Origin of the sequence: Nocardioides terrae, from assembly GCF_900112345.1 — a bacterium.
GTDB lineage: Bacteria > Actinomycetota > Actinomycetes > Propionibacteriales > Nocardioidaceae > Nocardioides > Nocardioides terrae.
The window spans coordinates 1-55,450 of the sequence record NZ_FOLB01000002.1; the positions used below are offsets into that span (position 1 = coordinate 1).

At 71.4% G+C, this 55,450-nt stretch carries 55 protein-coding genes and 1 tRNA gene (1 of these 56 cut by a window edge); 27 read left to right on the forward strand and 29 right to left on the reverse strand.

What is annotated here, in order from left to right; translation table 11 throughout:
* Window positions 1-473 (reverse strand): carbohydrate ABC transporter permease (locus BM236_RS02835; protein ID WP_139230011.1); only part of this gene is annotated, 473 nt, incomplete at its 3' end.
* 23 nt (window positions 474-496) lie between these two features.
* Window positions 497-1,801 carry an ABC transporter substrate-binding protein gene (locus BM236_RS02840; protein ID WP_217645214.1) on the reverse strand — a complete coding sequence of 435 codons (1,305 nt, stop codon included), beginning with the start codon at window positions 1,799-1,801 and terminating at the stop codon, window positions 497-499.
* 211 nt (window positions 1,802-2,012) lie between these two features.
* Here BM236_RS02840 and BM236_RS02845 point away from each other — a divergent pair, with 211 nt between their 5' ends.
* The 3 genes from BM236_RS02845 to BM236_RS02855 are packed head-to-tail and all read left to right on the forward strand — an operon-like array spanning window position 2,013 to window position 5,847.
* Window positions 2,013-3,020 (forward strand): Gfo/Idh/MocA family protein, encoded by a 1,008-nt coding sequence (locus BM236_RS02845; protein ID WP_091120028.1) that lies wholly within the window; start codon window positions 2,013-2,015, stop codon window positions 3,018-3,020.
* 56 nt (window positions 3,021-3,076) lie between these two features.
* On the forward strand, window positions 3,077-4,417 hold the full coding sequence (locus BM236_RS02850) for an MFS transporter (protein WP_091120030.1): 1,341 nt from the start codon (window positions 3,077-3,079) through the stop codon (window positions 4,415-4,417).
* Window positions 4,414-5,847, forward strand: coding sequence for a pyridoxal phosphate-dependent decarboxylase family protein (locus BM236_RS02855; protein ID WP_091120032.1), 1,434 nt, complete (start codon window positions 4,414-4,416; stop codon window positions 5,845-5,847). The genes BM236_RS02850 and BM236_RS02855 overlap by 4 nt, the downstream gene beginning before the upstream one ends.
* Window positions 5,848-5,894: 47 nt before the next feature.
* Here BM236_RS02855 and BM236_RS02860 read toward each other — a convergent pair whose 3' ends face one another.
* Window positions 5,895-6,890: an LLM class F420-dependent oxidoreductase gene (locus BM236_RS02860; RefSeq protein WP_091120035.1), complete on the reverse strand. Its 996-nt coding sequence runs from the start codon at window positions 6,888-6,890 to the stop codon at window positions 5,895-5,897.
* A 169-nt stretch (window positions 6,891-7,059) separates the two neighbouring features.
* On the opposite strand from BM236_RS02860, the gene BM236_RS02865 reads away from it, so the two are divergent.
* Both BM236_RS02865 and BM236_RS02870 read left to right on the forward strand, forming a co-directional pair.
* Window positions 7,060-7,881, forward strand: a complete 822-nt coding sequence (locus BM236_RS02865) for an endonuclease/exonuclease/phosphatase family protein (protein WP_091120037.1) — start codon at window positions 7,060-7,062, stop codon at window positions 7,879-7,881.
* A gap of 86 nt (window positions 7,882-7,967) precedes the next feature.
* The gene (locus BM236_RS02870; RefSeq protein WP_425434182.1) at window positions 7,968-8,561 is read left to right on the forward strand and encodes a uracil-DNA glycosylase; all 594 of its coding nucleotides are present in this window, start codon (window positions 7,968-7,970) and stop codon (window positions 8,559-8,561) included.
* A gap of 4 nt (window positions 8,562-8,565) precedes the next feature.
* On the opposite strand, the gene BM236_RS02875 is transcribed toward BM236_RS02870, so the two are convergent.
* Window positions 8,566-9,513 (reverse strand): aldo/keto reductase, encoded by a 948-nt coding sequence (locus BM236_RS02875; protein WP_091120750.1) that lies wholly within the window; start codon window positions 9,511-9,513, stop codon window positions 8,566-8,568.
* Between the two features lie 61 nt (window positions 9,514-9,574).
* Between BM236_RS02875 and pdxY the strand changes: the two genes are divergently transcribed.
* Entirely contained in the window at window positions 9,575-10,426 is an 852-nt protein-coding gene (pdxY, locus tag BM236_RS02880; RefSeq protein WP_091120042.1) for a pyridoxal kinase PdxY, read from the forward strand.
* A gap of 21 nt (window positions 10,427-10,447) precedes the next feature.
* On the opposite strand, the gene BM236_RS02885 is transcribed toward pdxY, so the two are convergent.
* The gene (locus BM236_RS02885) at window positions 10,448-11,011 is read right to left on the reverse strand and encodes a dienelactone hydrolase family protein (RefSeq protein WP_091120045.1); all 564 of its coding nucleotides are present in this window, start codon (window positions 11,009-11,011) and stop codon (window positions 10,448-10,450) included.
* A 48-nt stretch (window positions 11,012-11,059) separates the two neighbouring features.
* A tRNA-Thr gene (locus BM236_RS02890) sits at window positions 11,060-11,132 on the reverse strand.
* A 70-nt stretch (window positions 11,133-11,202) separates the two neighbouring features.
* Here BM236_RS02890 and BM236_RS02895 point away from each other — a divergent pair.
* Entirely contained in the window at window positions 11,203-13,008 is a 1,806-nt protein-coding gene (locus BM236_RS02895; protein WP_217645215.1) for an alpha-amylase family glycosyl hydrolase, read from the forward strand.
* 27 nt (window positions 13,009-13,035) lie between these two features.
* Window positions 13,036-14,265 carry a DUF4032 domain-containing protein gene (locus BM236_RS02900; RefSeq protein WP_091120046.1) on the forward strand — a complete coding sequence of 410 codons (1,230 nt, stop codon included), beginning with the start codon at window positions 13,036-13,038 and terminating at the stop codon, window positions 14,263-14,265.
* Window positions 14,266-14,322: 57 nt separating this feature from the next.
* Here BM236_RS02900 and BM236_RS02905 read toward each other — a convergent pair whose 3' ends face one another.
* Genes BM236_RS02905 through BM236_RS02920 form a run of 4 tightly spaced genes read right to left on the reverse strand, consistent with a single transcriptional unit; the run spans window position 14,323 to window position 19,777 of the window.
* Window positions 14,323-15,828, reverse strand: a complete 1,506-nt coding sequence (locus tag BM236_RS02905; protein WP_245750104.1) for a metallophosphoesterase — start codon at window positions 15,826-15,828, stop codon at window positions 14,323-14,325.
* Window positions 15,829-15,839: 11 nt separating this feature from the next.
* Entirely contained in the window at window positions 15,840-16,802 is a 963-nt protein-coding gene (rlmB, locus tag BM236_RS02910) for a 23S rRNA (guanosine(2251)-2'-O)-methyltransferase RlmB (RefSeq protein ID WP_091120049.1), read from the reverse strand.
* A 3-nt stretch (window positions 16,803-16,805) separates the two neighbouring features.
* Window positions 16,806-18,224: a cysteine--tRNA ligase gene (gene cysS / locus BM236_RS02915; RefSeq protein ID WP_091120051.1), complete on the reverse strand. Its 1,419-nt coding sequence runs from the start codon at window positions 18,222-18,224 to the stop codon at window positions 16,806-16,808.
* Window positions 18,225-18,265: 41 nt separating this feature from the next.
* On the reverse strand, window positions 18,266-19,777 hold the full coding sequence (locus BM236_RS02920; protein ID WP_091120053.1) for a molybdopterin-dependent oxidoreductase: 1,512 nt from the start codon (window positions 19,775-19,777) through the stop codon (window positions 18,266-18,268).
* A 40-nt stretch (window positions 19,778-19,817) separates the two neighbouring features.
* Here BM236_RS02920 and ispF point away from each other — a divergent pair, with 40 nt between their 5' ends.
* Together ispF and BM236_RS02930 are read left to right on the forward strand one after the other, a co-directional pair.
* A complete protein-coding gene (ispF, locus tag BM236_RS02925; RefSeq protein WP_091120055.1) occupies window positions 19,818-20,306 on the forward strand; it encodes a 2-C-methyl-D-erythritol 2,4-cyclodiphosphate synthase in 489 nt (162 codons plus the stop codon).
* A gap of 23 nt (window positions 20,307-20,329) precedes the next feature.
* Entirely contained in the window at window positions 20,330-21,016 is a 687-nt protein-coding gene (locus BM236_RS02930) for an IspD/TarI family cytidylyltransferase (protein ID WP_091120058.1), read from the forward strand.
* A 1-nt stretch (window position 21,017) separates the two neighbouring features.
* Here the strand turns inward: BM236_RS02930 and BM236_RS02935 are convergent, their stop codons facing one another.
* Entirely contained in the window at window positions 21,018-21,587 is a 570-nt protein-coding gene (locus BM236_RS02935) for a 2-C-methyl-D-erythritol 4-phosphate cytidylyltransferase (protein WP_091120061.1), read from the reverse strand.
* A gap of 73 nt (window positions 21,588-21,660) precedes the next feature.
* Complete coding sequence (locus BM236_RS02940; RefSeq protein ID WP_091120062.1) at window positions 21,661-22,146, reverse strand: CarD family transcriptional regulator; 486 nt, start codon at window positions 22,144-22,146, stop codon at window positions 21,661-21,663.
* A gap of 234 nt (window positions 22,147-22,380) precedes the next feature.
* Between BM236_RS02940 and BM236_RS02945 the strand changes: the two genes are divergently transcribed.
* The 3 genes from BM236_RS02945 (at window position 22,381) to BM236_RS02955 (ending at window position 24,614) form a co-directional block, all read left to right on the forward strand.
* On the forward strand, window positions 22,381-23,196 hold the full coding sequence (locus tag BM236_RS02945) for a UbiA family prenyltransferase (protein WP_091120065.1): 816 nt from the start codon (window positions 22,381-22,383) through the stop codon (window positions 23,194-23,196).
* A 66-nt stretch (window positions 23,197-23,262) separates the two neighbouring features.
* Window positions 23,263-23,868, forward strand: a complete 606-nt coding sequence (locus tag BM236_RS02950) for a copper chaperone PCu(A)C (protein ID WP_139230012.1) — start codon at window positions 23,263-23,265, stop codon at window positions 23,866-23,868.
* Window positions 23,868-24,614 (forward strand): phosphoglyceromutase, encoded by a 747-nt coding sequence (locus tag BM236_RS02955; RefSeq protein ID WP_091120069.1) that lies wholly within the window; start codon window positions 23,868-23,870, stop codon window positions 24,612-24,614. The genes BM236_RS02950 and BM236_RS02955 overlap by 1 nt, the downstream gene beginning before the upstream one ends.
* Window positions 24,615-24,840: 226 nt before the next feature.
* Here the strand turns inward: BM236_RS02955 and phoU are convergent, their stop codons facing one another.
* Window positions 24,841-25,485 carry a phosphate signaling complex protein PhoU gene (phoU, locus tag BM236_RS02960; RefSeq protein WP_091120070.1) on the reverse strand — a complete coding sequence of 215 codons (645 nt, stop codon included), beginning with the start codon at window positions 25,483-25,485 and terminating at the stop codon, window positions 24,841-24,843.
* A gap of 121 nt (window positions 25,486-25,606) precedes the next feature.
* Between phoU and BM236_RS02965 the strand changes: the two genes are divergently transcribed.
* Complete coding sequence (locus tag BM236_RS02965; protein ID WP_091120072.1) at window positions 25,607-26,770, forward strand: sensor histidine kinase; 1,164 nt, start codon at window positions 25,607-25,609, stop codon at window positions 26,768-26,770.
* 88 nt (window positions 26,771-26,858) lie between these two features.
* Window positions 26,859-27,536, forward strand: coding sequence for a response regulator transcription factor (locus tag BM236_RS02970; RefSeq protein ID WP_091120075.1), 678 nt, complete (start codon window positions 26,859-26,861; stop codon window positions 27,534-27,536).
* 12 nt (window positions 27,537-27,548) lie between these two features.
* Here BM236_RS02970 and BM236_RS02975 read toward each other — a convergent pair whose 3' ends face one another.
* The 4 genes from BM236_RS02975 to BM236_RS02990 form a co-directional block, all read right to left on the reverse strand.
* Window positions 27,549-28,454: a DMT family transporter gene (locus BM236_RS02975; RefSeq protein ID WP_091120758.1), complete on the reverse strand. Its 906-nt coding sequence runs from the start codon at window positions 28,452-28,454 to the stop codon at window positions 27,549-27,551.
* A 98-nt stretch (window positions 28,455-28,552) separates the two neighbouring features.
* Window positions 28,553-29,062: a type III secretion system chaperone family protein gene (locus tag BM236_RS02980; protein WP_091120077.1), complete on the reverse strand. Its 510-nt coding sequence runs from the start codon at window positions 29,060-29,062 to the stop codon at window positions 28,553-28,555.
* Window positions 29,059-30,318 (reverse strand): D-inositol-3-phosphate glycosyltransferase, encoded by a 1,260-nt coding sequence (gene mshA, locus BM236_RS02985; RefSeq protein ID WP_425434180.1) that lies wholly within the window; start codon window positions 30,316-30,318, stop codon window positions 29,059-29,061. The genes BM236_RS02980 and mshA overlap by 4 nt, the downstream gene beginning before the upstream one ends.
* A gap of 145 nt (window positions 30,319-30,463) precedes the next feature.
* A complete protein-coding gene (locus tag BM236_RS02990) occupies window positions 30,464-31,723 on the reverse strand; it encodes an NHL repeat-containing protein (protein WP_091120080.1) in 1,260 nt (419 codons plus the stop codon).
* 97 nt (window positions 31,724-31,820) lie between these two features.
* Here BM236_RS02990 and BM236_RS02995 point away from each other — a divergent pair, with 97 nt between their 5' ends.
* Together BM236_RS02995 and BM236_RS03000 are read left to right on the forward strand one after the other, a co-directional pair.
* Window positions 31,821-32,561 carry an SDR family NAD(P)-dependent oxidoreductase gene (locus tag BM236_RS02995; protein WP_091120762.1) on the forward strand — a complete coding sequence of 247 codons (741 nt, stop codon included), beginning with the start codon at window positions 31,821-31,823 and terminating at the stop codon, window positions 32,559-32,561.
* An 81-nt stretch (window positions 32,562-32,642) separates the two neighbouring features.
* Complete coding sequence (locus BM236_RS03000; RefSeq protein WP_091120082.1) at window positions 32,643-33,332, forward strand: aspartate/glutamate racemase family protein; 690 nt, start codon at window positions 32,643-32,645, stop codon at window positions 33,330-33,332.
* 34 nt (window positions 33,333-33,366) lie between these two features.
* Here BM236_RS03000 and BM236_RS03005 read toward each other — a convergent pair whose 3' ends face one another.
* Both BM236_RS03005 and BM236_RS03010 read right to left on the reverse strand, forming a co-directional pair.
* Window positions 33,367-34,653 carry a protealysin inhibitor emfourin gene (locus BM236_RS03005; RefSeq protein WP_091120085.1) on the reverse strand — a complete coding sequence of 429 codons (1,287 nt, stop codon included), beginning with the start codon at window positions 34,651-34,653 and terminating at the stop codon, window positions 33,367-33,369.
* A gap of 268 nt (window positions 34,654-34,921) precedes the next feature.
* A complete protein-coding gene (locus tag BM236_RS03010; protein WP_091120087.1) occupies window positions 34,922-35,395 on the reverse strand; it encodes a PPOX class F420-dependent oxidoreductase in 474 nt (157 codons plus the stop codon).
* Between the two features lie 115 nt (window positions 35,396-35,510).
* Between BM236_RS03010 and typA the strand changes: the two genes are divergently transcribed.
* Window positions 35,511-37,400, forward strand: a complete 1,890-nt coding sequence (gene typA, locus BM236_RS03015; protein WP_091120089.1) for a translational GTPase TypA — start codon at window positions 35,511-35,513, stop codon at window positions 37,398-37,400.
* Between the two features lie 54 nt (window positions 37,401-37,454).
* Here the strand turns inward: typA and BM236_RS03020 are convergent, their stop codons facing one another.
* The gene (locus tag BM236_RS03020) at window positions 37,455-38,087 is read right to left on the reverse strand and encodes a hypothetical protein (RefSeq protein WP_091120092.1); all 633 of its coding nucleotides are present in this window, start codon (window positions 38,085-38,087) and stop codon (window positions 37,455-37,457) included.
* A gap of 120 nt (window positions 38,088-38,207) precedes the next feature.
* Here BM236_RS03020 and BM236_RS19310 point away from each other — a divergent pair, with 120 nt between their 5' ends.
* Entirely contained in the window at window positions 38,208-39,215 is a 1,008-nt protein-coding gene (locus BM236_RS19310; protein WP_245750105.1) for a helix-turn-helix transcriptional regulator, read from the forward strand.
* A gap of 53 nt (window positions 39,216-39,268) precedes the next feature.
* Here BM236_RS19310 and BM236_RS03030 read toward each other — a convergent pair whose 3' ends face one another.
* The 4 genes from BM236_RS03030 to BM236_RS03045 form a co-directional block, all read right to left on the reverse strand.
* Window positions 39,269-40,048, reverse strand: a complete 780-nt coding sequence (locus BM236_RS03030) for an enoyl-CoA hydratase/isomerase family protein (RefSeq protein WP_091120094.1) — start codon at window positions 40,046-40,048, stop codon at window positions 39,269-39,271.
* Window positions 40,045-41,049, reverse strand: coding sequence for a glucose-6-phosphate dehydrogenase (coenzyme-F420) (fgd, locus tag BM236_RS03035; RefSeq protein WP_091120096.1), 1,005 nt, complete (start codon window positions 41,047-41,049; stop codon window positions 40,045-40,047). Before fgd ends, BM236_RS03030 begins: the two co-directional genes overlap by 4 nt.
* 91 nt (window positions 41,050-41,140) lie before the next feature.
* Window positions 41,141-41,848, reverse strand: a complete 708-nt coding sequence (locus tag BM236_RS03040) for a zf-HC2 domain-containing protein (RefSeq protein ID WP_091120098.1) — start codon at window positions 41,846-41,848, stop codon at window positions 41,141-41,143.
* Window positions 41,845-42,369 (reverse strand): sigma-70 family RNA polymerase sigma factor, encoded by a 525-nt coding sequence (locus BM236_RS03045; protein WP_245750106.1) that lies wholly within the window; start codon window positions 42,367-42,369, stop codon window positions 41,845-41,847. The genes BM236_RS03040 and BM236_RS03045 overlap by 4 nt, the downstream gene beginning before the upstream one ends.
* Before the next feature lie 50 nt (window positions 42,370-42,419).
* On the opposite strand from BM236_RS03045, the gene BM236_RS03050 reads away from it, so the two are divergent.
* Complete coding sequence (locus tag BM236_RS03050; RefSeq protein ID WP_091120100.1) at window positions 42,420-42,872, forward strand: DUF2231 domain-containing protein; 453 nt, start codon at window positions 42,420-42,422, stop codon at window positions 42,870-42,872.
* Window positions 42,873-42,899: 27 nt separating this feature from the next.
* Here BM236_RS03050 and BM236_RS03055 read toward each other — a convergent pair whose 3' ends face one another.
* From BM236_RS03055 to BM236_RS03065, 3 genes are all read right to left on the reverse strand, one after another.
* Entirely contained in the window at window positions 42,900-43,079 is a 180-nt protein-coding gene (locus BM236_RS03055; RefSeq protein ID WP_091120102.1) for a hypothetical protein, read from the reverse strand.
* 116 nt (window positions 43,080-43,195) lie between these two features.
* The gene (locus tag BM236_RS03060; RefSeq protein ID WP_091120104.1) at window positions 43,196-44,449 is read right to left on the reverse strand and encodes an MFS transporter; all 1,254 of its coding nucleotides are present in this window, start codon (window positions 44,447-44,449) and stop codon (window positions 43,196-43,198) included.
* Complete coding sequence (locus BM236_RS03065; protein ID WP_091120106.1) at window positions 44,446-44,874, reverse strand: MarR family winged helix-turn-helix transcriptional regulator; 429 nt, start codon at window positions 44,872-44,874, stop codon at window positions 44,446-44,448. The genes BM236_RS03060 and BM236_RS03065 overlap by 4 nt, the downstream gene beginning before the upstream one ends.
* A gap of 83 nt (window positions 44,875-44,957) precedes the next feature.
* On the opposite strand from BM236_RS03065, the gene BM236_RS03070 reads away from it, so the two are divergent.
* On the forward strand, window positions 44,958-46,190 hold the full coding sequence (locus tag BM236_RS03070) for an NAD(P)/FAD-dependent oxidoreductase (protein WP_091120108.1): 1,233 nt from the start codon (window positions 44,958-44,960) through the stop codon (window positions 46,188-46,190).
* A 35-nt stretch (window positions 46,191-46,225) separates the two neighbouring features.
* On the opposite strand, the gene BM236_RS03075 is transcribed toward BM236_RS03070, so the two are convergent.
* Together BM236_RS03075 and BM236_RS03080 are read right to left on the reverse strand one after the other, a co-directional pair.
* Window positions 46,226-47,962: an ABC transporter permease gene (locus BM236_RS03075; RefSeq protein WP_091120111.1), complete on the reverse strand. Its 1,737-nt coding sequence runs from the start codon at window positions 47,960-47,962 to the stop codon at window positions 46,226-46,228.
* Window positions 47,963-48,027: 65 nt separating this feature from the next.
* The gene (locus BM236_RS03080; RefSeq protein WP_091120113.1) at window positions 48,028-49,107 is read right to left on the reverse strand and encodes an ABC transporter substrate-binding protein; all 1,080 of its coding nucleotides are present in this window, start codon (window positions 49,105-49,107) and stop codon (window positions 48,028-48,030) included.
* Window positions 49,108-49,389: 282 nt separating this feature from the next.
* Between BM236_RS03080 and BM236_RS03085 the strand changes: the two genes are divergently transcribed.
* The 6 genes in view from BM236_RS03085 to BM236_RS03110 are tightly spaced (at most 54 nt apart) and all read left to right on the forward strand, a layout consistent with a single transcriptional unit that may run on beyond the window.
* Entirely contained in the window at window positions 49,390-50,547 is a 1,158-nt protein-coding gene (locus BM236_RS03085) for an ABC transporter ATP-binding protein (protein WP_091120115.1), read from the forward strand.
* A gap of 13 nt (window positions 50,548-50,560) precedes the next feature.
* Window positions 50,561-52,021 (forward strand): ethanolamine ammonia-lyase reactivating factor EutA, encoded by a 1,461-nt coding sequence (locus tag BM236_RS03090; protein WP_091120117.1) that lies wholly within the window; start codon window positions 50,561-50,563, stop codon window positions 52,019-52,021.
* Between the two features lie 24 nt (window positions 52,022-52,045).
* Window positions 52,046-53,179, forward strand: coding sequence for a cupin domain-containing protein (locus BM236_RS03095; protein ID WP_091120119.1), 1,134 nt, complete (start codon window positions 52,046-52,048; stop codon window positions 53,177-53,179).
* Window positions 53,179-54,042, forward strand: coding sequence for an NAD(P)-dependent oxidoreductase (locus tag BM236_RS18630; RefSeq protein WP_139230014.1), 864 nt, complete (start codon window positions 53,179-53,181; stop codon window positions 54,040-54,042). Before BM236_RS03095 ends, BM236_RS18630 begins: the two co-directional genes overlap by 1 nt.
* A 50-nt stretch (window positions 54,043-54,092) precedes the next feature.
* Window positions 54,093-55,061: a cupin domain-containing protein gene (locus BM236_RS03105; RefSeq protein WP_217645216.1), complete on the forward strand. Its 969-nt coding sequence runs from the start codon at window positions 54,093-54,095 to the stop codon at window positions 55,059-55,061.
* 54 nt (window positions 55,062-55,115) lie between these two features.
* Window positions 55,116-55,450: the beginning of a thiolase family protein gene (locus tag BM236_RS03110; protein WP_091120123.1), read on the forward strand. Its footprint extends 859 nt past the window's final position; 335 of the gene's 1,194 nt are visible here — the first part of the coding sequence; its start codon is at window positions 55,116-55,118; the stop codon falls past the right edge of the window.

Consider the following 55,450-nt stretch of genomic DNA (forward strand, 5'->3'; position numbering starts at 1 on the left):
GCCGGGGCCGCGACGAAGGGCAGCAGCACCGACATCCGCCACAGGGTGCTGCCCCGCAGCCGGTTGTCGAGCAGAGCCGCGATCACCACGGCGATGATCACCTGCGGGACCGAGGAGAGCAGGAAGATGCTGATGGTGTTGACCAGGGCCTTGGTGAAGACCGGGTCGCCCAGCACCTTGGAGTAGTTCTCCAGGCCCAAGAACGCGCCCTTGTGGGAAGCCAGCGGCTGCCAGTCGTAGAGGGACAGGTAGGCGGTGTAGCCCAGCGGGAACAGGCCGATCACCGCGAACAGGACGAAGAACGGCGAGACGTAGAGGTAGGGCGAGACCCTCACGTCCCACCGCGAACGTCGTTCACGCCACGTCGGCCGCAGCATCGTGGCGCGGCCTTCGTGGCGGATGTCGGGGATGCCCCCGGCCGGGGGCGCCGCGGTGGCGGCGTCCCCGGTCGGGAGTGTCGAATGCTCAGTCATGCGATGCGGGAGAGGTCGTCAGCTCACATCGCACCGACGGCGTCCTGGAACTTCTTCCAGGAGTCGTCGGGCTTGGCCGAACCCTCGTCCACGCGGTCGATGGCCGCCTGGAACTCGCCGAGGATGTCGGAGTACTTCGGGCCGTGGTGCGGCTGGACGGTGATCGCCTTCGCACGGTTCGAGAGGATCTGCCCGTAGGGCGCGTCACCGAAGAGCGGAGTGGTGAAGCCGGTGACGGCCGGGTCGTCGAGCGCCTTGACCTGGCTCGGGAAGTTGCCGGCAGCCTCGAACGCCTTGGCCTGCTGCTCCGGAGCGGTGATCCAGGCCGCGAACTCCTTGGCCTGCTCCTGGTGCTTGGACTGCGTCGGGACGGTCAGGTAGGAGCCGCCCCAGTTGCCGCCGCCGCCGGGGAAGGCGTCGGCGATGTCCCAGGTGCCCGTGCCGTTGGCGTTGGTCTCGATGTTGGCCCGCATCCAGCCCGGGCACATGATCGTGGCGAAGCCGTCGTTCTGGAACGACGCGGTCCAGTCCGCCTCCCAGATCTTGTTCCGGGTGGAGAGGTTCAGGTGCTCCTTGGTGACCGTGTCGTAGACCTTCCGGAGCTCCGGGCTCGAGATGTCGATCGTGTTGTCGGCCTTCTCGAAGGGGAACTCGACCTGGTTGAGCATCGCCTGGGCGATGCCGGAGGAGGAGTCGAACCACTTGCTCTTCGGCATGGCCTTGACGTACTTGTCGCCGAGGGCGAAGTAGTCGTCCCACGTCGTCATCAGCTTGGCGACCTCGGCGCGGTCGGTCGGCAGGCCGGCCTTGGCGAAGAGGTCCTTGCGGTAGCAGACGCCCTCGGGGCCGGCGTCGGTCGCGTAGCCGACCAGCTTGCCGTCGTCGGTGGTCGCGGCGTCGCTCTTGAACTTCAGCCAGCGGCCGTCGACGTCGGGGCCGCTCAGGTCGACGAAGCTGTCCGCGTTCTGCACGATCGCGGGGATCATGTCGCCCTCGACGGCGACGACGTCGGGCAGACCGTTGCCGGCCTGGAGCTTGGTGGTCAGCTCGACCTTCCAGTCGTCCCACTTGCCGATCTTGCGCTGCTCGACCTTGAACGGGTGGTCACCGGAGTTCCACTCGTCGATCAGCTTGTCGTAGCCGAACTCACCGAAGGTGGTGATGGTCAGCTTCTCGTTCTTGTCGAGGCTCTTCTGCGACGCCGACGAGTCGCCGTCACTGCTGCCGCAGGCCGCGAGGCCGACGACCATGGCGGTCGCCGCAGCGACGGCCAGGCCCTTGCGGGCCAGCGAGGACCGGCGGGCCGATCCGGGGTTTGGAATGCGCACGGGGTTTGCTCCTGCCTTGGTTCACACGGGTTCCCGACCGGCTTGGGCCTCGCTCCGTCCCGAAAGTGGGAGCGCTTCCATTTGGCGGGTCGGCGCACACCGTGACACGCGCCACCCGTGCTGTCAATCATCTGACGATTGAAAGTGGGAGCGCTTCCACAATGTGAGACCAGTCACGCTCTCTCTCGACCGGGCACTACGTTGGCGGCCCATGACCACCGAGCCCGTCCGCTGGGGCATCCTCGCCACCGGCGCCATCGCGCACGCCTTCGCCCGCGACCTCGTCGCCACACCGGGCGCAGAGCTCGTCGCCGTCGGCTCGCGGACGGCGGAGAGCGCCGCCGCCTTCGCCCAGGAGTACGCCGGCCACGGTCCGCTCCCCCGCGCCCACGGCTCCTACGAGGAGCTCGTCGGCGACCCGGACGTCGAGGTGGTCTATGTCGCGACGCCGCACGCCCTCCACCTCGACAACGCCCGGCTGGCGCTCGAGGCCGGCAAGCACGTGCTGTGCGAGAAGCCGCTCACGCTCTCCACCGGCGATGCCGAGACCCTCATCGCGCTCGCCGCCGAACGTGGGCTGCTGCTCATGGAGGCGATGTGGACGGCCACCCATCCGCTCGTGCGCTGCCTGCTCGCGGGCATGCGCGAGGGCCGCTTCGGGACACCCCGCCAGGTCCACGCCGACCTCGGCTCCCGCGTCGATGCGGATCCGACCTCGCGGATGTTCGACCCGGCCCTGGGCGCCGGTGCGCTGCTCGACATGGGCATCTACCCACTGACCTTCGCCCACCTCGTCCTCGGGCGGGCCGAGCGGCTGGTGGCCACGGGCGACGTCCGCCCAGGGGCAGGGGGCAGCTTCGACATGGACGTCGCGATCGCGGGCCGCTACCCGGCCGGGGCGGTCGCCGCGCTCACCGCCTCGATGAGCTCGTGGAGCCCGGGCACCGCCACCGTCGCCACCGACCTCGGCCGCATCGACGTCGACGTCGTCTTCCGGCCCACGCGGATCACCTTCACGCCGCACGGCGGCGACCCGGTGAAGCTGGACGGGGTGGAGCCGCTGATCGGCCAGGGCTACGGCAACGAGGCCCTCGAGGCCGGCCGGTGCGTGCGCGCCGGGCTGCTCGAGAGCCCGCTGGTGCCGCACGCGCAGACCCTCACCGTCCTCGGGCAGATGGACGAGATCCGTCGCCAGCTGGGTGTCGTCTACCCGGCCTAGCCACCCGGCCCGGGTGTCTCCCGGCGGGTCGCGACGCGGGCCGATACCTTGCCGCCATGACGCCGCCCCCGACCGCGCTGCCCCGGAGCGTCCGGGCCGGCTACGGCTCAGGATCGGTCGCGACCGGCGCGTTCGGAACCGTGCCGGGGCTGATGCTGCTGCCCTACCTGACCGACACCCTCGGCGTCGCGGCCCTGCTGGCCGGCGCGATCGTGCTGCTGCCGAAGGCGTGGGACGTCGTGCTCAACCCCTACGCCGGACGCCTCTCGGACCGGACCGTCGACCCGCGCGGCCCGCGTCGGCCGTGGCTGCTGCGCGGCGGGATCGGCCTGGCGCTCGGCTTCGCGCTCCTCTTCGCGGCTCCGACGATGCCGCTGGCGGCCGAGGCGGCCTGGGTGCTGCTGGTCTTCCTGGCCACCGCGACGGCCTACGCGTTCTTCCAGGTGCCCTACGTCGCCATGCCCGCCGAGCTCACCGACTCCTACGACGAGCGCACCCGGCTGATGACCTGGCGGGTCGCCATCCTCGCGCTGACCATCCTGGTGGCGGGCGGCACCGCGCCCGCGGTCCGCGACGCCGTGGGAGGTCGCGACGGCTACCGCGTGATGGGCCTGCTGATGGCCGGCCTGATGCTGGTCGGTGTCCTCTCGGCGTACGCCGGCACGCGCCGTGCCCCCGTCCGGACCGTGACCGCGGGCGCGGGCGGGCTGCGCGACCAGCTCCGCATCGTGGGCGGCGCCCGGGACTTCCGGCTGCTGCTCACCACCTTCGTGGTGCAGGCGCTCGCGACCGGCGCGATGTTGGCCGGCGTCGACTACCTCGCCTCCGACGTCCTGGACCGCAAGGCCGCCTCCACGGTGCTCTTCCTGTGCTTCGTCGGCCCGGCCCTCCTGCTCACGCCCGCCTGGGCGCGGGTCGGGGAGCGGGTCGGGAAGCGCGTCGGCTACTCGTGGTCATCCGTCCTGCTCGCGCTCGGCGCCCTGGGCACAGCGACCGCGCAGGTGGCGCCGCTGCCCGTCGTCTTCGCGTTCACCGCGCTGGCGGGGGTGGGGTACGCCGGCTGCCAGATGTTCCCGATGGCGATGCTGCCCGACGCCGCGGCCGTGGACGCCCGCCGCACCGGGTCGTCGCGGGTCGGTGTCTACACCGGCGTCTGGACCGCCGGCGAGACGCTGGGCCTCGCGCTGGGGCCGGGGCTCTTCGCGCTGGTCCTCGCGGTCGGCGGCTACCGCTCCTCGACGACCGGTGGCACGGCGCAGCCCGACTCGGCGCTCACCGCGATCACGCTCGGGTTCGGGCTGGTGCCCGCCGCGCTGGTCGTGGCGAGCCTCTGGTGGCTGCGGCACTACTCGATCACCGCCGACACGGTCGCCACCTCTGAGAGAGTCGGCCCATGACCGACCCGACGAGCGATCCGCTGGACCGTCTCCGCGCCCTGCAGGCGGCCGACCTGCCCGTCCACGGCGGCCGGACGCTCGCCTACGTCTACGACTCCGGCCTGCCCGACGTCGACGCGATCGGCCGGGAGGCGGTCGCCGCCTACGCCGGCTCCAACGGCCTGGACCCCACCGCCTTCCCGAGCCTGCTGCGCATGGAGAACGAGCTGGTCGGCTACGCCTGCACGCTGCTCGACGCGCCGGCCACCGCGGTCGGGACGGTGACCAGCGGCGGCACCGAGTCGGTGCTGCTGGCCGTGCAAGGCGCCCGCGACGCCTGCCCGGAGATCGCCCGGCCCCGCATGGTGATCGCGTCGACCGCGCATGCCGCCTTCCACAAGGCGGCCCACTACTTCGGCGTCGAGGCGGTCGTCGTCCCGGTCGGCGCCGACTTCCGTGCGGACGCCGCCGCGATGGCCGCCGCCATCGATCGGAGCACCGTCCTCGTGGTGGCCAGCGCGCCGTCGTACGCGCACGGCGTGGTCGACCCCGTGGCCGAGATCGCGGGTGCCGCCGCCGCAGCCGGCGTGCGCTGCCACGTCGACGCCTGCATCGGCGGCTGGGTGCTGCCGTTCGCCGCCCGGCTCGGCCGGCCGGTGCCGCCGTGGACCTTCGCGGTCGACGGCGTCACGTCGATCTCGGTGGACACCCACAAGTACGCCTACGCGCCGAAGGGCACGTCACTGCTCCTGCACCGCACGACCGCGCTGCGCCGGCCGCAGTACTTCGCCTCCGCCGCGTGGCCCGGCTACACGATGCTCAACTCGACGCTGCAGTCGACGAAGTCCGGCGGTCCGCTCGCCGGCGCCTGGGCCGTCACGCAGGCCATCGGGCCGGACGGGTACGCCGCCCTGGCCGCCCAGGTCTTCGAGGCGGTCGACCTGGTGGTGGCCGGCATCGCGCAGCAGCCCGCACTGCGGCTCGTGGCCCGGCCGGACTCCACCCTGGTCGCGATCGCCACCGACGACTCGCTCGACCCGTTCACGCTCACCGACGAGCTGGTCGCGCGCGGCTGGTACGTCCAGCCGCAGCTGTCCTTCGCCGGGCTCCCGGCCACCGTGCACCTGTCGCTCTCGGCGGCCACGCTGCCGCACGTCCCGGACTTCCTGACCGCGCTCGGCGAGGCGGTCGCCGCCGCGGTGGCGGCCGGGCCGGTCGCGGTCGACCCCGGCGTCGCCGGCTTCGTGCGGTCGCTCGACGCCGCGAGCCTGACCGACGAGGAGTTCGACGGTCTGCTCGCCTTCGCCGGCCTCGACGGCGGAGCGGGCGGCGACACCGCGCTCCCCGACCGGATGGCACCCGTGAACGCGCTGCTCGACCTCGCCTCGCCGGCCACCCGCGAGGCGGTGCTGGTGGCGTTCCTCGACCGGCTCGCCCGGCCGACGCGCTGACCCTTGAGCGCCTCGACCACCCAGGGGTGGCCGAGGCGCTCAAGGGTTCAGGCGAGTGCGGGGATGACCTCGCGCTCGAAGAGCTCCACGCCCGAGGTGTCGTAGGCGAGCTCCGGGAAGTAGCCGATGTAGTAGGCCATGCCGAGGTCGCGCACGGCGGAGAGCCGTTCGACGATCTGCTCGGGCGTGCCGGCCAGCGCGCCCGAGATCGCCTGGTCGGCGTACTCCTGACCGCGCTGCTCGCCGAGCGCCTTCCTGAAGTGGTCGGTGAAGCGCGCCTTGCGGTCGGCGACCTCGGCCTCGGTCGAGCCGATGAAGGTGTTGTAGTTGGCGGAGCGGGTGATCTCGCCGAAGTCCCGGCCGAGCGTCCGGCAGTGCTCCTCGAGCAGCGCCGACTTGTGCGCGAAGCCGTCCGGCGACCCGTCGAAGTTCGTGTAGTCGGCGTATTGCGCCGCGATCTTGAGGGTGACCTTCTCGCCGCCGCCCGCGATCCACAGCGGGATCCCGCTGGGCGCGGTCTGCAGCGGCAGCGGGCGGCAGATCGCGCCGTCGACCTGGTAGTAGTCACCGTCGAGCGTCGCGGTGCCGGTCGTCCAGGCCTGGCGGAAGATCTCGACGCCCTCGCGGAGCCGGCCGAGCCGCTCCTTGGCGCCCGGGAAGCCGTAGCCGTAGGCGCGCCACTCGTGCTCGTACCAGCCGCCGCCGATGCCCATCTCGATGCGCCCGCCCGAGACGTGGTCGACCGTCGCGGCGACCTTCGCGAGGTAGGCCGGGTTGCGGTAGGCCATGCAGGTGCACATCTGCCCGAGCCGGATGCGGGAGGTGTCGGCGGCGAACGCGGCCATCAGCGTCCACGCCTCGTGGGTGGCCTCGTCCGACGGCTCCGGTGTGGTGTGGAAGTGGTCGTAGACCCAGACCGACTCCCAGGCGTCAGCGCCGTCGAAGCGGCGCACCAGGTCGCGCATCGTGCTCCAGTGATCGGCCGGGTCGATGCCGACCAGGTCATAGCGCCAGCCCTGCGGGACGAAGACTCCGAACCTCATGCACCGCACCGTACCCATCCCGGCGGCGACGACTCGTCGGCCCCTCGGCCACGGCTCTCCGACCGGTCTGTGAACATCTCCTCGGACGTGTGGTGCCGAGGTGCGCTGGGCACTGTGCGTCCGGCAGGCTGATCCCGCAACGAACGCTCATCGACCTGAGAGGTGACGAGTGCCCGCCGTCCACCGCCGAGCCGTCCTGCTCATCGTCACCGGTGTCCTTGCGACCGTCCTCCAGCCGGTCTGGACCGCCCGTGCAGACGGCGCTCCGCGCGCCACCGGCACCTTCTTCTGGGCCAACGCGTGGGCGGCACACCACACGGAGGCACGCGGCGGAGCCGCGCCCGGCGCCGAGAGGATGCGACGGCTGGTCCGGCTCGTCCACCGCGACGACGTGCACCTCGGTACCCTCGCGGAGATCGAGCACAGCCAGGTCGCGGCCTTCCGGAAGGCGGCGCCGGAGTACAGCCTCCTCACCGCGGACCGCGGGAACACCGACGGCGTCTTCTGGCTGACGGACGGCTACGACGTCGTCGAGACCTACCGGTTCCGTGCCTTCACCTACGGCGGCCGCCGCTCGCCGGTTCCCGTCGCCGTCCTGCGCGACCGGGTGAGCGGTGCGCTGCTCGCCGTCATCGCGGTGCACAACCCTCGCGACCGCTGGCGCGACCGGGCGCTCCGCCGCGAGCTGGAGGAGGTACGTCGCCTGCGCCACGTCCACGGCAGCGATCTCTCCGTGTTCATGGCCGGCGACTTCAACGCCGGTGCCTCGGTCGCGTGCCGGGCCCATCGGGCACGGCTCTACTCGGCCGGCCACCGCCGCTGCGACAGCTACGCCCCGATCGACCAGCTCCTCGTCGACCGTCACGTCCGGATCCGTGCCTACCACCGCATGACCGGGGCGCGCGTCCACCGGATCACCGACCATCCCGCGGTCTACCGCGCCCGCTTCGCCATCGCCGACGCCCCGGTGCCCAGCGGGCGGCGACGGTGAGCGCGCTCGCCGGGCTGGTCGAGCAGGGCCTCGTCGCCGAGGACTGGGCCGCGGCGCTCGCGCCGGTCGACGAGCAGGTCGCGGCGATGGGCCGGTTCCTGCGGGACGAGCTGGCGCTGGGTCGGCCCTACCTGCCGGCCGGCGACCGGATCTTCCGCGCCTTCCAGCGCCCGCTCGGGTCGGTGCGCGTGCTCGTGGTCGGCCAGGACCCCTACCCCACGCCGGGGCACCCCATCGGGCTCTCCTTCGCCGTCGAGGCGCACGTGCGTCCGCTGCCCGCCTCGCTGCAGAACATCTACCGCGAGCTCGCCTCCGACCTCGGCATCACGCCGCCCGAGCACGGCGATCTCTCCGCCTGGGCCGACCGCGGCGTCATGCTCCTCAACAGGGCGCTCACCGTCCGGCCCGGCGCCCCGGCGTCCCACGCGGGGAAGGGGTGGGAGGCGATCACGGAGTGCGCGATCACGGCCCTCGCCGGCCGCGGCGGCCCGCTCGCCGCGATCCTCTGGGGCCGGCAGGCGCAGTCGCTCAAGCCGCTGCTCGGCGCCGTCCCGTGCGTGGAGTCCGTCCACCCGTCGCCGCTGTCGGCCCATCGCGGGTTCTTCGGCTCCCGGCCGTTCTCGCGGGTCGACGAGCTGCTCGTGCAGCAGGGCGGCGAGCCCATGGACTGGACCCTCTGACAGGTCAGCCGGTGATCTCGTCCAGCTCGGCGAGGTCCTCGGCGGTCGGCTCCCAGCGCAAAGCCGCGGCGTTGGCGCGCACCTGGTCGCCGGAGGTCGCACCCGAGATGACCGAGGAGACCCCGGGCTGCGCCGCGAGTCCCGCGACGGCGACGTCGAGGGGCGAGAGGTCCCGCGCGGCGGCGTACCTCTCGAACGCCTCGACGCGGTCCCAGTCCGCCTCCGCGAGCCACTGGGCCCGTCCCGCCTCGACCGCGAAGCGGCTGCCGGGCGGAGCGGCCTCGCCGCGCTTGTACTTCCCGGTGAGCAGGCCGGCCTCGAGCGGGAAGAACGGGAGCACGCCGAGGCCGAACCGCTCGGCCGCCGGGATGACCTCGTCCTCGATGTCGCGGGTGAGCAGCGAGTACTGGTTCTGCACCGACACGAACGCCTCGAGGCCGGAGGTCTGCGAGGTCCAGGCGGCGTCGGCGATCTGCCACCCGGCGAAGTTGGAGCAGCCGAGGTAGAGCACCTTGCCCTCGCGGACCAGGTCGGTGAGCGCGGAGAGCGTCTCCTCGATCGGCGTCAACGGGTCGGGCCGGTGCAGCTGGTAGAGGTCGATGTGGTCGGTGCGCAGCCGGCGCAGCGATGCCTCGACGGCACGGCGGATGTAGCGCCGCGAGCCGCGGGCGCCGAAGTCCTCGCCGTTGCCGCCGTTCATGTCCATCCCGAACTTCGTCGCGAGCACGAAGTGGTCACGCTGACCGGCGAGCGCCTCGCCGAGCAGCTCCTCGGAGCCGCCCTGCGGGTCGCCGTAGATGTCGGCGGTGTCGAGCAACGTGACGCCGGTGTCGCGCGCCGCGGACAGGATGTCCTTGACCCCATCGAGGTCGACGCGACGGCTGAAGGCGTTGCAGCCGACGCCCACGGTGCTGACGATCAGGCCGGAGTCGCCGAGCGGCCGGTAGGTCATGGTCACCGACCGAACGTACCCGCTCCTAGGCGACGTTGGCGCGGAGCGGCAGGATGGCCGGGTGCAGATCCTCTCCATCCAGTCCCACGTGGCCTTCGGCTACGTCGGCAACTCCGCCGCTGTCTTCCCGGTGCAGCGGCTCGGGCACGAGATCTGGCCGGTCCTCACGGTCAACTTCTCCAACCACACCGGCTACGGCGAGTGGCGCGGGCCGCTCATCGCACCGGCCGATGTGTCAGCGGTCATCGAGGGCATCGCGGACCGGGGCGCCCTCCCGACGATCGACGCCGTCCTCTCCGGTTACCAGGGTGATCCCGCGGTCGGCGCCGTCGTCCTCGAGGCGGTCGCCCGGGTGAAGGCGGCCAACCCCGACGCGGTCTACTGCTGCGACCCCGTGATGGGCGACGTCGGCCGCGGCTTCTTCGTCCGGCCGGGCATCCCCGAGTTCATGCGCGACCAGGTGGTGCCGGCCGCCGACATCATCACGCCGAACCACTTCGAGCTCGACTTCCTCGCCAGGCGCTCGACGTCGACGCTCGAGGAGGTCCTCGACGCGGTCGACACGGTGCGGGCGACCGGGCCGCGGGACGTGCTCGTCACCTCGGTGGTGCACGGGGCGCTGGGCGAGCAGGAGATCGAGATGGTGGCGGTCTCGGACGAGGGCGCCTGGGCGGTGACCACGCCGCTGCTCCCGATCACCCCGAACGGTGGCGGTGACGTGACAGCGGCGGTCTACCTCGCGCACCTGCGCTCGAAGCGGTCTCCCGAGGCCGCCCTCGGCCTGACCGCCAACACGATGTTCGCGATCCTCGAGAAGACCCTCGCCTCGGGCCGACGCGAGCTGGAGCTGATCGCCTCGCAGGACGCGATCGCGACGCCGCCGACCAGGTTCGAGGTACGCCGGCTCCGCTGACGGTCTCGCGACCACCCAGCCTCAAAGCCTTCCGAGGAACTCCTGGATGCGCTCCATCGCGAGCGCGGCGGCGACCGGATCGAAGTCCTGGGTGCTGGGGTCGGCGAAGAGGTGCGTGTCGCCCTCGTAGACGAACAGCTCCGCGTCCGGCACGCGTGCCTCGAAGCCCTCCTCCGCCTCCTGCTCGCGCCACGGGTCGTCGGCGGTCTGGTGGGCCTGGGCGGGCACCCCGGCTGGCCAGCGCGCCTCCCACCAGGCCGGGTCGACGGCGCCGTAGAGGTAGAACGCCCCGCGACCGCCCGGGCGGGTCAGCAGCAGCTGGGTCGCATAGGCGCAGCCCATCGACATGCCGGCGTACACCAGGTCGGGCGGGAGCGACTCCACGGCGGCGCCGGCACGAGCGCCCAGCGTCTCGCGGCCCGTCTCGGCCGCGAACGCGACGCCGTCCTCGACGACGTCGAAGAGCCGACCCTCGAAGAGGTCCGGCGTGTGCACGGTGTGCCCGGCGTCCTGCAGGGCACCCGCGAACTCCTGCACACCGGACGTCAGCCCCAGCGCGTGGTGGAACAGCACGATCTCAGCCATGGGACGACCATACGGACCCGGACCGACAAGCGAAGGACACTGCCGTCGAGCCGCCTAGGGGACTTGAACCCCTAACCTTCACATTACAAGGGTGCTGCGCTACCAATTGCGCCAAGGCGGCATGGCCGCGAGCGGCCGGCGGTCATCCTACGGGGTGCGGAGCGCTGCGACGGCTCGGGTTCAATGGACCCATGACGGACCAGCCCGGTGACCTGCTCAGCCAGCCGCACCACGACGGGTCCCCGCTCTACCTCTCCGACGAGGCCCCGGCACTCGGCTCCACCGTGACGGTGAGCGTCCGGACGAGCGCCGACGACCCGATCGGCCGGATGTGGGTCCGGACGACCTTCGACGCCGAGCCGACGTACCACGAGATGAGCCGCCAGGAGCCGGGGTGGTGGCGGGGCGGGCTGCCGGTGCGCAACCCGGTCACGCACTACCGCTTCCTCCTCGAGCGGACGGACGGCACGCAGACGTGGCTGACCGCCGCCGGCGAGGTGTCGTACGACGGCAGCGACACCTTCGACTTCAAGGTGGTGTCCTACGACCCGGCCCCGGACTGGGCCCGCGACGGCGTGGTCTACCAGATCTTCCCCGACCGCTTCGCCCGCTCCGCGCAGGCCGACACTCGGGAGACGCCGCACTGGGCGGTGCCGGCGACGTGGGACGACACCGTCGTCTTCGAGGGCGCCGACCCGCGCACGCCGCTGCAGTTCTTCGGCGGCGACCTCGACGGCGTCGTGGACCACCTCGACCACGTCGAGGAGGTGGGCGCCGACATCGTCTACACGACCCCGGTCTTCCCGGGCGAGAGCAACCACCGCTACAACGCGAGCACGTTCGAGCACGTCGACCCGCTGCTGGGCGGCGACGAGGCCTACCAGCGGCTCAGCCGCGCCGTGCACGACCGCGGCTGGCGCCTGCTCGGGGACCTGACCTCCAACCACACCGGCGACACCCACGAGTGGTTCCGGCAGGCGCGGCAGGGCGGCCAGACCCGTGACTGGTACTACTTCCAGGGCGAGGGCTACGAGACCTGGATGGGCCACCACACCCTGCCCAAGCTCAACCACGCCAACGACGAGCTGCGCCGGGTGATGATCGAGGGGGCCGACTCGGTCGTCGGCCGCTGGCTGCGGCCGCCGTACGACGTCGACGGCTGGCGCATCGACGTGGCCAACATGACCGGGCGCCTCGGCGACATCGACGTCAACCACGACGTCGCCCGGATCATCCGGGCGACCGCCGCCGAGCAGCGCGAGGCGACGTTCGTCATCGGCGAGCACAACCACGACGCCTCGTCCGACATCGACGGCGACGGCTGGCACGGCACGATGAACTACTCCGGCTTCTCGTGGCCGATCTGGTCGTGGCTGCGCGCCGAGGCCACCGAGGCCCGGCCGTTCGGCCGCCCGGTGGCCGTCGCTAAGCGACCGGGTGGACTGGTCCGGCGCAGCCTCGACGAGTGGCGGGCGCGCTACGGCTGGCGCGCCACCACCCAGTCCTGGAACATCCTCAGCAGCCACGACAGCGCCCGGATCCGCACGATGGTCGGCGACCCCGCCGTTCACCGGCTGGCGGCCGGGCTGCAGTTCACGCTGCCGGGCGTGCCGATGCTCTTCGCCGGCGACGAGCTCGGCCTCGAGGGCGTCAACGGCGAGGACAGCCGCCGGCCGATGCCCTGGCACCGGCGCGAGGAGTGGGACACCGCCACCCTGCAGACCTACGGCGCGCTCGCGGCGCTCCGTCGCCGGCACGTCGCCCTGCGCCGCGGCGGGCTGCGCTGGGCGTACGTCGACGACGACTCGCTCGTCTTCGTGCGCGAGCACCCCGAGGAGACCGTCCTGGTCGCCGCCCGGCGTGCCGCCGGACCGGCGATCGCGCTCGACCTGCCCGCCGGCGACCTGCTGCTGAGCACGGCGGGAGACGAGCGCGGGTTCGACGGGAGCGTGCCGGACGCCGAATCGCCGGCCCTCTCCCTCTGGCGGCTCAGCTGACCGCCGGCGGGTGACACACTGAGGGCCGTGGCTCTCCGCATCGTCGCCAATCGCCCTGACCCGGCGATCCTGACGCTCCCTTGGGACACCCCGCTCGCGGAGTGGGCCGAGCGCCCCGACGCAACCGTGGTGCCGCTCCCGCGCGGCCTCTCGCGCCACGTGGTGAGGATCGTCCGGCTGCACGACCGGGTCTACGCGGTGAAGGAGACCCAGGAGGACATCGCGTTCCGCGAGTACCGCGTGCTGAGGGACCTCCAGCGGATGCAGCTGCCCGCCGTCGTACCGCAGGCCGTCGTCGCCGGCCGCCCCGACCACGACGGTGAGCCGCTCCCCGCGGCGCTGGTCACCCAGCACCTGCGCTTCTCGCTGCCCTATCGCAGCCTCTTCGAGCACGGCCTGGCGCCCGAGCAGGTGCCGAGCCTCGTCGACGCCCTCGTGGTGCTCCTCGTGCGGCTGCACCTGGCCGACTTCTACTGGGGCGACGTCAGCCTCTCCAACGTGCTCTTCCGCCGTGACGCGGGCGGCTTCGCGGCCTACCTGGTGGACGCCGAGACCGGCGAGCTGCGCCAGTCGCTGTCGAAGCAGATGCGCGAGTACGACGTCATGGTCGGGACCGAGAACGTCTTCGCCGAGCTGATGGACGTCATGGCCAGCGGCACCGTTCCGGTCGCCTCCACGATCGACCCCGACGCGATCGTCGAGCGGCTGCAGAGCCGCTACGAGCAGCTGTGGACCGAGCTCACCGCCGCCGAGACCTTCTCCGCCGACGACAGCTGGCGCGTCGAGCAGCGCATCGAGCGGCTCAACGACCTCGGCTTCGACGTCGAGGAGATCGACATCGTCACCGACGTCGACGGCGACGAGATGCGGCTGCAGCCGCGCGTCGTCGAGCTCGGCCACCATGCCCGCGAGCTGCAGAACCTCACCGGCCTGGTCGCCGAGGACGAGCAGGCGCGTCGCCTGCTCAACGACATCGCCGCCTTCACCTCCTCCCGCGACCTGGGCCGGCTGGACCGCGAGGTCGTCGCGCAGCGCTGGCTCCGCGAGGTCTGGGAGCCGCTGCAGGCACTCGTCCCGACCGAGCTGCGCGGCAAGCTGGCGCCGGCCGAGATCTTCCACGAGGTGCTCGTGCACCGCTGGTTCCTGTCCGAGCGGGCCGGGCGCAGCGTGCGGCTGCTCGACGCCGCCCGGAGCTACGTCGACACGGTCCTCACCCAGAAGCCCGAGGAGGCCCTGGCCGCCGAGCCGGAGGCGTGAGGCGCCTGGTGAGTGCCAGCGTGACCCTGGGGTCACGCTGGCACTCACAAGGCGCGCTCAGTAGGTGAGCGGCACGTAGGCGCCGACGCGGAACTCCCCGTTGGTCTCCAACCGGACCGGTTGGATCCCGACCGGCCGGCCGCCCGCGTAGGTGAGCACGGAGATCTCCGCCTCACGACGCGGCTTGCTCCCCAGCGCGAAGGCGTACGCCGCCCCGCCGGTCGTGCCGGTCGTGTAGCTCCAGCCGACCTTGCCGTTGGAGCCGACCACCCGGTTCGGCCCGACCTGCAGGTGCAGGTGGCCGCCGACGACCAGGTCGACGCACCCCCGGTCGAGCGCCGACCGACCCAGGTTGGCGTCGTGTACGAGGAGCGTGGAGATCCGCTCGGAGGAGTCGCAGGCGGCGTCGGCCAGCCGCGAGGCGACCTCCTCGAAGGTCAGTCCCTTCTCGTCGCGCCAGTTGCCGAGCCCGCTGGCGCGCGGGTCGGCGGTCCCGAGCAGCGTCGACCCGCCGGGGCCGTCGACCACCTGCCCGGACAGGACCGTCCAGCCGTGGTCGTCGAGGTAGCGCGAGACGAAGGTGCCGTTGTCGTGGTTGCCGGCGACGGCCCAGCGGTCGTCGATGTCGTCGAAGGCGGCGTCGAGGGAGTCCAGCGAGAACGCCTCCCACGACGAGCCCGTCGAGGTGTCGTCGCCTGCGTCGAGGACCGCGCTCGCCCCCGCCGCGTCGCCGACGGCCCGCGCGACCTTGTCCATGCCGACGTTGTCGTGTCGGTCCGAGACGAGCAGCACGGCCGTCTCACCCTTGCCCGGGCGACGCAGCTCGGGAGCGATGACGGAGACCCGCTCGGCGGCGGCGGTGTAGAAGACCTTGCTGTTGTCGTAGGTCGAGATCGCGCTCGAGAGCAGCCGCCGCGTCTGCGCGGTGGTCACGTCGCCGCGCACCTCCACCTCGTTCAGGTCGGTGGGCAGTGCGACCGCCGACCCGAGGAACTGCGACAGCGGCAGCCACTCCTTCTCCGCCGCCACGTCGCCGTCCGACGGCCCCTCCACCCACGGCTGCCAGAGCGCCACGCCGAGCCCGGCCACGACGACGACACCGACGATGCCTCGCCAGCGCGGCAGGTGCGCCAGCAGCTCGCGTCGCCGGCGGGCGCCGAGGGCCCGCCAGACCAGGAGGGGTAGCGCGGCGGCCGCCCCGCCGCGCAGCGCGGCATCCAGGACGAGGTCGCGCACGGTCGTCCGCAGCTTCGCCTCCTCGCCCTCCGGGGCACCGGCCAGGACGGCGTACCGCTGCATGAGGCCGCCGAGGGTCGACACGTCGGTCTTGCCCAGCGTGACGTCGAGCCCCAGTCGGCTGTGCGAGGGGATCCGGACGTCGGGCAGGACCGGGCCGGTGTGGATCTCGATGGCGCCGGTGAAGGTTGGACGCACCTGCGCGTCGTGGGAGAAGACGGTGACCTGTCGCGAGGACCCCGCCAGGACGATGAGGAAGGCGAGCGCGCTCAGGACGGCCCAGACCGCGACGTACGCCGCGATCGTGAGCGTCCTGCGCAGCCTCACTGAGTGGGAGCTCAGGCGCGGGCCCGCGCCACCGCGTAGAGCACGACGGACGCCGCCACCGAGGCGTTGAGCGACTCGACGGCGTTGACCATCGGGATGGAGACGATCTGGTCGCACGTCTCGGTGACGAGGCGGCCCAGGCCGGCGCCCTCGGCGCCGACGACCACGACGAGCGGGCCGTCGCCGAGCTCGAAGTCGGGCAGCGACACGTCCGACTCCATGTCGAGGCCGACCACCATGCAGCCGGCGTCCTGGTAGGCCTTGAGCTGCCTGGTCAGGTTCACGGTCTGGGCGACGGGGATGCGCGCCGCCGCACCGGCCGAGGTCTTCCACGCGGCGGCGGTCATGCCGACCGCGCGGTTGCTCGGGATCACGACGCCGTGCGCGCCGAACGCGGCCGCCGACCGGACGATCGCGCCGAGGTTGCGCGGGTCGGTGACGTGGTCGACGACGACGATGAGCGGCGGCTCGCCGGCCTCGTCGGCGCGGTCGAGCAGGTCGTCGGGGTGGGCGTACTCGTACGCCGGGATGCGCGCGGCCAGTCCCTGGTGGCCGTTGAACCCGGTGAGCCGGTCCAGCTCGGTCTTGGCGACCTCGAGCAGTCCGAGGCCCTGCTCGGAGGCGAGCTGGAACGCCTCGCGCATCCGGCCGTCGCGCTCGGCGCCCTCGGCGACGTAGACCGCGTTGACGGGCACGCCCTCGCGCAGCGCCTCGACGACGGGGTTGCGGCCGATGATCCACTCGGCGTCGGAGGTCCCGCGCTTGCGGGGGCCGCCCCGGCCGTCCCGCTTGGCCGCGGACCGGCCGGCGAGCTCGGCCGCCTTGTGCGCCTTGTGGTAGGGCCGGTCCTTCGCCTTCGGCGTCGGGCCCTTGCCCTCGAGCTGCTTGCGACGCTGGGCGCCGGAGCCGACCTGGGCGCCCTTCTTCTTGCCGGACTTGACGATCGCGCCCTTGCGCTGGCTGTTACCTGGCATGCGTCAGACGCTCCACTTCGGTCCGTCGGGGGTGTCGGTGATCTCGACGCCGGCCGCCTTCAGCCGGTCGCGCACCGCGTCGGCGGCGGCCCAGTCCTTGGCCGCACGCGCCGCGGCGCGCTCGTCGAGCAGACCGCGGACGAGGGCGTCCACGACCTGGGTGAGCTGGTCGTCCACGGCGTCGGAGCCCCAGACGGGGTCGGCCGGGTTGAGGCCCAGCACGTCGAGCATGAGCACGACCGACCCGAGCACGGCCTGGACGCCGTCCACGTCGGGGCGGCCGTCGGCGCCCGTCAGGAGGCGGTTGCCCTCGCGCACGGTGTCGTGCAGGACGGCGATCGCGGCCGGCGTCCCGAGGTCGTCGTCCATCGCCGCGACGAACGCCGTCGGCAGCTCCGAGCCCACGCCCGCGTCCTCCGGGCCGACGAGCTCGAGCGCACGCTGCACGAACGCCTCCAGCCGCCGGAAGGCGGCCGCGGCCTCCTCGAGCGCCTCGAAGGAGAACTCGACGTGCGAGCGGTAGTGGGCCGAGACGAGGTAGTAGCGCAGCTCGATGCCGCGGAACCGGGTCAGCACGGCCGGGATGGTGAGCGAGTTGCCGAGCGACTTCGACATCTTCTCGCCGGCGGTCGTGATCCAGGCGTTGTGCATCCAGTACGACGCGAACGGCCGTCCGGCCGCGCGCGACTGCGCCTGCTCGTTCTCGTGGTGCGGGAAGCGCAGGTCGAGGCCGCCGCCGTGGATGTCGAAGGCGGGGCCGAGGTACTTGCCCGCCATCGCCGAGCACTCGATGTGCCAGCCCGGCCGGCCCCTGCCCCACGGGCTCGGCCACGACGCGGTCGCCGGCTCGGACTCCTTGTGGCCCTTCCAGAGGGCGAAGTCGCGTGGATCGCGCTTCCCCCGCGGGTCGGCGTCGGCCGCGGCCTCCATGTCGTCGACTCGCTGGCGGGTCAGCTCGCCGTACGCCGGCCACGACCGCACGTCGAAGTAGACGTCGCCGGAGCCGTCGGTGGCGGCGTAGGCGTGGCCCTTCTCGATGAGCGTCCCGATCAGCTCGACCATCTCGGGCACGTGCCCGGTGGCCAGCGGCTCGTAGGTCGGCGGCAGCACGTTGAGGGCGTCGTAGGCCCGCTCGAGCGAGCGCTGCATGAGCTGGGCGTGGGCGTACCACGGCCGGCCCGCCGCCTCGGCCTTGGCGAGGATCTTGTCGTCGATGTCGGTGACGTTGCGGATGAAGGTCACCTCGAAGCCGCGATGACGCAGCCAGCGCTGCAGCACGTCGAAGTTGACGCCGCTGCGCACGTGGCCGACGTGGGGCTCGGACTGCACGGTCAGGCCACAGACGTAGAGCGACGCCTTCCCCTCCTCGAGGGGGACGAAGTCCCGGACCGCAGCCGTCGCGGTGTCGTAGAGCCTGATCACCCGGCAAGTCTAGGGATCGCACCCGCCACGGACGATTCGCGCTACGACACGTGGATCTCGACCGAGTGCCAGCCCGTCGCCCCGTCGGGCGCCGGCTCGGCCCGCACGCTTGTCTGCACCTCGCCGGCGGCGCTGGTCGCCCGGGCCCTGATCTGGTGGTCGCCCTTGTCGAGCGCGACGGTCGCGCGCCACTGCACCCACGTGTCGGCGCCCGGGACAGCGCCGAGCTCGGCCGCCTGCCAGCGGCCGCCGTCGACCGAGATCTCGACCTTGCCGATCCCGGTGTGCTGCTGCCACGCGGTCCCGGCCACCACCACGTCGCCCGCGTCCACGGCGTCGCCCGTGCGCGGCACGTCGATGCGGGAGGCGAGCTTGACCGGTCCCTGAGCGCTCCAGCCCTTGTCGGTCCAGTAGCCCTGGGCGTCCTCGAAGCGGGTCACCTCGAGGTCCACCACCCACTTCGTCGCGCTGACGTAGCCGTAGAGCCCGGGCACGATGACCCGCACCGGGAAGCCGTGCTCGACGGTGAGCGGCTCGCCGTTCTGAGCGAACGCGAGCATCGCGCCGCGGTCGTCGGTCAGCGCCTCGACGGGTGTCAGGCAGGTCCAGCCGTCGGCCGAGGTCTGCAGCACCCCGTCGGCGCCGGCCTGCACGCCCGCCTCGGCCAGCAGCGGTGCGATCCGCACCCCGCTCCACCAGGCGTTGCCGATCAGGTCGCCGCCGACGGTGTTGGAGACGCAGTTGAGCGTCATCCACTCCTCGGTCGCCTGCCGCCCGAGCAGTTCGTCGAAGGTGAGCTCGAGCGGGCGGTCGACCATGCCGTGGATGCGCAGCCGCCAGTCGCCGGGTTCCACCGCGGGCGGGACGATGGCGGTGTCGATCCGGTAGAACTCATCGGCCGGTGTCAGCCAGGGCGGCTGGTGGGCGACGCCGAGGTCGTAGGTCGGGTCGACCTGCGGCGGCGTCACGCCGCTCAGGTCCAGCGCGCGCCGGGCCGCGCCGACCTCCCGCCGGTGCCGACCGGCCACCCGGCCGACGTACGCAGCGACCACGGAGGCGGCCGCGACCCCGCCCGTCGTCGCGAGGAACCGGCGGCGGGACTCCTCGCCGAGCGGCGTCGCGATCGGGCGGGTGAGCAGCGCGAAGAAGCCGACCCACGCCATCCAGCCGACGACCGTGCCGAGCACCCCGGGTGCGTGCGGCGCCGGCTGGGCGAGGACCGCGGCCAGGCCGACGGCCGCCAGGACGCCGTACGCCGCCGCCGGCAGCGCCAGCCCGGTGTCCGTGCGGCGGGCGAAGAGCCCGACGAGCCCGCTCAGCACCGTCACGACGACGATGACGCCGGTCACCAGCAGCGGCTTGTCGGCGTGCCCGACGGAGCGGATCGCTCGCTCGGCGACGCCGCCGGGCGTCAGCCGGATCACCTGTTCGGCGACGGCCGCGACCGGTGACTCATCACCGCCGGCGAGCGCGGTGACGAGATAGCTGACGGCCAGGCCGGCGACTCCGGACAGCGCGCCGGACAGGGCCCAGGCACCGCGCTGCTCGCTCACCCCGCCATTGTGCCGCGGGGGTGTCCGGCATGATCACGGTGTGGAACCGCCAGCCCTCACCCCCCGCATCGGCATCGGCACCGACGTGCACCGGCTCGTGACCGGCACGCCTCTGCACCTGGCCGGGCTGGCCTGGCCCGACTCGGACGTCGGTCTGGAGGGGCACTCCGACGGCGACGTCGCGGCGCACGCCGCCTGCGACGCCCTGCTGTCGGCTGCTGGGCTGGGCGACCTGGGCTCGAACTTCGGCACCGACCGTCCCGAGCTGGCCGGAGCGTCAGGAGCACGGCTGCTGGGCGAGACCGCGGCGATGGTCCGTGCGGCCGGCTACGAGATCGGCAACGTCGCCGTGCAGGTGATCGGCAACCGTCCCAAGCTGAGCCCGCGCCGGGCCGAGGCGGAGGCAGCGCTCGCCGAGGCCGTCGGCGGTCCCGTGTCGGTGTCGGCGACCACCACCGACGGGCTCGGCCTCACCGGCCGTGGCGAGGGCGTCGCGGCGATCGCGACCGCCCTGATCCACCCCGCCTGAGCACACCCCTACCCTCACCTGTCATGCCCAGTGCTCTCGTCGTCCTCGCCGCCGGCAGCGGCTCCCGCGTCGGCGCGGACGTCAACAAGGTGCTGCTCCCCCTCGCCGACACGACCGTGCTCGGGCTGTCGCTGCGCGCCGCCCTCGAGGTTGAGGACGTGCGCCGGATCGTGCTAGTTGTCCGTCCCGGCGAGCAGGACGCCGTGGCCGAGGCGGTCGTCCCGGTGCTCGGGACCGGGGAGGTGCTCGTCGTCGAGGGCGGTGCGACCCGGCACGCCTCGGAGTGGGCCGCCATCTCCGCGCTGCGGGCCGACATCGAGGCCGGCGAGGTCGATGTCGTCGCCATCCACGACGGCGCCCGGCCGCTCGCGTCCCCTGAGCTCTTCTCCGCCACGATCGGCGTCGCCCGCGAGGTGGGCGGCGCCATCCCCGTCGCGCCGCTGACCGGTGTCGCGAACCGCGCGGGCCTGCGGCCGCACCCCGGTGTCGTCGGCGTCCAGACCCCGCAGGCCTTCCGAGCCGCCGATCTGCTCGGCGCGCACACCGCGGCAGCCGCGGACGGCTTCGAGGCGACCGACACCGCAGCCTGCCTCGCCGCCTACACCGAGGGCTCGGGGTTCCGCATCGCCGCGGTCCCCAGCTCCTCGCTCAACCTCAAGGTCACCTTCGTCGAGGACCTCGCCACCGCTGCGGCGCTTCTGGGGAGCTGACTCAGACCGGTCGGGTCTGGGCCTCGAGCAGCCGTACGTCGTCGAGCGACCCCACCCGGCGGCTCTCCGGGGGCGCCTCGACCGTGACGACCGGGAAGCGGGCGGCCAGAGCTGCGGCCAGCTCGGCGAAGTCGTACGACGGCAGCCCGTCGAGCGCCTCGACCACCTCCGGCGGCAGCACGATCGGCGAGGTGACGACGACCAGCGCGTCCCGGTCGATCGTCGAGCCGACGTAGCCGTCCTCGACCTGCTTGACCGTGTCGGTGACGGGCCGCACCCCGATGACGACAGCCGACCGCTCCTCGCTCGCCACGACGCACTCGGCGAGGAACGCGGCGGGCGTCATCGGGCAGAGCGCGTCGTGCAGGACGACCGGCTCGCCGGAATCGACGAGGCCCGCCCAGGTGGTGCCGAGATCGAACGGGGTGACTCCAGCCTCGCCGAGCGCCCAGGAGGCGCAGGCGACGAGCGCCTCGCCGTGGATGAGCGCGAACGGGAGCGAGCCGCGCTCGGTCTCGACGACGGTGCCGAGGGAGGGAGGCGGCGTGACGTCGTACGGATCGGTCGTCATGGCGACCCCACCGTATGACGTCCGGACATGACAACGGGCCCCGGGGCAGCAACCCCGGGGCCCGTTCCCACGTTCAGCTGGCGAGGACCTCGTCGAGCAGGGCCTCGGCCTTGTCCTCGTTGGTCCGCTCGCACAGGGCGAGCTCGGAGACCAGGATCTGGCGGGCCTTGGCGAGCATGCGCTTCTCGCCGGCCGAGAGGCCGCGGTCGCGCTCGCGGCGCCACAGGTCACGCACGACCTCCGCGACCTTCATGACGTCGCCGCTGTGCAGCTTCTCGAGGTTGGCCTTGTAGCGGCGCGACCAGTTGGTCGGCTCCTCGACATGAGCGGCGCGGAGGATCTCGAAGACCCGGTCCAGACCGTCCTTGTCGACGACGTCGCGGACGCCGACCAGGTCGAGGTTGTTGGCGGGGACCCGAACGACCAGGTCCTGCTGGGCGATGATCCGCAGGACGAGGTACTGGCGCTCCTCCCCCTTGATCGTCCGCATCTCGATGTCCTCGATGATCGCGGCCCCGTGGTTCGGATAGACGACTGTCTCGCCGACGGTGAAAGTCATATGTCAGGTACCCCTTCCTAGACAGCCAAGTCTACCACGGACCTGCAGTTAAGCCGATTCCGTTTGCGCAGGTCAGAGGCGCAATCACTCCATCCCCAGGGCTTGACAGAACCCGTGTTCGTGTGGTGGCGCCGTGCCTTCCCGTACGGCGACACGCTGAACGGGCCGCAGGATTTCTCGTGGCAGCGGGGGAGCCCGACACGGGGCGCCGGCCCATGCCGGATACTCGGGGCCATGTCCGAGGACCCCCCGGAGACCGTCCCGAGCGAGTCGAGCCCGCCCGCCCCGCCCGCCCCGGCCGACCCCGTGCGACCCGGGCGGCCGCACCGCCGGCTGCTGCTCGACTCGGTCCCCGTCCTGCTGGTCCGCGCCGCCCACCCGCGTCAGGCGCTGCTGACCGCTGCCGGGCTCGCGGCGGTGGCCGCCCTCGACGCGCGCCCGGGACGCGAGGTCGCGCTCGTCGCCGCGACGGTGCTGATCGGCCAGGTCGTCCTCGGCTGGCACAACGACCTCGTCGACCGCGTCCGCGACCGGGACCAGGAGCGCCCGGGGAAGCCGCTCGCCGACGGCCGGCTCGATCCCGGCACGACGTGGTTCGCCTGGTGCTGCGGCGTCCTCCTGCTGGTGCCGCTCGCCGTCAACAACGGCGTCCTGGCCGGCGCCTGCTACCTCGCCTCCGTCGCGGTCGGCCTGCTCGGCAACCTCGACAACGGGCTCGTGCGCCGCGGACTGCTCTCCTGGCTCCCCTGGGCGGTGTCGTTCGGCCTCTACCCGGCGTTCCTCTCCTACGGCGGCTGGGGCGGCCAGGCCGAGGGCGACCCGCCGCAGCCGGTGCTCCTCGGCCTCGCGGCGCTGGTCGGCGTGGGCGTGCACTTCCTGACCGCGCTCTGGGGCCTGGTCGCCGACGACGCCGAGGGGTGGACCTACCTGCCGCTGCGGGCCGGCCGCCGGCTCGGCGCCACCCGCCTGCTGGCGGTCACGCTCGTCTACCTGGCCGCTGCCGTGGCGGCCTTCGCCGTGGTGGCACACCAGCTCGGGCTGTCCCGGTAGCCGCAGGGCGGCGCATCACCCCGGCCACCTGATCGCCCGGCGTCCGGCGGCGGTAGGGTAACCGCCGTGATGACGTCTCTCCGCCGCCTTCGCACTCGGCGCGCGCTCGCCCTTGCCGGCCTCGTGGCTGTCGCGGCGCCGTTGGTCAGCTCCTGCGGCTTCGACTACGCCACCGACCGTCCGAACGTGATCGCCGACGGCGGCTACCACATCGACGGCGACGTGCACGTGCTCGCCGCACGCATCGTGGCGCCCTCCGACGGCACGGGCACGTTCGTCGCGACGATCTCCGTCGAGCCGAGCGCCGACGACGCCACCTTCTCCGGGTTGAGCGGCGAAGGCGTCACGGCCGGACAGTTCGAGCCCGTCACCATCCCCAGCAACGGGAGCGTCAACCTCTTCACCGAGGGCGGCGTCCCCGTCACGGGTGACTTCGCGGCCGGCGACAGCGTCCCGGTCACGCTCGACTTCGGCAGCGGGAAGTCGATCGACATCGACGCCCGCGTGGTCAAGCAGTGCGCGGAGTACGCCGAGGTGGCGACTCCCAGTCCGTCGCCGAGCAAGAGCCCCAAGGCCGGCGCCTCCGCGTCGCCGTCCGCCGAGGCGACCACCGAGCCCTACGACTGCTCCTACCCGACGGCTCCCGCCATCGGCGAGTCCGAGGGCGACTGATGACCTACACCCTCGTCCTCCTGCGCCACGGTGAGAGCGAGTGGAACGCGCTGAACCTCTTCACGGGGTGGGTCGACGTCCCGCTCAACGACAAGGGTCGCGAGGAGGGCGCCAACGCCGGACGCCTGCTCAAGGAGGCCGGCGTCCTGCCCGACATCGTGCATACCTCCCTGCTGCGTCGCGCCATCAACACGGCAGTGGTCTCCCTCGACGCCGCCGACCGGCACTGGATCCCGGTCAAGCGCAGCTGGCGTCTCAACGAGCGCCACTACGGCGCGCTGCAGGGCAAGGACAAGAAGCAGACCCTCGAGACCTACGGCGAGGAGCAGTTCATGCTCTGGCGCCGCTCGTTCGACGTACCGCCTCCGCCGCTCGCCGACGACGATGAGTTCTCCCAGGTCGGGCAGCCGCAGTACGCCGACATCCCCGACGCCGAGATGCCCCGCGCCGAGTGCCTCAAGGACGTCATCGAGCGGCTGCTCCCCTACTGGGAGTCGTCGATCGTGCCGGACCTGAGGGACGGCAAGGTCGTCCTCGTCGCCGCCCACGGCAACAGCCTGCGGGCGATCGTCAAGCACCTCGACGGGATCAGCGACGCGGACATCGCCGCCCTCAACATCCCGACCGGCCAGCCGCTGGTCTACCGGCTCGACGAGTCGCTCCAACCGACCGTCCCCGGTGGCGAGTACCTCGACCCCGAGGCCGCTGCCGCAGCCGCGGCGGCCGTCGCCAACCAGGGCCGCTGACCACCCGCTGACTCCCCCGAGGAGTCAATCCCTGCGCATCGAGGGGTCACCCCTGACGGCGCGAGGAGTCAATCCCTCAGCATCGAGGGGTCAATCCGCTGCGAGCGGCTGGCTTACATCCGATTGACCCCTCGGGCGTGAGGGATTGACCCCTCGGGCGTGAGGGATTGACCCCTCGGGCGTGAGGGATTGACCCCTCGGGCGTGAGGGATTGACCCCTCGGGCGTCAGGAGGGGGTCTCGCCGGTGACGACGAAGACGACCCGACTGGCGACGGAGACGGCGTGGTCGGCGATGCGCTCGTAGTAGCGGCCGAGCAGAGCCAGGTCGACGGCCGCCTCGACGCCGTGCTGCCAGTCCTTCGCGAGCAGGTCGGCGAAGGTCTGCCGACGCAGCTGGTCCATCTCGTCGTCGGCCGCGCGCAGCTGGTCGGCGGCCTCGATGTCGCGGGTCCTGATGATCTCGGCGGTCCGGCCGACCATCTCCTCGGCGATCTCCGCCATTCGGGCGATGGTGGGCCGGGCGGCGTCGGGGACGGCGTACCCGGGGGTGCGGAGGCGAGAGATCTTGGCGACGTGAACCGAGAGGTCGCCCATCCGCTCGAGGTCGCTCACCATGCGCAGGGCGGACACCACGACGCGGAGGTCGCCGGCGACGGGCGCCTGCAGGGAGAGCAGCGAGAGAGCGCTGTCCTCGACCTTCTCGCGCGCGTGGTCGATCTCGGCGTCGTCGCTGATGACCTGCTCGGCGAGGCTGGAGTCGGCCTCGAGGAGTGCCCGGGTGGCACGGGCGACAGCCACCTCGACCTGCCCGCAGATGGTGGCGAGGTCGTCGAAGATGCCGTCGAGCTGTTCGTGGAAGGCGTTGCGCATGAGGCGACGGTAGACAACCCGGGTGACCGACCGGGGCTGATCGGTGAACGGGACGTGAACGTTGCGCCGCGGGCCGTCCGCATGGCGAAGCCCGGGTGAACCGGGGCCCTAGGCTGGAGCCGTGAACCCGACGACCCAGGCGTTCCTCGCGGCGCTCCTCGGGGCCGTCGTCGCCGGGGCCGCGATCATCGCCTGGCACGCCAGCGAGCGCCAGCAGCAGCGCGTGCCGGTCACGGCGCCCCCGGTCGTTCCGCCCGAGGTGGCCACCGTCCTCTCCGTCCTGCGCAGCAGCGCGGTGATCGTCGGCGACGACGACGTCGTGGTGAAGGCCAGCGCGCCGGCGTACGCGCTCGGGTTGGTCAGGGGCAGCGCGCTGCTCTCCGCCGAGCTCGCCGACGTCGTCCGGCAGGTCCGCCGCGACGGGCAGATCCGGGAGACCGAGCTGGTCATGAGCCGGCCCGGCGTCCCGTCGCGCCACGTCACGGCGCGGATCGCCCCGCTCGGCTCCCGGCTCGTGCTCGCCCTCGTCGAGGACCGCACCCGCGAGCGGCGGGTGGAGGCGGTCCGGCGCGACTTCGTGGCCAACGTCAGCCACGAGCTCAAGACGCCGGTCGGCGCGATCCGAGTGCTGGCCGACGCGGTCGCGGAGGCCTCCGACGACCCGGTGGCGGTCAAGCGGTTCGCCGGGCGGATGCTGATCGAGAGCGACCGCCTCACCCAGCTCGTCCAGCAGATCATCGAGCTCTCCCGGCTGCAGGGCGACGAGCCGCTCGAGGCCCCCGTCGCGGTCGACGTCGACGAGGTCGTCGCCGCGGCGATCGACGCGGTGGAGGTCGACGCGGAGGGCAAGGGGATCACCGTGGTCACCGGCGGCACCAAGGGCCTGCACGTCTTCGGCAACGAGGAGCAGGTCGCCGCTGCGGTCAGCAACCTCGTGTCCAACGCCGTCGCCTACTCCGACCCCTCCTCGAGCGTGTCGGTCACCGCGCGCGCCGAGAGCGGCGCCGTCGAGATCTCCGTCGTCGACCAGGGCATCGGCATCCCGCAGGACGAGCTCGACCGGATCTTCGAGCGGTTCTACCGCGTCGACCCGGCGCGGCACCGCTCCACGGGCGGCACGGGCCTCGGTCTCTCGATCGTGAAGCACGTCGCCGCGACGCATGGCGGCGAGGTCCGGGTCTGGTCCGTCGAGGGCCACGGCTCCACCTTCACCCTCACACTGCCCCAACACCTGCCCGCGGTCGATGACCGGCTGATGCCGACGCCGGGCCCGAAGAACGCATGAAGCAACGAGGAGGACCTCCCATGAGCACCCCACCAGGCTCGTCGCCCCGTCCCCGCTCCTCGAGCGGTCGAACCGTCGGAGGTCGCGCGTGACCCGCGTGCTCGTCGTCGAGGACGAGGAGAGCTACAGCGAGGCGCTGTCCTACATGCTCCGCAAGGAGGGGTTCGAGGTCGCGATCGCGGAGAACGGCACCGACGCGCTCAAGGAGTTCGACCGCAACGGCGCCGACATCGTCCTGCTCGACCTGATGCTGCCCGGGATCCCCGGCACCGAGGTGTGCCGCCAGATCCGCTCCACCTCGTCGGTGCCCGTCATCATGGTGAGCGCGAAGGACGACGAGGTCGACAAGGTCGTCGGGCTCGAGCTCGGCGCCGACGACTACGTCACCAAGCCCTACTCCCCCCGCGAGCTGGTTGCGCGCATCCGCGCCGTCCTGCGCCGCGGCGCGGAGCCCGACCGGGCGCCGGCCACGCTGGAGGCCGGGCCGGTGCGGATGGACGTCGAGCGTCACGTCGTGACCGTCGACGGCCAGCAGCAGCGGCTGCCGCTGAAGGAGTTCGAGCTGCTGGAGATGTTCCTGCGCAACCCCGGCCGGGTGCTCACCCGCGGCCAGCTGATCGACCGGGTCTGGGGCAGTGACTACGTCGGCGACACCAAGACGCTCGACGTCCACGTCAAGCGGCTGCGCGCCAAGCTCGAGCCGGAGCCGAGCGAGCCGAAGTACCTCGTCACGGTCCGGGGGCTGGGCTACAAGCTCGACCTCTGACGGTCGGCCTGGTCAGCTCGCGGCCCGCCGACGGCTCCGGGTGATCGCGACGCCGAGCAGGGCGACGACTCCGCCGACGTACGCCAGGGCCGGTGGCGTCTCGCTGAGGAAGACCCAGGCGAGGGCGATGGAGATGACAGGCACGACGTAGGTCGAGATGCCGAGTCGGGACGCCGAGATGTGCTGGAGCGCGTAGCCGTAGGTCGTGAAGGCGATGGCGGTCGGGAAGACGCCGAGGTAGGCCAGCCACCCGATCTCGGCGGCCGAGGCGTCCCGGAGGTCGCCGACCAGCTGGCCGATCCACGGCAGCGTGACGACCGCGCCGATCGAGCACGCCAGCCAGGTCAGGTGCACGGCGGCGAAGCGGGTGGCGATCGGCTTCTGCAGGATCAGCGAGACCGAGTACGCCGCCACGGGGATGAGGCAGAGCAGGACGCCCGCCACCGACCGGCCGCCGTCCGCGGAGTCGCTCGAGGCGAACCCGATGATCGCCACGCCGGCGAACGCCAGCGCCAGCCCGACCCCGAGCTGGGCGGTGAAGGCCTCACCGAGGAAGACCGCGGCGAGCACGGCGATCACGATCGGTGAGAGCTGCAGGATCATCGACGCGGTGCCGGCGTCCACCAGGCGCTCGCCCGCGTTGAGGGCGAGCATGTAGACGGCGTACCAGAGCACGCCGATCGCCGCGATCACCCGCCACTCGGCGCCGCTCGGACGCGGCAGCGGACGGCGGCGCAGGGCCACGACGGAGAGGCACGCGGCGCCCACGAGCATCCGGCCCAGCGCCATCGCGCCCGGGTGGAAGACGTCGGAGAGGTGTCGGATCGCGACGAACGCGCTCGCCCAGAGCACCAGGGTCGTCGACACCGCGGCGACGGGGAGCCAGGTCTTGGTCAGGACGGTTTGATCGGTCGTCATGGTCGTCACCACAGAAGGCTAGGGAGCGCTCGTCGGCTGTGTCGCGCGGGTTTCGGTCACGGTGACGACGGAAGCGGCCAACATGCCCGAGACCGGGGTCAGCGCTCGAGCCAGCCGCGGAACGCCTCGAGGTTCTTCGTCGACTCCCCACGCAGGTTGCGCCACTCCCACTCCTTGCGGATCGAGGTCGCGAAGCCGAGCTCGAGAATGGTGTTGAACGACTCGTCGGCGTAGGTGAGGACCGACCCGAGCAGCCGGTCGAGCTCGTCGGGCGTGACGACCTCGAGCGGGAGCCGCCCGTCGAGGTAGATGTCGCCGTGGTGGTCGAGGGCGAAGGCGACGCCGAAGAGGCGAAGGTTCTTCTCCAGCAGCCAGCGGTAGACGCCCTCGAAGTTCTCGTCGGGCCGCCGGCAGACGAAGGCGTGCACCCCGAGCGCGTGCCGCCCCACGTCGAGCCGCACGGGCGTCTGGAGCTTGCGCTCGCCGGGCAGGGCGAAGGAGAAGGTGGTCTCCCCCGTCTCCGCGGCGGCCTCGGTGAACTCGATCTCGGTGGCGCTGAGGTGTTCGCGGACGACGTCGGCCGGCGAGCCCGCGGCTGCACTCGTCATGCGGCGCCCTCGTGGAGCGCGAAGCGGGCGTGCTCGTAGACCTCGAGGGTGCGCCGGGCGGTCATCTCCCAGGAGAAGGCCCGCGCCTGCTCGAGCGCCCCGGCCTCGAGCGAGAGGCGGAGCTCGTCGTCGAGCAGGACCCGCACCAGCGCGTCGGCCCAGCGCTCGGCTCCATGGCCGTCGACCAGCAGGCCGCTGTGGCCGTGCCGCACCGCGGTCGTCAACCCGCCGACCGCGGCAGCGACCACCGGCGTGCCGGTCGCCTGCGCCTCGATCGCGACCAGGCCGAAGGACTCGTTGTAGGACGGTACGGCGACCAGCGTCGCTGCGGCGTACCACTGCGCGAGCTCGGCCTGGGAGACCGGCGGCACGAACCTGACCACGTCGCAGATGCCGAGCTCGGCGGCCAGGGCGGCGAGGGACTCGGGCCGGTCCAGCCCCGAGCCGGACGGTCCGCCGACGATCGGGACGACGAGCCGTCCGCGTAGCGCCGGCAGCCGGCGCAGCAGCACCGCCACGGCACGCAGCAGGACGTCGGGCGCCTTGAGCGGCTGGATGCGGCCGGCGAAGAGCAGCACGGCGGCGTCGCGGGAGAGTCCGAGCGCCGTGCGCGCCGCGGCCTTGTCGTAGGGGCGGAACACGTCGAGGTCGACGCCCGGGTGAACGACCTGGACGCGACGCGGCTCGGCGCCGTAGAGGTCGATCAGCTGGCGTGCCTCGAGGTCGGTGTTGGCGACGAGGACGTCGGCTGCCTCGACCACCTGCTCCTCGCCGATCACCCGGGCGGCCGGCTCGGGGACGTCCCCGTCCGCGAGGGCGTCGTTCTTCACCTTCGCCATCGTGTGCATCGAGTGCACCAGCGGCACGCCCCACCTGTCCCGGGCGAGCGCACCGACCTGGCCGGAGAGCCAGTAGTGGCTGTGCACCAGGTCGTAGTAGCCGAGCGGGTGGGCGGCCTCGGCCCGGAGCACCTCGCGGGCGAACGTGCACAGCTGCCCGGGCAGCTCCACCTTCGTGAGTCCCTCGAACGGGCCGGCGTGCACGTGGTGCACCCGTACGCCGTCGTACGGGTCGACGAGCTGCGGCAGGCGGGAGGCGGTGGCGCGGGTGAAGACGTCGACCGCGACGCCCTGGTGGGCGAGCCGCTTCGCGAGCTCGAGGACGTAGACGTTCATCCCGCCCGCGTCGCCCGTGCCGGGCTGGTCGAGCGGGGAGGTGTGCAGGCTGATCATCGCCACACGCCTGATCGGCTCCACGCGCGACTCCTTCTGATCGGTCCTGCCCGAGGCGGCAACCACTGAGGTACCCACTGCATTCCCGATCCCTGCGCGCGCCACCCGGGCGCAGGCGTACGCCGGGCCGGTCGACGAGGCTCGACCGGCCCGGCGTTCTGGTGCGCTGCTACTTGCGGACCCGGAAGCCCTTGACCGCGTAGGCGCCGGCGCCCTTGGTGTTCACCGCTCGCACAAGCGCCTTGTAACGGCCCTTCCCCAGGCGCTTCGTCCGCAGGACGTAGGACCGGCGCGACGACGCCAGGTGCGCCGTCCGCACGACCTTGGCGCCCTTCTTCACGACCACGTCGTAGCGGAGGACGGGCGCGCCGCCGGTGCTGGCCGGAGCGGCCCAGGCGATCGTCCGCTTCTTGGCGCGGGCGCGGCCGGCGACGGCCAGGGAGCGCACCGACGACGGTGCCGTCACCACCGGGAGCGGGACGAGCGGGGCGTAGGTGTTGATCGCGTTGCCGGTGAAGTTGGCCACCGTCACGCTCCGGTCGGCGCCGACCCACACTCCCCAGGGGCCACCCAGCTGGCTGCTGCCGGCGGTCAGCACCCGACGCGGCGTGGCGTTCCCGTTCGCGCCGGCATCGAAGACGACGAGCTTCGCCCCGGAGTAGGAGGAGACGTAGACGTTCTCAGCACTGTCCACGGTGAGGGCGTAGGACTGGCCGAGGCTGGACGCGAGGCCACCGATCGTCCGCACGGGTGCGGCGTTGCCGTTGACGAGCTGCTCGTAGACGGTGACGTCCGCGGCACCCGCGTTGACGACGTAGAGCCGACCGCCAGGCGCGAACGCCAGACCGGCCGGGCTGCTGAGTCCCGTGGCCGCTCCGGCCAGGACGACGGTGGGCGCCACGTTCCCGCTGGCGGTCGGGCCGAACCTCTCGATGGAGTTGCCGGAGTAGTTCGCCACCGCGACGCTGCCGTCGGCCAGGACGGCGATGCCGAGCGGGCGCGACAGGCCGGTCGAGGCGCCCTGGATCGTCTTGACCGGTGCGACGTTGCCGTTCGCACCCGGGGCGAAGACAGTGATCGAGCTGGTGCCGTAGTTGGCGACGTAGAGGTAGCCGTTGGCGTCGACATCGGCGTCGTAGGGAGTCGAGATGCCCGTCGACGCTCCGCCGAGCGTGCGGATCGGCGCCGCGTTGCCGTTGGCGTCGGCGGCATAGACGGTGACGGTGCTGGTGGCGTTGTTGACGACGTACCACTCGCCGCCCGGGCCACGGGTGACGCCGGTCGGGAAGCTGAGGCCGGTCGAGGCGCCGGCGAGGACCCGCGTCGGTGCGGTACCGACCGTGTCGGCGTGGGCGATGCTGCACGACGTCGCAGGGACGGCGAGCGCGAGCGCCGCCACGAGTGCTGTGAGTCGAGTGATGATGCGCATGTCCTGCTCCTGTCCGCGGGCCGTGTCAGGCCCGCACTGGCAGAGAGGAGCGGGGGCCCGTCGAGGGAGATACCGGGGCCGGGTGAAGAATGCCGTCATGACGACAGCGGTGGTGACAGGCGCGAGCAGCGGCATCGGGGCGGCCACGGCTCGGCGGTTGGCCGGGGCCGGCTACCACGTGTTCCTGGCCGCGCGGCGCCACGACCGGATCGAGGAGCTGGCGGCCGAGATCGGCGGTACGGCGGTCGCGACCGACGTGACCTCGGAGGAGTCGGTCGCCGCGCTGGCCGAGGCTGTGGGGCCGACGCTCGACGTGCTCGTCAACAACGCGGGTGGCGCCTTCGGCTCCTCGCCCGTCTCCGAGGCGGCGACCGAGGACTGGCGGCGGATGTACGAGGTCAACGTGATCGGGCTGATGCAGGTGACCCGGGCGCTGCTGCCCGCCCTCGTCGCCAGCGGGGCCGGTGCCATCGTCAACGTCGGGTCGACGGCCGGCCGCGTCGCCTACGAGGGCGGCGCGGGGTACACCGCGGCGAAGCACGGCACCAAGGTGGTCACCGAGACCCTCCGGTTGGAGCTGTTCGACCAGCCGGTCCGCGTCATGGAGATCGCGCCGGGCATGGTGAGGACCGACGAGTTCGCGCTCGTCCGCTTCGACGGCGACGCGGAGAAGGCGGCGGCGGTCTACCGGGGAGTCGCGGAGCCGCTGGTGGCCGAGGACATCGCCGACGCGGTCACGTGGATGGTCACCCGGCCGGCGCACGTCAACATCGACGAGCTCGTGATCAGGCCGCGGGCGCAGGCAGCGCAGCACAAGGTCCACCGGGTCACGGACTGATCCGGCGGGCGGGTCGAGACCTCCCTGGAAGGGGTCGCGAGGATTCCTCGGCACGCCGACAGCGGTGCCAGACTGCCGCACATGCAGACGATCGGACTCGTCGGCGGGATGAGCTGGGAGAGCAGCGCCGCCTACTACGAGGGTCTCAACAAGGGAGTTCAGCAGCGGCTCGGCGGTCTGCACTCCGCCAAGATCGCGATGGTCTCGGTCGACCTGGCCGAGCTCACCGAGCTGCAGGAGAAGGGCGACTGGGACGCGGTCGCGACCATCCTGAGCGAGGCGGCCCGCGGCGTGGCCGCTGCCGGCGCGGACTTCATCCTGCTCGGCACGACGACCTTCCACCTGGTCTACGACCAGGTCGCCGCGGCGGTCGACGTGCCCGTCCTGCACCTTGCGGACATCCTCGCCGACAAGTGCAAGGACATGGGCGTCACGACGGTCGGCTTCGTGGGCACGAAGTACACGATGGAGAACACCTTCTTCGCCGAGCGGATCGCCGACCACGGACTCGACGTGAACCTGCCCGACCCGCTCCACATGGAGACGCTCGACTCGATCGTCTACGACGAGCTGGTCTTCCGGAAGATCAACCCGAGCTCGCGCAAGCGGCTGCTCACGATCGTCGACGAGCTGTGGGACAGCGGCGTGAGCGCCGTGCTGCTCGGCTCCTCGGAGCTGTCGCTGCTCGTCCGGCCTGAGGACGTCGAGGTTCCGGTGCTCGACGTGATCACGGTGCACGTCGAGGCGGCGCTGGACCGGGCGCTCGCCTGACGCCGGGGTCGGCAGAGCTTCTGACGACTCGGGGTCAGCGGAGGACGAGCTGGGCGATCCGGTGCAGGTCAGGGGTGAGGTGCTGCTCCGGAACGCGGCACTGCGCGCCGCACAGATCGAAGTCGTAGACGAACCGGTCCGCACCCGCCGTCCCACCGGAAAGGCTGGCGACGTCGACGCGGACCACGAGGTCCCGCAGCTCGCCGGCCCGCTCGTCGTCGCCGTCGAGGTCCACCACTCCCTCCTTGGTCAACCCGGCGAAGCCACCCGAGCGCTTGACCGCCACGGTGGTGCTGCTCGCACCCGGAGCCGGGCCGGCGCCTGACGAGGTCGACCCGTCGACCCCGACCTCCTTCCAGGCGCCGCTGACGACCTCGGCGTGGTCACCGGCAGCGGCGACCGTGGCAGCTGCGAAGGCCGCGAAGTCGGCGTCGGCGCCGACGTGTCCGCCGGTCAGAGCGGCGTACCAGATCCGGCCGGCGCCGTCCCACGACGTGCCGCCGATCCCGGTCGCCGCGAGCTGGAAGGCGCGGTTGGGGATGCCCGAGTTGGTGTGCACGCCACCGTTGTCGTCGGCCGTGTCCACGTAGTCGTCCATGTGGCCGACCTGCGGGTCCTTGCCCAGTCGCGGGTCGTCGTAGGCCGTCCCCGGGTGTGCCATGTCGCGCAGTGCTCGGGCCTGCACGCCGGGCAGGAAGATCCCCTCACCGATCAGCCAGTCGGCCTCGTCGGCGCGCTGGCCGAGCAGGCGCTGCTTGAGGCAGCTGCCGAACACGTCCGACACCGACTCGTTGAGGGCCCCGGACTGGCCCTGGTAGGTCAGCCCCGCAGTCCTCTCCGTCACCGCGTGGGCGAACTCGTGGCCGAGCACGTCGACGGGCTTGGTGAACCGCCCGAAGATCTCCCCGTCACCGTCCCCGAAGACGAGCTGCGTCCCGTCCCAGAAGGCGTTGTCGTAGCCCTGCTCGTAGTGCACGCTCACGCTCACGCTCGCGCCCTGACCGTCGAAGGAGCTGCGGCCGAAGACCTCCGACCACAGCGCGAGCGTGGCCTCGATCCCGGACGCCGCCTCGTCGACGGCCGCGTCGCCCGACTCGGGGTCGCCCGCCGAGCGCACCACGTCGCCGGGGAGCGCAGCGGTGTTGGAGCAGGTGTGCACCACCCAGGCGGCGCCGCCGACCGCTCCCTGCGGCGCGGTCCGCGGGCCGGCGGCCCGGGCGGAACGCAGCTGCCGGTCGCGCTCCACCAGCGGCGGTGGCTGCAGCCGCTCGATGAGGTAGGGAGGGATGAACTGGCAGTGGTGGCGGTCCCGAGTGGTCATGGGTCAAGCATTGCTCGGACCACCGACAAATGGTCTCGATACGCTCGCTGGCGCTCGCTACTCGACCAGCGAAGGTTCCGGCGCTACTCGACCAGCGAAGGTTCCGGCGCTACTCGACCAGCGAAGGTTCCGGCGCTACTCGACCAGCGAAGGTTCCGGCGCTACTCGACCAGCGAAGGTTCCGGCGCTACTCGACCAGCGAAGGTTCCGGCGCTACTCGACCAGCGAAGGTTCCGGCGCTACTCGACCAGCGAGGGCTCCGCGCTCGCTAGTCGACCGGCGAAGGCGCTCGGTCCGGAGGGAAGCCACCGGTCGCGATCGGGCCCCAGCGCTCGATCGTGATCCGGATCAGCGACTTGTCCTGCTTGCGCATCGCGGCGCGGTAGTCGTCCCAGTCCGGGTGCTCACTCGAGATGCAGCGGAAGTAATCGACGAGGGCGTCCTCGGCCTCCGGCATGTCGAGGACCTCGGCGGTCCCGTCGACCTGGACCCACGGGTCGGCGAAGCCGTCGCTGACCACCAGGACCGACGCGGCCGGGTTGCGGCGGAGGTTCACCGCCTTCGCCCGGTCGGGGTAGGTCGAGATGACCAACTGACCCTGGGCCGAGACACCGCCGGTGACGGGTGAGAGCTGCGGGCGACCGTCCTTGCGGGTGGTCGCCAGCATCCAGCTGTGCCGCGGTCGCAGGAAGTCGAGCAGCTCCTCGCGGGACGCCTTCGTGTTCGTCGCGATCTTCGCCATGGCGCCACCCTACGGCGGCGTGGCGGTCGGCCGAGCGGCTGAGGATGCGGGGCGGCCGTACCCCCGCCGATAGTCTGGGGAGGCAATCCCCCGAGCAGAGACGAGTGGCATCCGCATGTCCGAGACCAAGCAGTCCAACCTGCGCAACGTCGCGATCGTGGCGCACGTCGACCACGGCAAGACGACGCTCGTCGACGCGATGCTGCGGCAGGGCGGCGCGTTCAGCGCGCACCAGGCCGAGTCCGTGGCCGACCGGGTCATGGACTCCGGTGACCTCGAGCGCGAGAAGGGCATCACCATCCTCGCGAAGAACACCGCCATCCACTACAACGGGCCGAGCGCGCCCGAGGGCATGACGATCAACATCATCGACACCCCCGGCCACGCCGACTTCGGTGGCGAGGTCGAGCGCGGCCTGTCGATGGTCGACGGCATCGTGCTGCTCGTCGACGCGTCCGAGGGCCCGCTCCCGCAGACCCGCTTCGTGCTCCGCAAGGCGCTCAACGCCGGCCTGCCGGTCGTGCTCGTCGTCAACAAGGTCGACCGCGGCGACGCGCGGATCGACGAGGTCGTCGACGAGACCTACGAGCTCTTCATGGACCTGCTCGACGACAGCCACGCCCACGACGCGCTCGACTTCCCCGTCGTCTACGCCTCCGGCAAGGCCGGCATCGCCTCGCTGGAGAAGCCGGAGAACGGCACGCTGCCGCAGGGCGACAACCTCGAGCCGCTCTTCAAGACGATCCTCGAGACCATCCCGGCGCCGACCTACACCGAGGGCGCGCCGCTGCAGGCCCACGTCACCAACCTCGACGCCTCCCCGTTCCTCGGCCGGCTGGCGCTGCTGCGCATCCACGAGGGTGAGCTGCGCAAGGGCCAGCAGGTCGCGTGGATGAAGGCCGACGGCACGGTCAAGAACGTCAAGATCACCGAGCTCCTCATCACCGAGGGGCTCGACCGGGTCCCGGGCGAGTACGCCGGCCCCGGCGACATCGTCGCCATCGCGGGCATCCCCGACATCATGATCGGCGAGACCATCGCCGACGCGGAGAACCCTGTCGCGCTGCCGCTCATCACCGTCGACGAGCCCGCGATCTCGATGACCATCGGCACCAACACCTCGCCGCTCGTCGGCAAGGTGAAGGGCTCCAAGGTCACCGCCCGCATGGTCAAGGACCGCCTCGACACCGAGCTGGTCGGCAACGTCTCGCTGCGCGTGCTGCCGACCGACCGCCCCGACGCGTGGGAGGTCCAGGGCCGTGGCGAGCTGGCGCTGGCGATCCTCGTGGAGCAGATGCGCCGCGAGGGCTACGAGCTGACCGTCGGCAAGCCGCAGGTGGTCACCCGCGAGGTCAACGGCAAGGTGCACGAGCCGGTCGAGCGGCTCACGGTCGACGCCCCCGAGGAGTTCCTGGGCTCGATCACCGAGCTGATGGCCAGCCGCAAGGGCCGCATGGAGAACATGACGAACCACGGCACCGGCTGGGTGCGGATGGACTTCGTCGTACCGGCCCGTGGCCTCATCGGCTTCCGGACCGACTTCCTCACGCTGACCCGCGGCACCGGCATGTCGTCCTCGATCTCCGACGGCTACATGCCGTGGGCCGGCGAGATCCGCGCGCGCAACAACGGCTCGCTCGTGGCCGACCGCGTCGGCGCGGCGACGGCGTACGCGATGACGTCGATCCAGGAGCGCGGCACGCTCTTCGTCGAGCCGGGCACCGAGGTCTACGAGGGCATGATCGTCGGCGAGAACTCCCGCGCCGACGACATGGACGTCAACATCACCCGCGAGAAGCAGCAGACCAACATCCGCTCGGCGACGTCGGACAACTTCGAGAAGCTCATCCCGCCGAAGAAGCTCTCGCTCGAGCAGTGCCTGGAGTTCTGTCGCGACGACGAGTGCGTCGAGGTGACCCCCGAGATGGTCCGCATCCGCAAGGTCGTCCTGGACGCCAACGACCGCGGCAAGATCGCGAGCCGGGCCCGCAAGGCCAACAAGTAGTCGCGTTGTGAGAGTGGGAGTGACCCAGAGGTCACTCTCACACTCACAACGCGCTCAGGCGGCCGGGACGACAGCCCGGCCCGCTACCAGCTGCCAGACCCCGATCACGATCGCCCAGACGCCCAGCAGGCCGCTGACCGGGAAGAGTGCGTCGAAGCTGTCGGTGAACGGGATCGTCCCCGACGCGAGCGCGAAGGCGGCTCCGCCGACCAGTCCCAGGACGGCGGTGACCGGGTTGCCGATCGAGCGGGTGAGTCCGCCGACCGTCGCCAGGGCCGCGAAGGCGAAGCCCCAAACCGCGTCGACGCCGGTCTCGTTGAGCGTCGCGACGACCGACAGCAGGTTCGGCTGACCGTCCGCGAGGGTGGAGGCGCCGAGCGGCTCGAGGGTGTGCACGACCATGCCGGCGACGCTGACGACAGCCACCACCGAAACGGCGGCTGTCAGCCGCTGCACGGCGGGCCCTCCGCGCCCGCGCAGCGCCCAGGCACCGGCGGCGAAGCCGATGAACCCGACCAGCAGCAGCGCATGGGAGGAGTACCAGGCGTGGTGCACCAGCATCTCGTGCAGCTGGTCCGTCTTGCTGCCGGTGCCGTCGTCGGAGGGATGGGTGCTGCCACCGATGTTGAAGGCCACGCCGCCCACGGCGAGCAGGGCGAACGCGACGCGTGATTGCTGAACAGTCATGCGTCGACCGTCGCGTTCTGCCGGGCGGCGCACGGCGGGGCTGACCCTGCGACCGAGATTCAGGGAAAACCCTGCACCGGTTCGCGGCACGGCCGCCGCGCCGAGTGCCACGATGCGCGAGTGACCCCCTCCGGCCGGCGACTCGGCGACGACCTCGCCGCCCTCGGCGCCGTGTCCGCGGTGTCGACGCTCGTCGCCCTGGGCGCGAGCCGCGGGCTGTGGCTGTCCAACCTCCACAACGCCGCCCTGGCCGTCACATCGGCGCTCACCGGCGCACTGCTCCTCTCGCGCCGACCCGGTCAGCGCGAGGCCCGGCAGTTCCTGGCGATCGCACTTGTCAGCGCCGTCGTGTACGCCGGCCGTCAGGTCGGCCTCGACGGCGACGGCCGCGCCGCCGCGTGGTGGGGCTGGCTGGGCGTGTGGCCGACCGCGCTGGTGATCGCGCAGACGACGTTGCTGGTGCTCTGCTTCCCGGAAGGGCGCTTCCTGTCACACCGCTGGCGCATCGTGGGGATCACCGCGGCGACCGCGGCGATCATCAGCGCCACGCTGTCCGCGCTGTGGCCGGTCGAGTACGCCACCGATGCCATCGTGACGCCGTTCCCCTTCACTCTGCAGGGGTACGACGCCGCCGCGACTGTGTGGGACAAGCTCGCCCACCCGCTCTACGCCCTCCTGCAGGTCGCCTGGCTCGTCGGTCTTGCCGCCCGGTGGCGGGCGTCGGACTCTGCGGTGCGTCAACAGCTGTTGTGGCTGGTCGTGCTGGTGGCGGGCATCGTCACCGTGCTGTTCGCCGGACTGGCCATCGGCGGGACGCCGACGCCCGGGCTGCTGGCGGTCGGCGCGCTGCCGTTGGCGGTCGGGTGGATGCTCGACCGGCTGAGCCTCGCGCACGTCGTCGAGCTGGAGCGGGCGGCCGGGCGACTCGACGCGCTGACGCCTCGGGAGAACGAGGTCCTCGACCTGATGGCACGCGGTCTCTCGAACCAGGCGATCTCGGAACGCCTGCACCTCAGCATCAAGACCGTCGAGCCGGCGATCAGCTCGATCTTCCGCAAACTGGGGCTCGACGACGACCCGGCCAGCAACCGTCGCGTGCTGGCCGTTGTCCAGTACTGGCGCCGCTGACCCCCAGAAGTCGCCTTGTGAGCGTCAGCGTGACCCAGGGGTCACGCTGGCACTCACAAGCCGGAGTTGAACCGCGGGGGCCGCTTCTCCAGGAAGGCGCTGACCCCCTCGCGACCGTCGGGGGCGGCGGCGTTGCGGCGGATCGCGAGGGTCTCGCGACGCAGCGCCGACTCCGGTGCCGGCTCGGCGACCTCGCGGAACAGCCGCTTCACGTCGGCCTGGGCGGCGGCGGGGCCGGCGAGCAGCCCGGCGACGACGTGCTCGGTGACCGCCGCCAGCTCGGCGTCGGGGACGACCCGGGCGACCAAGCCGGCGGCGTGTGCCTCGGCGGCGGTGAGCACGTCGTTGAGCAGCGCCAGCCGCAGCGCGCGGTGCAGCCCCAGCGTGTGGACGAGCAGCGACGAGCCGCCGTCGACGGAGAACCCGAGCTTGGTGTAGCCGAGGGTGAACCTCGCCGACTCGGCGGCGAGCACGACGTCGGCAGCAGCGGCCAGCGGGAAGCCGGCTCCGGCTGCGACGCCGTGCACGGCCGACACCACGACGGCGTCACCGCGGATCAGCTCGCTGACGATCCGGTGCAGGACCTCGGCCAGGTCGTCGATCCCGCTGGTGACGTCGGGCAGATCGGCGAACGTGCCGATGTCGCCGCCGGCCGAGAAGAACCGCCCGGTCGCCCGCAGGACGATCACGCGCGCCGACTCGGTCCGCGCCCGGCGTACGGCGGCCAGGAGTGCGTCGCCGGACTCGAGCGTCAGGGTGTTGCCCCGGTCGCCGTCGACGAGGGTGATCCGGGCGGCGCCGTCCCGCAGCTCGTAGCCGACCCGGTCGGTCATGCACCCAGCTCGCGCAGACCCGGCAACACCTCGTCGGCGAACGTCCTCATGAACCCGGTCTGGTCGTGGCCCGGCGGGTGGAAGACGAGGTGGTCGAAGCCGACGTCGACATAGCTCTTCACGGCCTCCACGACCTCCTCCGGCGAGGTCGCGACGATCCACCGCTTGGCGACCTGCTCGATCGGGAGCTCGTCGGCCAGCCTGGCCATCTCGGCGGGGTCGTCGGTGCCGTGCTTCTGCTCGGCGGTGAGCGAGAGCGGCGCCCAGAAGCGGGTGTTCTCCAGCGCCTCCTCGCGGGTGTGGGCGTAGGAGAGCTTGACCTCGATCATCCGCTCGGCCGCACCGACCGGCTTGCCCGCCGCCTCCTCGCCCGCGGCGACCGCGGGGAGCAGCTGCTCGGTGTAGAGGGCCATCCCCTTGCCCGACGTGCAGATGAAGCCGTCGCCGCCACGTCCGGCGTACTTCGCGACCGTCGGGCCGCCGGCCGCGACGTAGATCGGCACGCCACCCTCGGGGCGGTCGTAGACGGTGGCGTTCAGGGTCTTGTAGTAGTCGCCCTCGAAGGTGACCCGCTCCTCGGCCCAGAGCAGCCGGATCAGCCGCACCGCCTCGCGCAGCCGCGCGTAGCGCTCCTTGAACTCCGGCCAGGCGAACTCGCCCTGCACGGCCATCTCGTTGAGCGCCTCGCCGGTGCCCACGCCGAGCACGACCCGGCCGGGGTAGAGCGAGCCCAGGGTGCCGAAGGCCTGCGCCATCATCGCCGGGGAGTTGCGGTACGTCGGGGTGAGCACGCTCGTCCCGAGCGTGATCCGATCGGTGCGCTCGCCGACGGCGGCCATCCAGGCCAGCGAGTAGGGCGCGTGACCGTCGACGTGGCGCCAGGGCTGGAAGTGGTCGCTGACCCAGACGCTGTCCAGGCCGACCTCCTCGGCGAGGACGGAGTACTCCACCAGGTCACGCGGGCCGAACTGCTCCGCTGACGCCTTGTAACCGATCTTCATGTGTCTCCTCGAGAGCCAGAGGCTGAGCCGTCAGCCAGCCTAGCCACGCGCCCGCGAGTCGGCGGCGGGCGCCCAGCGGGCTCCACCGGGCTCAGACGTCGGCGGCGAGCAGGACCGTCCTACCGTCGGCGGCCCGCACCTCGACCGTGCGCAGCTGATCGACGTTGAGGTCGATCGAGCCGGTGGTGTGCGCCTCCTCGCCCGGCCCCGCCCACCAGGTCGACACCTCGTGCGCCTTGCCGGCGGCGTCGACGACGAAGAGCCCGTAGGCACGCCGCTCGTAGGACCCTTCCTCCAGGTCTGCGTAGCCGCAGACCATGTCGATGCGGGTGCCCCAGTCGGTGCGGGTCAGCTCGACGGACGCCGAGAGCGCGCTCGGAACGGTCTGGCTCAGCGTGACGCTGGCGGTCGGCTGCGAGTGAGGAGCATCGCGCAGGGCGATCGGCACGACGATCGCGAGCACGACGGCTGCAGCGGCGGCCAGGCCGACCGCGACGCGGGTGCGCGTCCGGCGCCACCAGGCGATGGGCGTCGGCGCCTCGGCGCGCGCGGCCGCGAGCAGGCGGCGCTCGAGGTCGGGTGGTGGCGCGTCGGGCGTCGAGCCCGCCAGCAGCTCGGCGCGGTCGGCCTCGTCGACGCGACCGAGCAGACCGGGCAGGGGCAGCAGGTCGGTCAGCGCCATGCGGCAGTCTCCGCAGACGGCGAGGTGCCGCTCGTACTCCTCCCGCTCGCTCGGGGTCAGGGTGCCGAGCACGTAGGCGGCGTCCCAGTCGGCGTACATGTCGTGGTCGGTCATCATCGGGTCACCCCCCTCTCCTCGAGCGCGAGCCGCAGTGCGTGCAGCCCGTAGTGCAGTCGTGACTTGACGGTGCCCGTCGGTATGCCGAGCTCCGCGGCGATCTCCGCTGTGGTGAGCCGGCCGAAGTAGGCCTTCACGACCACGTCCCGATGGTCGTCGCCGATCGAGCGCAGCGCATCGGTGACGACGAGGGAGTCGAAGAGCCGCTCGATCCGGTCCGGGTCGGGACGCTCCGGGAGGTCGTCGGTCGGCGCCTCGTGGCGGTGGCGGGCGCTGCGCGCGTCGTCGACGACCAGGTTGCGCGCCACGGTGAACAGCCAGGCGCGCGCCGAGCCCCGGGCGTCGTCGGAGACGTCGTGGCGCCAGGCGCGCAGCAGCGTCTCCTGGACGATGTCCTCGGCCTGGGCCCGGTCGCCGGTGAGCCGCATGACGTAGCCCCACAGCGCTGCCGCATGGGTGCGGTGCAGCTGCTGGATCGCCTCCGGCTCGGCCATGGTCACCTCCCTGACACGGAACAGCATGGCGGAAGGTTCATGTGAACCGGATCGCATTGCACTACGTTCCAGCAGTTGTGAGCACGATCAACGGCCTCCCGGCCCACCCCCTGCTAGTGCACGCCGTCGTCGTCCTGCTGCCGCTGGGTGCGCTGGCCGTCGTGCTCCATGTCGTGTGGCCGGCCGCCCGCGAGCGGCTCGGCATCGTGACGCCGCTGCTGTGCCTGGCTGCCCTGGCCTTCGTCCCGCTGGCCGTCTCGGCGGGCGAGAACCTCGCCGACTCCCTCGGCGGCAGCAACCCGCTCATCGAGCGGCACGAGGACCTCGCGAAGCAGGTGCTGCCGTGGGCCATCGCGCTCGCCGTCGTGGCGATCGCGCAGTGGGTGCTGGGTCGTCGCGCGCCGCTCTCGCTCGCCGTGCGGATCCCCGCGGGCGTCGTCTCGATCGCGGTCGCCGTCGTCGCCACCGTCGTGCTCGTGCGCGCGGGCGACGCGGGCTCGCAGGCGGTGTGGAGCGGCTTCAGCTCCTGACCGGACCCGACCCGCGCGGAGGGTCGATCAGCGGCTGGTCGCGGCGATGCGCGCGCGCGGCATCCGGCGGCTGATGCCGCGGACCGCGCGGAGGATGCCGCGACCGAACTGGAGGTCGCGGTGGCGGCGCAGGCGGTACGCCCCGTCGAAGGTGAGCAGCGGTCCGGCGTTGTCGGCGGCGTACAGGAACTGGTCGTTCGAAGGCATCTTTGCGCAATCTCCTTTGGTGTCAGTCCATTGAACCAAGGGAAAACAGGGCCTCATCCCAGATGCCGGGTGAGCCCGCCCACATACGCCCTCGAAGGACGTGTCTTCGGCCACAGTCAGACATAAGTCCGCCTGGGGGCGCTGCTCCGGAAGCCCGCCATGCGGGAGGGCGCGGCCCGTGCCAGGTAGCGCCAGCAGGCCCCCGCCGCGACCAGCGAGACGCCGGCCCCGACGCCGATGGCGACCCGGGCGCCGTACGTCTCCGACATCCATCCGATGAGCGGCCCGCTGATCGGCGAGGTCCCGTTGATCGCCATGATCAGCAAGGAGACCATGCGTCCGCGCACCGCCGGGTCGGACTCCATCTGCACGAGCGAGGTGGCCAGCGCGCGGAAGGTCGTGGCGACCGCCCCCAGGACGAACATGCCCATCAGGGCCATCCAGGTCGTGGGGGCCAGCGAGACCACGCCCAGGACGACGGCGAACACGGTCCCACTCGCCAGGAAGGTGCGTGGCGCCGCCACCAGGATCCCGGCCAGCGACAGGCTGCCGACGATCGCGCCCGCACCCATCGCCGCGAAGAAGTACCCGATCATCTCCGGTTTAGCGGAGAACTCCCGGGCCAACAACGGCACCGCGGTGTTCCACTCGTAGGCGACCAGGCCGGTGACGGTCATGAGCACCAGTGCCGTCGCGATCACCGGCGTGCGACGCGCGTAGGCGACTCCGGTTCGGAGCGCGCCGCGCTCCTTCGGGCGGAGGTCGCGCGGTCGGATCTCGTCGCCGCGGATCCGAATCAGCGCCACGACCATGATGAGGAACGAGAAGACGTTGAAGAGGAACGTCGCCGCCACTCCCACCGACCCGATCGCGATGCCGGCCGCTGCCGGCCCGAGCACCTTCCCGGCGTTGAACATGGTCGCGTTCAGCGCCACCGCGTTGGTGACGTCCTCGTCCGGCACGATGTCGGCGGCGAACGTGTGTCGGACCGGCTTGTCGAAGGCCTCGACGACGCCGATGAGGACGGCGAGCAGCATGATCGCAGGGACGGTCGCCCGATCGACCAGCACCAGGACGCCCATCCCTGCCGCCGGGACGGCAGCCGCCCAGTTGGTCCAGAGCAGCATCAGGCGGCGGTCGATGCGGTCGGCGATGATCCCGGCCCAGGGCGTCAGGAAGAGCGTCGGCGCCTGCTGCAGACCCACCGTGACACCGAGCAGCGTGCCGGACCCGGTGAGCTCGAGGATCAGCCAGGCCTGAGCGACCTTCTGGGCCCACGTGCCGACGGTTGAGACGATCTGACCGGTGAAGTAGAGCCGGTAGGCGCGGTGGCGCAGCGACCGGAACGTCGCCGTGAGGTAGCTGCTCATCGTGGGGCGCCGAGCTTGGCCAAGGCTTCGACGGCGTCGAAGAGGCGGTCCTGGTCGGCCGCGTCGAGCTCATCCACTCGGTCACGCAGGTAGTCGTTGGAGCGTTCCGCGAGGTGGATCAGCAGGGCCCGGCCGGCATCGGTGATGGCGACGATGCTGCTGCGGGCGTCGACGTCGTCCACGGCGCGGGAGACCAGACCACGGGCCTCCAGGCCGGCGACGAGCCGAGTGACGGTGGACTTGCCGATCTGCTCTCGCCGGCCCAGCTCGCTGAGCCGGAAGGGGCCATGTCGGTCCAAGGCGAACAGCGCCGAGTACTGCGACGGCGTGACCTCCCCCGACCCGGCGCTCTTGCGCAGCTTGCGCTCCAGTCGGATGACGGCCAGCCGCAGTGCGTCGACCTGCTCAGGAGCACGGGATGCCATGGTCCGATAGTACGCGTGGCGTACTAAATTGGCGACCGTTCGGTCCTATGGTTTAATGGTCCTACCATCAAGAGGGGTACGAGATGACTGATGCCGGAGTCCTGATCGTCGGGGCCAGCCAGGCTGGCGCGCAGCTGGCCGGCTCCCTGCGGGAGTTCGGGGCGACCTGCCCGATCACCCTCGTCGGCGCGGAGGAGCATCTGCCGTATCAGCGGCCGCCGCTGTCCAAGGCCTTCCTCTCCGGTCAGGTGGACGCCGACTCGCTCCTGCTCCGCTCCGCCGACTACTACGCGGATCAGGACATCGCGGTCGTCACCGGCGAGTGGATCGACCGGATCGACCTCGACGCGACCGGCGGCTGTGCGACCAGCGCCTCCGGACGCACCTTCGACTTCGACCGACTCGCCCTCACCGTCGGAGGAACGCCTCGGCGCCTCCCCGTCCCCGGCGCCGATCTGGGCAACGTGTTCTACCTGCGGGACCTTGCCGACGCCACGGCCCTGCGGGCCAGCCTCGATGCTGCGGAGCGCGTCGTCGTCGTGGGCGGCGGCTTCGTCGGCCTCGAGGCCGCTGCCGTCGCCAACAGTCTCGGCAAGGACGTCGTCGTCGTCGAGGCTCTCGACCGGCTGATGGCCCGCGCCGTTGCCCCGGTGGTCTCGCAGTTCTATCGGGAGGCACACGAGCGACGCGGCGTACGAGTCCTGCTCGACACCGGCGTCGTCGGGCTCACCGGCACCAGCACGGTCGCCTCCGTCGACCTCTCCGACGGCACCAGCCTCCCCGCCGACATCGTGCTCGTCGGCATCGGCCTGGTCGCGCACACCGGCCTGGCCGAGCAGCTCGGCCTCGAGGTGTCGTCCGGCGGCATCGTCATCGACGCCCACGCCCGTACCAGCCGCCCCGGGGTCGTGGCGGCCGGCGACTGTACGGTGCTGCGTTCGCACGAAGGCCTGCTGCGCATCGAGTCCGTCGCCAACGCGATCGCGCAGGGGCGCGCCGCCGCCGCCACCCTCGCCGGGATCGACGACCCGCTGAGCGCGGTCCCGTGGTTCTGGTCCGACCAGGGTGAGATCAAGCTGCAGATTGCGGGCCTGAGCGTGGGGTACGACGACGTCGTCGTGCGCGGCGAGCCGGACAGTGAGCAGTTCTCCGCGCTCTACTACGCCGCCGACCAGCTCATCGCGATCGACTCGGTCAACACGCCGCGCGACTACATGGCCGTGCGGAAGATCCTCGAGAAGGGCGGGTCGGTGCCGCGCGGCGCCGCGGCCGACCTCGAGGTGCAGCTGAAGTCGTTCCTTCCCGCGCGGGTCTGACCCCGCTCCCTCAGCCGGCTCTCCGGACGAGCGGGCTAGAGGGAGAACCCCAGCCTCTTGGCCAGCCAGAACGCCAGGCCCCCCATCGCGATGCTTGCCACCGACAGCATCGAGCCGTAGGCCGCCAGCGCACCGGCGGTCCCGTCCTTCCACATGTCCAGCAGCTGGGTGGCCACCACCGGCGTCGCCGCCGTGTAGAGCATCGAGGCGATCGAGACGTCGCGGACGGCATGGAAGAACACGTACAGCCAGGAGCCGATCACCGCAGGCATGACCAGTGGCAGCAGGATCTTGCGGAAGACGGTGACCTCCCCCGCGCCGGCGACGCGGCTTGCATCGTCGATGTCGGGGCTGATCTGCACCAGGGCCGGTTGCACGTAGCGCATGGCATACGGCGAGTAGTGGGCGATGAAGGCGAGCATGATCAGCCACAGTGAGCCGTAGATCGGCAGCGGCACCCGAAGGTAGAGGATCAGGAAGGCCAGGCCCAGCACGGTCCCGGGGATGACGATCGGCACCGAGAGCAGGTGGTCGAGGCTCTGTCGGCCCTTCACCTTCGAGCGGACGATGATGAAGGTGGCGACCAGGCACAGCAGCGTCGCCACGGTGGCCGCGCCGGCGCCGACGAGCACACTGTTCTTGATGCCGGTCCAGATGTTGCGGTAGCCGGCGACCTCCGAATAGTTGTGCCAGGTGAAGTCGCCGAGCCCGTCGCCGCGACCCAGCCGCGGCCAGAACGACGTCAGGATCATCGCCAGCACCGGCGCGAGGGTCAGCACGAAGGCGCCCGCGGCGAAGACGCCGGCGAGGTATCTCCAGGGGCCGAGATCGATCTCGCGGGCGCGGAACGCCTTGCCGGAGACCGTGGTGAACTTCGAGCTCAGCCGGGTCGCCCGGTGGTAGAGGTAGAGGCCGAAGGAGAGAAGGACCACGAGCATCGTGCCGAAGGCCGACGCGGTCGCGTAGTCCGGGATGAAGCTCTTGCGCAGGCTCGAGTAGATCTCGGTGGTGAAGGTGCGGATGCCGGCGGAGCTGCCGAGGAACAGGGGCATCTCGAAGGCCTGGACGGCACGCACCACGACCAGGATCAGGACCGCGAGGATGCTGGGCGCCATCATCGGCGCGGAGATCTTGCGCAGCACGGTGAAACGGCTGGCCCCCGAGGTCAGCGCGCTCTCCTCGAGGCTGGCGTCCATCGCCCGGAACGGTCCGACCAGCAGCAGGAAGACCATCGGCGCCCACGAAAGCGCCTGGATGACCACCAGGCCGAGCATGCTCTGGGCGACCGGGGCCCATCCGAGGACCGCCTCGATCGGCGGCCGCATCACACCGGCGCCCTTGCCCAGCAGGATGATCCAGCCTGTCGCCTCGATCATGCCGGGGATGGCGAAGTTCAAGAACACGCAGCCGTAGACGAAGCCCTTCCCCTTCATGTTGGTGCGCGCGACGAAGAAGGCCATGGCGCCTCCGAGCACGAGCGCGAGCAGGCTGGCACATACCGTGAAGATCGCTGTGTCGCCCGCGATCTTGCGGAAGTTCTCCGAGGCGAAGAGGTCTCCGTAGGCGCTGAATCCGAACGAGCCCGACTCGTCGATCGTTCCGCCCGGGGTGAAGCTCGTCCACACCATCAACGCGAGCGGCGGCAGCACCAGGATGCCCGCCACCACCGCCACGGTGAGGAAGGTGGCGCGCTTGCCGAACCGCGGCATCCGGAACGCGGAGAGCGCGTGCAGCAGGCCCGGGCCACGGGTTGCGGGGGTGGTGACACTCACGGAGAGACTCCTTCATTCGATGTGGTGGGGCCTCGGGGCGCGCGACCCCACCACATGGAGGTCGGTCAGCGGAACGAGGACTCGAAGAGGTCCTGCCAGGTCGTGAAGGCCTTCTGGTACTGCTCAGGGGTCTTGAACGTCTCGTCCGGGACCCACGAGGTGAAGCCGAGGTCCTCGTCGGGGCGCGGGTATTGGAGGCTGTCGAAGATCTCGGTGCCGGCGTCGCCGAGCAGCGTGTCGGTGAACAGCATCGCGGCGCAGGGGTGCTCGCTCTTCTTGAAGATGCCGGCGTAGCCGACGTTGGCCGTGACGGGCTCCAGCGGGACCCACTCGATCGGGTTGCCGTCCTCGGTCAGCTGGGCCACATGGTTACGGAAGACGCCCGGGGAGGAGTCCGCCTCGCCGGAGGCGACCATCCCGGCCAATGCCGAGCCGGAGACCGACTCGATCCGGATCTTCTGCGCGGCGAGCTTCTCGATGAAGGCGCGGCCCTTCTCGTCGCCCATGTTGGTCAAGATGTTGCCGAGCAGCCGGACACCCGTCGTGGAGTCGGTCAGCGCGATCTTGCCCTTGAGGGCCGGGTTGAGCAGGTCGTCCCAGGTCTTGGGGACGTCCTTCGCCGGGATCTTGTCCTTGTTGTAGGCGAAGGAGACGTAGGAGGCACGGTCGCCGATCCCGAGGATGCCGCCGTTGTCGTCCTTGAGTGTGAACCGATCCGAGTACTTCGAGCTGATCGGAGTGCTGAACTCGGCCATCACGCCGGTCGCGGCCAGCTCGCGGTAAGCGTCGGAGGAGAGCTCCATGATGTCGCCCTGCAACCGGCCGGCCTTGGTCTCCTCGACGACGCGGGAGGTGATGTCGGACTCGTCGCCGCGGTAGGTGTCCACCCGAACGTCCGGGTAAGCCTCGTTGAACTTGGCGATCATGTCGTCGATCACGTCGCCGGCCAGCGAGGTGTACCAGGTCAGGGACCCCTCCTTCTTGGCACAGCCGGCGAGATAGGCGTCGCGGTCGGAACCGGTGTAGTTCAGGGCCTTGCTGCTGGCGCCGGCCTCCTTCGCGGAGCTGTCGTTGCCGCCGCAGGCGGCGAGGAGTGAGACCGCGGCCAATGCGGCGGCCGCGGTCCGGAGGTGATGAAGGCGCATCGAAACCACTTTCCGTCTCGGGAGAAGGGTCGGGCCACAAGACGCGGCGTCTGCTTGGACCAACGGTCTAACCAGTTAACCCTGATGTGGTTTCTATCACCGGGTAGGTGTGATGTGAACCACGCGATTCCCGCCATTCCCCTATGCGGAATGCAGGCCTGATCTCGCTCGGCAAGGGTGTTCGGACTGCTTTTTGCCGTGATACACCTCATATGGCTGATGGTTAGTCCATCAGGCCCGCCGACCGTTTCGGCCGCTGAATCTCACGCCCGGAGGGACCCCATGTTGGAAGTTTCGCGTCTGCGCAAGACCTTCGAGACCGACGGTCAGCGCGCCCTCGGTCGCGGCAGGCGCACGGTGAACGACGTCGCGCAGGTGTTCGCCGTCAACGACGTCAGCTTCACCGTCGAGGAGGGTGAGATGTTCACGCTGCTCGGCCCGTCGGGCTGCGGCAAGACGACCACGCTGCGCTCGATCGCCGGCTTGGAGACGCCCGACAGCGGCTCGATCGCCCTCGACGGCCGCGCGCTCTTCTCCCGGCAGGCGGGCAAGAAGAAAGGCGCCGTCAACGTCGCCGTCAACAAGCGCGGGCTGGGCATGGTCTTCCAGTCCTACGCCATCTGGCCGCACATGAGCGTCTTCGACAACGTCGCCTTCCCGCTGCGGGTGGCGCCTCGCGGCAGGCGCGTCGGTGAGGCCGAGGTCAAGCGCCGGGTCACCAAGGTCCTCGAGACGATGGAGCTGGCGGCGTACGCCGACCGTCACGCCACCAAGCTCTCCGGCGGCCAGCAGCAGCGTCTCGCGCTGGCCCGCGCGATCGTCATCGAGCCGCCGCTCCTGCTTCTCGACGAACCGCTCTCCAACCTGGACGCCAAGCTGCGCGAGTCGCTGCGCTACGAGCTCAAGCGCCTCCAGCGCGAGCTTGGCATCACCTCGATCTACGTCACGCACGACCAGACGGAGGCCCTCGCGCTCTCCTCGAAGGTGGCCGTGATGCAGGCCGGCCAGGTCGCCCAGCTCGGGACGCCGCGGGAGATCTACCAGCGCCCGCTGACGAAGTTCGTCGCGGAGTTCATCGGCACCGCCAACTTCCTCGACGGCACCGTGAGGGCCCGCTCCGGCCAGGACTTCGCGGTCGAGACCGCCAACGGTGTCCTGACCCTCACCGCCGACGCCGACGTCACGGTCGGCTCCGCCGCCCTCGCCTCGATCCGGCCGGAGAGCGTCCAGATCAGTGTCGAGCGCCCCACCGACGCCCGCAACGTCTGGTCGGGAGTGGTCACGACGCGCGCCTTCCTGGGTGAGGCGATGGACCACATCGTCTCGGTCGGGCAGCACGAGATCAACGTCCGCAGCGGTCCGGAGATCTCGATCGAGCCGGGCACGCCCGTCTACATCCGGTTCGATCCGAGCAAGCTCTCGCTCGTCCCGATGAGCTGAGCGAGGCGACACCATGGACCGCACCCCGCACGCATCGGGCCCTGCGGGCCTCGACGGCGTGGAGCGGTTCATCCTCCACTCCGCGGGGCTCGACGTGGGTACGGCGACCTCGCACCTGACGATCTCGCAGCTGGTGCTCACCCGACCGACCGCCGCGCTCTCCAGCCGGCTGACCGTGACGGAGCGGACAGAGCTGTTCCACTCCGAGATCCGGCTGACCCCCTACGACGTGGACGGTCGCATCGACGCGGCCGGGCTGGCCGACTTCCTCGACAAGGCCTACGTCGGCAGCGGCTTCACGCCTGCCGACATCGACAGCGGCGTCGTCATCGTCACCGGCGAGGCGGCCCGCCGCGACAACGCCCCGCGGATCGCCCAGCTGCTCGCCCGGAGCGCGGGCTCCTTCGTCTGCGTCGCTGCCGGCGACCACTACGAGGCGGTCCTGGCTGTCCACGGCTCCGGCGCGGTGGCGCTCTCGGAGCAGGGCCGGCGTGTGCTCAACGTCGACATCGGCGGCGGCACCACCAAGCTGGCGATCGCCTACGGCGGCGAGGTCGAGCACACTGCTGCGCTGAGCGTGGGCGCCCGGCTCCTGGCCTGGGACGTCGACGGCCGGCTGACCCGGATCGAGCCGGCCGGACGCTGGTTCCTCGACCAGGTCTGGTCGGGCGCCGCCGTCGGGCACCACGTGAGCGAGAACGTCCTCGACGAGGTCGCGAAGGTGATGGCGGACCTGCTGGGCGAGGCACTCGGCACCCACCCCCGAAGCGCTCTGCTCGCCTCCCACTGGGTCACCGAGCCGCTCCCGCTCGCGGCCATGGTCGACATCGACGTGGTCACCTTCTCCGGCGGCGTCTCCGAGTTCGTCTACGGCCGAGAGGCCCGCGACTTCGGCGACTTGGGCGCTCGTCTCGGTGCGGAGGTACGCCGCCGGTTCGCCACTGACATGGTGTCCCTCGGCAGTCGCCTGACCGAGCCGACCGGTGGCATCCGGGCGACTGTGCTGGGGGCGGCCGAGCACAGCCTCCAGGCCAGCGGCGTGACCAGCCACGTCGACTCGGCGCTGCTGCCGACGTACGGCTTGAAGGCGGTGCGGGCTCGTGTTGTGGCTGCCCACGGCCTTGCGGACCGGCTGGCCGCCACCCGTGCCCGGTTCGAGGTCGACGGCATCGACCTGGCCTGCGTCTTCGCGCTCGCTCTCGACGCCGACCCCGACTACACCCTGCTCCGCGCGATCGGCGAGGAGCTCGTCCGAGCCGCCACGGAAGGAGCGCCGCTCTATGTGGCGGTCGACGCCGACGTCGCCGCAGCACTCGGTCGGATCCTCAGCCGGGAGCTCGGGTGGGCCGGTCCGCTGATCGTCATCGACGGCATCAGCGTCGGCGACTTCGACTACGTCGACATCGGCCGGCCGCTCGGAGCGGTCGACGCGGTCCCGGTGACCGTCAAGGCACTCAACTTCCTGCACCGCTGAACCCCGACCCGAAGGAGGCTGCGCATGAGCGGCGATCACGACCACGCGCATGACGCCGAACCCCGTGCCCGGTTCGTCTACGACGAGTGGATGGAGAGCACCGGAGTCCCGATCCACACCGGCTACTTCATCTCCGACCTGCGCACCGTCGACCTCGGGTGGTGGGAGCAACGTCGGTGCAACACCGCCTTCGTCCAGCTCGAGGGCCAGGAGGGGGTCAGCGAGACCCGGATCACCGAGATCCCGCCGGGCGCCACGCTGCCGGCCTACAAGATCGGCATCGACGAGATCGTCTATGTGTTGATGGGCAACGGCTCCACCCTCGTCACCGACGGAAACGACCACCAGGACGCCTTCGAGTGGTCGACCCGGGCCATGTTCCTCGTCCCGGCCAACACGACGCGCCGCTACCGCAACCTCGGCAACGAGCCGGTGCGGCTCGTCCACTACACCTACCTCCCGCTGGCGCTCTCCGTCGTCGCCGATCCGGCCTTCTTCCTCGACAACCCCTACCAGCTGCCGGCGCGGCACGCGGAGGGGACCGCCACCGATCCCTATTCAGCGGCGGTCACCTTCGACGGCGGCCAGGGCTACCGCTGGATCAACGGCCAGCGGGGCGACGGCGTCCCCTACTGGTACGGCCGGCTCTTCCCCGACATGTCGGCATGGGACGACTTCGAGGACAACGACGAGCGCGGCATCGGCTCCAAGAGCGTGCGGTTGCAGTTCGCCGGCACCGACATGAGCGCCCACATGTCGATCTTCGAGCCGCGCACCTACAAGAAGGGGCATCGTCACGGACCCGGCCGGGCGATCTTCATCCCCGGTGGCGAGGGCTACTCGGTGATGTGGCCCGAGGGCGGCGAGAAGGTCGTCATCCGCTGGCACGAGGGCTCGATGTTCGTGCCACCCAACCGCTGGTTCCACCAGCACTTCAACCTCGGCGAGAAGCCGGGTCGCTACCTCGCGATCCACCCGCCGATCCAGCTCCACGGCTACAGCGAGAAGGCGGTCAACAAGACCGACCAGATCGAGTACCACGCCGAGGACCCGGAGATCCGCGAGCTGTTCGAGAAGGAGCTCGCGGAGCGAGGCCTGACCTCCCTGATGGGCGACGACCTGTACGCCGCCCGCACCCGCGAAGGAAGTGTGGGCTGATGAGCGTCGGACTGATCGGACTGGGCGCGATGGGCCTGCCGATGTCGAAGAACATGGTGCTGCGCGGCCAGGACGTGGTCGGTCTCGACCTGGACCACGGACGGATGGCGATGGCCGAGCGGTCGGGCGTCAAGCCGGCCGACTCGCTGGCCGGCCTGATGGCCGCGTGCGAGGTCGTCGTCGCCTGCCTGCCCACCGACGAGTCGATGGTCGCCCTGGGCCGCGACCTCGCGACCCTCGCCCGGCCCGGCCAGCTGCTGATCGTCAGCGGCACCCACAGCCTCGCGGTCATGAAGACCCTCGACGACCTCATTCGGGCCGCGGGTGCGAGCGTCGTGGACGCGCCGGTCGTCTGGGGCGGGACCAACACCGAGGACGGCACGCTCGTCTCCCTGCTGGGCGGCACCGAGGCCGACGTCGAGAGGGCCCGTCCGGTCGCGCTGGGCTACAGCAAGGAGGTCGAGCACGTCGGCCCACTGGGCGCCGGCCAGATAGCCAAGGCCTGCAACAACTACCTGCACTGGGTTCACTCGGTCTCCAACTTCGAGGCTCTCGCGCTCGCCAAGCGCTACGGCATCGACGCCGAGAAGATGCGCCACGTCTTGATGAAGTCCCCCGGCGACAACCCGACCCTGCGCAACTTCGACCGCTACAACTTCACCTGGCACGAGAAGGACATGGACCTCGTCCTGGATCTCGCCCAGGACGGCGGGCTGATGATGCCGATGGCCGCACAGACCGACCAGCTGGTCAAGTCGATCACCAGGGCCGAGGTCAAGAAGCTGCTCAGTGAAGACTCCGCCGTCTACCTCGGCCAGACGGTCACCGCCCGCGAGTCGGGCGGCGTCGGGGACCTGTCATGACCGAGGCCGCTTCCGCCAGGCCGAGGAAGGTCCGAACCTTCGTCCGGGGCATGACCTCGGAGACCTACGGGCTCGACCAGCACCGTCTTCGCCAGCTCGCGCAGGACCGCGTCCGCGACTCCCAGGTGATCACCGATGACGGCAACGTCGCCCACTCGGGCAACTCCGCCACCTCGCACACCCGCTGGCGGGTCGCGCCGGGCGACGCGGAGTTCCTGACCCAGACCATCCAGATGCACTTCACCAACGTCGAGGGCCACGGCGCGAACACTGGTCACGGCCACCAGAACGAGGCCGCCTTCTACATCCTCGAGGGCGCCGGCTACGAGATCCACGACGGCGAGCGCTACGACTGGGAGGCCGGCGACCTGGTCTACGTCCACACCGACTCCGTCCACCAGCACTTCAACCCGAACGACGAGGACGCACTCGCCCTGGTCGTGAAGGCGAAGAGCACCTGGATGTTCCTGGGGCTGATCCAGCAGGGCAACCCGCACGCTCTGCTCGAACCGGAGCGGTTCGGACCGCGCGAGGAGTGGGGCCGGATCTGGACACCCGGCGTGCTGGATCGTCACAAGCGCGTACGAACCGGCGAGGTCGCCTGGGAGGACGGGCCGATCGGCCGGATGCGCGTCCTCGCGTCCCAGGACGTCCCCGAGGGGCGCATCTTCAGCATCGACGCCTTCCAGCTCGAGATCGAGGCCGGCGGCCACTCGAGCCGCTACTGGAAGATGGCCGACGAGGTCTACTACGTCCTCGAGGGTGGCGGCTACGCGCTCCAGTGGGAGGTCGCCGCCGAGATCGACGACCGGTACTACGCGCACATCGCGCTCGAGCCGAAGCGCTTCGACCTGGCCACCGACGACACCCTCTACGTGCCGCAGAACCACGTCTGCCAGCTCTTCGCCGCCGACGGAGCGCCGATGCGCCTCTTCAACGCGCAGAACCGGCTGTTCAAGCACCTCGGCTACGACGCCGTCCACGTGCTCGAGCCGGCCAGCTCCGCAGCCACCACCTGAGCTCTGCTCACCACACCAGGCCCTACCGAGACAACTCTCACGAAGGAGAACTGCATGTCAGAACGCAACCGCATCGCCGTGGTCGGCCTCGGCGAGGTGCATCCCCCGCAGGGCATGAGCCAGCGCATGTCCGCTTCCGAGGCGGCCCGCCTGGCGATCGCCGACGCCGGCCTTCAGACCAGCGACATCGACGGCGCCATCGACCTGCGCCGCACCGGTGGCGGCGGCGACCGCGCCAGCTACAGCGACACCTTCACCCGCTTCGGTGGCATCACCAACGCGCAGTTCTACTTCACGATCGGCCGCGGTGGCGCCCTCGCCGGGCTGGCCACCGCCGCCGCCACCGGCTTCCTCGACCGCGGGCTGGCGAAGTACGTCCTCTGCGTCGC

Bases quoted from the DNA above. Each gene is read 5' to 3' on its own strand.
- BM236_RS03095 (WP_091120119.1), top strand. From the start codon at position 52,046: ATGAGCGGCGATCACGACCACGCGCATGACGCCGAACCCCGTGCCCGG.
- BM236_RS02885 (WP_091120045.1), bottom strand. From the start codon at position 11,011: ATGGCTGAGATCGTGCTGTTCCACCACGCGCTGGGGCTGACGTCCGGT.
- BM236_RS02860 (WP_091120035.1), bottom strand. From the start codon at position 6,890: ATGAGGTTCGGAGTCTTCGTCCCGCAGGGCTGGCGCTATGACCTGGTC.
- BM236_RS03005 (WP_091120085.1), bottom strand. From the start codon at position 34,653: ATGACCACTCGGGACCGCCACCACTGCCAGTTCATCCCTCCCTACCTC.
- BM236_RS03010 (WP_091120087.1), bottom strand. From the start codon at position 35,395: ATGGCGAAGATCGCGACGAACACGAAGGCGTCCCGCGAGGAGCTGCTC.
- BM236_RS03055 (WP_091120102.1), bottom strand. From the start codon at position 43,079: ATGCCTTCGAACGACCAGTTCCTGTACGCCGCCGACAACGCCGGACCG.
- BM236_RS03090 (WP_091120117.1), top strand. From the start codon at position 50,561: ATGGACCGCACCCCGCACGCATCGGGCCCTGCGGGCCTCGACGGCGTG.
- typA (WP_091120089.1), top strand. From the start codon at position 35,511: ATGTCCGAGACCAAGCAGTCCAACCTGCGCAACGTCGCGATCGTGGCG.
- BM236_RS02845 (WP_091120028.1), top strand. From the start codon at position 2,013: ATGACCACCGAGCCCGTCCGCTGGGGCATCCTCGCCACCGGCGCCATC.
- BM236_RS02990 (WP_091120080.1), bottom strand. From the start codon at position 31,723: ATGCGCATCATCACTCGACTCACAGCACTCGTGGCGGCGCTCGCGCTC.
- BM236_RS03040 (WP_091120098.1), bottom strand. From the start codon at position 41,848: ATGATGACCGACCACGACATGTACGCCGACTGGGACGCCGCCTACGTG.
- BM236_RS02945 (WP_091120065.1), top strand. From the start codon at position 22,381: ATGTCCGAGGACCCCCCGGAGACCGTCCCGAGCGAGTCGAGCCCGCCC.
- BM236_RS02875 (WP_091120750.1), bottom strand. From the start codon at position 9,513: ATGACCTACCGGCCGCTCGGCGACTCCGGCCTGATCGTCAGCACCGTG.
- BM236_RS03045 (WP_245750106.1), bottom strand. From the start codon at position 42,369: ATGCTGTTCCGTGTCAGGGAGGTGACCATGGCCGAGCCGGAGGCGATC.
- BM236_RS02995 (WP_091120762.1), top strand. From the start codon at position 31,821: ATGACGACAGCGGTGGTGACAGGCGCGAGCAGCGGCATCGGGGCGGCC.
- BM236_RS03030 (WP_091120094.1), bottom strand. From the start codon at position 40,048: ATGACCGACCGGGTCGGCTACGAGCTGCGGGACGGCGCCGCCCGGATC.
- BM236_RS18630 (WP_139230014.1), top strand. From the start codon at position 53,179: ATGAGCGTCGGACTGATCGGACTGGGCGCGATGGGCCTGCCGATGTCG.
- BM236_RS03070 (WP_091120108.1), top strand. From the start codon at position 44,958: ATGACTGATGCCGGAGTCCTGATCGTCGGGGCCAGCCAGGCTGGCGCG.
- fgd (WP_091120096.1), bottom strand. From the start codon at position 41,049: ATGAAGATCGGTTACAAGGCGTCAGCGGAGCAGTTCGGCCCGCGTGAC.
- BM236_RS02955 (WP_091120069.1), top strand. From the start codon at position 23,868: ATGACCTACACCCTCGTCCTCCTGCGCCACGGTGAGAGCGAGTGGAAC.
- BM236_RS02870 (WP_425434182.1), top strand. From the start codon at position 7,968: ATGGGCCGGTTCCTGCGGGACGAGCTGGCGCTGGGTCGGCCCTACCTG.
- BM236_RS02930 (WP_091120058.1), top strand. From the start codon at position 20,330: ATGCCCAGTGCTCTCGTCGTCCTCGCCGCCGGCAGCGGCTCCCGCGTC.
- BM236_RS03105 (WP_217645216.1), top strand. From the start codon at position 54,093: ATGACCTCGGAGACCTACGGGCTCGACCAGCACCGTCTTCGCCAGCTC.
- BM236_RS02855 (WP_091120032.1), top strand. From the start codon at position 4,414: ATGACCGACCCGACGAGCGATCCGCTGGACCGTCTCCGCGCCCTGCAG.
- rlmB (WP_091120049.1), bottom strand. From the start codon at position 16,802: ATGCCAGGTAACAGCCAGCGCAAGGGCGCGATCGTCAAGTCCGGCAAG.
- BM236_RS02975 (WP_091120758.1), bottom strand. From the start codon at position 28,454: ATGACGACCGATCAAACCGTCCTGACCAAGACCTGGCTCCCCGTCGCC.
- BM236_RS02940 (WP_091120062.1), bottom strand. From the start codon at position 22,146: ATGACTTTCACCGTCGGCGAGACAGTCGTCTATCCGAACCACGGGGCC.
- BM236_RS03065 (WP_091120106.1), bottom strand. From the start codon at position 44,874: ATGGCATCCCGTGCTCCTGAGCAGGTCGACGCACTGCGGCTGGCCGTC.
- BM236_RS02850 (WP_091120030.1), top strand. From the start codon at position 3,077: ATGACGCCGCCCCCGACCGCGCTGCCCCGGAGCGTCCGGGCCGGCTAC.
- BM236_RS03000 (WP_091120082.1), top strand. From the start codon at position 32,643: ATGCAGACGATCGGACTCGTCGGCGGGATGAGCTGGGAGAGCAGCGCC.
- phoU (WP_091120070.1), bottom strand. From the start codon at position 25,485: ATGCGCAACGCCTTCCACGAACAGCTCGACGGCATCTTCGACGACCTC.
- BM236_RS03060 (WP_091120104.1), bottom strand. From the start codon at position 44,449: ATGAGCAGCTACCTCACGGCGACGTTCCGGTCGCTGCGCCACCGCGCC.
- BM236_RS03020 (WP_091120092.1), bottom strand. From the start codon at position 38,087: ATGACTGTTCAGCAATCACGCGTCGCGTTCGCCCTGCTCGCCGTGGGC.
- BM236_RS02980 (WP_091120077.1), bottom strand. From the start codon at position 29,062: ATGACGAGTGCAGCCGCGGGCTCGCCGGCCGACGTCGTCCGCGAACAC.
- BM236_RS03085 (WP_091120115.1), top strand. From the start codon at position 49,390: ATGTTGGAAGTTTCGCGTCTGCGCAAGACCTTCGAGACCGACGGTCAG.
- BM236_RS03080 (WP_091120113.1), bottom strand. From the start codon at position 49,107: ATGCGCCTTCATCACCTCCGGACCGCGGCCGCCGCATTGGCCGCGGTC.
- BM236_RS02895 (WP_217645215.1), top strand. From the start codon at position 11,203: ATGACGGACCAGCCCGGTGACCTGCTCAGCCAGCCGCACCACGACGGG.
- BM236_RS02935 (WP_091120061.1), bottom strand. From the start codon at position 21,587: ATGACGACCGATCCGTACGACGTCACGCCGCCTCCCTCCCTCGGCACC.